Here is a 57,671-nt window from a genome sequence, read left to right on the forward strand (position 1 = left end):
TGCTGCTGCTCTGCGTCCTGCTCGCGGTCACCATGCGCCGGCCCGCCGGCCGGATCGCCCCGGCCCGGATGCACGAGGAGGCGGCCTGGTCGGACCTGGCGGCGGTGATGGAGGAGTCCATCCACGGGCAGGACGACGTGCGCACCAGCCTGGCCCGCCCGTACGTGCTGCGGCTCTACGCCGCCCGGGCGGCCGAGGTGCTGCGGCGCGGCTGGCGGGTGTGGCGGTTGTCCGCCCAGGTCAACACCGTGGCCGCCGGGGTGACCCGGGTCGGTGTCGCGCTGGTCGTGCTCGGTGGGGTGTGGGCGCTGACCACCGGCCGGGTCGACTCCGCCCGACTCACCGCGATCTGGCTGCTCGCCCTCTCGCTCGGGATGACCGTCGAGCACGTCAGCCGGATGGTGCCCGAGGTGCAGTACGCCCTCGGCGCGTGGGGCCGGGTACGACTGCTCCAGAGCGCCGCCCAGGAACCCGTCGGCGGGGACACCCCGATCGACGGTGACCTGGTCATCCGCGACCTGACCTTCCACTACCCGTCCGCCGACGCCGACCGGGGCCCGGCGTTGCGCGAGATCGACCTGACCTTCGCCCGGGGCCGCTCCTACGCCCTGGTGGGGCGGACCGGCTCGGGCAAGTCGACGCTGGCCAAGCTGCTCACCCGGGCGGTGGACGTGCCACCGGGGACGGTGCTGCTCGGCGGGCGTGACGTGCGCGACCTCGACGTGGACCTGCTGCGCCGGTGGATCGCCGTGGTGCCGCAGCGCACCGAGATCCTCGCCGGCACGCTCGCCGAGAACGTCGCGTTGTTCGACCCCGAGCTGCTCGACGCCGCCGCGCGGGCCCTGGACGAGCTGGGCCTGGCCGGCTGGATCGCCGAACTGCCCGCCGGGCTGGACACCCGGCTCGGCGAGGGCGGGCACGTGCTCTCCGCCGGGCAGGAGCAGCTCGTCGCGTTCGCCCGCATCCTGGTCCGCGACCCGCACGTGGTGATCCTCGACGAGGCCACCGCCCGACTCGACCCGGTCACCGAGGCGCGGGTGCAGCAGGCCACCGAACGACTGCTGCGGGACCGGATCGGCATCGTCATCGCGCACCGGCTCTCCTCGGTGCGCCAGTGCGACGAGGTGGTGGTGCTGGCCGACGGCGCGGTGGTCGAGGCGGCCCCGCTGGCCCGGTCACGTCGCTTCGCCGAACTCCTCGCCGCCGGTGACGCCGACCTGCTGGCCGACCCGCGCGCCGACACCGTCGGTACGGCCGCTCCGGGTACCGACCGCTCCCGTGGCGAACCGGCACTGGTCGGCGTCACCGGTGCGGTCACGGAGGGCCACCGCTTCACCGGGTCGCCCACGCTGACCACCGTGGTGGATCCCGCGCCCGTCGTCGGGCCCGAGCCGGTCGCGCCGACCGACGGGCGGGAGATCACCGCGTGGGAGGTCGGCGGGCGCGACGCCACCCGTACCACCACCGTCGCCGGCGGTGCGGACCCGGTCGGCGGTGCGGACCCGGAAGGCGAGCGGCGGCCGGCCTCCCGGGCGCGGACGCTGCGGGAGATCTTCCGGCTCTGTCTGAACGACCCCCGCTACGGCGCCGCCGCGGTGGGCATCTTCGCCGTGCTGGCCGTCCTGAGCCTGGACGGCCCGATCCTGGCCTGGCTCTGGGCCGACGTGGTCGACGGCACGGGTGACCCGTGGCTGCCCGCGCTGGGCATCGCGGCGGGGCTGGTCCTCGCCATCCCCGCGCACTACTGGACGCACCTGTGGTTCCCGGCCTGGTGGGTACGGCAGATGCTGCGGATCAGCGCCCGCCTGGTGTACGGCCAGACCGGCCCGCGCCGGGTCAGCCGGCACACCCCGGCCGAGGTGGTGGCGCAGGGCGGCGACACCGAGCGGGTGGTGCAGCTCGCCGACAACGTGCTGGACCAGACCGTCGGCGTGCTCCTGCTGGTCAGCATGACCCTGATCACCGGCAGCGTGGTCCCGGGGATGTTCTTCCTCGGCACGATGCTGCTCTCCGGCTTCGCCGCCACGGCGTTCGGTCCCCGGCTGGAACGCGCGGCGCGGGAGACCGTCACCGCCCGCGCGGCGTTCGCCACCGCGCTGGTGTCGGCACTGTCGGCCGCCCGAACGGTGAAGCTCGCCGGGGCGACCCGGCCGGTGCTGACCCATCTCGCCGACCTGGACACGGTCCGCAGCGACCGGCAGCGTCGGGAGATCGCCGTGCAGGTCTGGGCCCGCTCCACCCCGTCGATGGCGAGCGGCCTGCTGCCGATCGCCGTCTGGGCGCTCTTCCTGGCCGGCACGATCAACGCCGGGGCGGCACTGGTCTCGGTCGCCACGCTGGGCGCGGCGCGCTGGTTCGCGTGGACGACCGCCTCGCTGATCTCCCAGGTGCCCTCGGCGCGGGTGTGGACGCGGCGGACGGCGGAGATGACCGGGATCGAGGCGTACTCGGCGCGGGTGCCCGGGATGGACCTGGTGACCGGTACGGCTTCCGCCCCGCCGGTGGCCCCGCGTACCCCGTTGCGGCGGCTGGAACTGGTCGGCTTCGGCGTCCGGCACACCGACGGCACGGTCGCCGTACGCGATGTCGACCTGACCGTGGAGCGTGGACAGCTGGTGCTGGTGGTGGGCCCGGTCGGGGCGGGCAAGTCCTCGCTGCTGCGCGCCCTGGCCGGCATCGCCCCGCACACCGGGTCGATGACCTGGAACGGGGAACCGGTGACCGAGCCGGAGCTGTTCCTGCGCCCGAACCAGGTCGGCTACGTCGGCCAGTTGCCCCGGGTGCTCTCCGGCACCGTCGCCGACAACATCACCCTGGGCCACCCGGTGGACCCGGCGCACGCGGTGGCGACCGCCCAGCTCGAACACGACCTGGCCGCCACCGGGAGCGGCCTGGCGTTGCTCATCGGGCACAAGGGCACCCGGCTCTCCGGCGGGCAGTTGCAGCGCCTGGCGTTGGCCCGGGCGCTGGCACCGCGTACCGAACTGCTGGTCGCCGACGACGTGTCGTCCGCCCTGGACGTCACCACCGAGCTGGCCCTCTGGCAGGCGTTGCGCGAACGGGGCGTGACCGTGGTCGGCTCCACCTCCAAACGGGCCGCCCTGGTGCGGGCCGACCACGTGGTGGTGCTCGTCGACGGTGCGGTGCGGGCGCAGGGGCCGTGGCGCGAGCTGGCGCCGCGCTGGGGCCACCTGGCCGGGTGACCAGGCCGCGCCGGACCGACCGGTCCGGCGCGGCCGCTTCAGGGTCAGACCGCCCGGCGGTACTGGTGCGGCCAGTCCGTCTCGGCGCCCAGCTCGGCGGCGGCCCGGCGCGGCCAGTACGGGTCGCGCAGCAGTTCCCGGCCGAGCAGCACCAGATCGGCTGCGCCGTCGGCGAGGATCGCCTCGGCCTGTGCGGGCGCGACGATCAGGCCGACCGCGCCGGTGGGTACCCGTGCCTCGCGGCGGATCCGGGCGGCGGCCGGCACCTGGTAGCCGGGCCCGACCGGGATGTCGGCCGTCGGCGCGGCGCCGCCGGAGGAACAGTCGACCAGGTCCACCCCGGCGGCGGCCAACTCGGTGGCGAGCACCACGCTGTCGTCGACGGTCCAGCCGCCGTCGACCCAGTCGGTGGCCGAGATGCGGGCCAGCACCGGCACGTCCGGTCCGACGGCGGCGCGCACCGCGCGGGCGACCTCCAGGGTGAGTCGCATCCGACCGGCCCGGTCCCCGCCCCAGCCGTCGGTACGCCGGTTGGTCAGCGGGGAGAGGAACTCGTGCAGCAGGTACCCGTGCGCCGCGTGCACCTCGACGGCGGCGAACCCCGCCTCCAGCGCGCGGGCGGCGGCGGTCGCGAACGCCTCGACCACCCCGGCGATCCCGGCCGGGTCCAGCGCGGTCGGTTCGCGGTACTCCGGCACGAACGGCTCGGCGGTCGGTCCGACCGGCGTCCAGCCGCCTTCCGCGTCGGGCACGCCGCCGCGCCGGGGTGCCCACGGCCGGTACGTCGACGCCTTGACTCCGGCGTGTGCGAGCTGCACGACGGGCACCGCGCCGTGGGTGGTCAGGAAGCGGGTCACCGGACGCCAGGCGTCGACGTGCCGCCCGGACCAGAGCCCGGTGTCCTGCGGGCTGATCCGTCCCTCCGGCACCACGGCGGTCGCCTCGGTCATCACCAGTCCGGCGCCGCCCACGGCCCGGGTGCCGAGGTGCACCAGGTGCCAGTCGGTGGGCAGGCCGTCGGGCCCGGCACTGTACTGGCACATCGGCGCCATCGCGATCCGGTTGGGCAGGGTCACCGCGCGCAGCGCCAGGGGGGTGAACAACGAGCTCATCGCGCCATCCTCTCCCGGCCGTCGGGCGCGCGGCCCGGACGGGGGCTGTGGGGTCGGGCACTCTCGCGTCGGTCAGCGCCGGTCGGTCCGTCTGCCGGCGGCCAGGGTGAGGGCGGTGGTCAGACCCCAGAGGATGGCCACCGCCAGCAGCAGCCGTTCCAGCACCCCGACCAGCGAGCCCCGCCCGACGAAGAGCATGGCCAGGCCGACCGCCCCGGCGAGCGGGAGCGCCACCACCGCCGCGACCGTGGCCGGTCGGCACAACCGCCGGTCGGCCTGCGGGGCGAGGGCGAGCGCGACCATCGCGAACACCACCGTCGCGGTGGCGGCGACGCTCGCCGCACCGTGCACCAGGTCCGCCACGGTGGCCGGCTCGAAGGGCGGCAGCGGGCAGCCGGCGCTACAGGTCACCGCACCGGAGAGCAGCGTGCAGAGCGCCGCCGCGACGAGCAGCGCCACCGCGCCGGGCAGCGTCGCCACCTGCCGCACCACCGTCGCGGCCCGACGTCCCACGAGCCGCCGCACCACGGCCGCACCCGGGTGCGCCACCCACGCCGGGTCCGGGTCTGTCACCGCCGCCGGTTCGGGCCGCCGGGCCTCGTCGCGCAGGGCCACCGCGAGCAGCAGTAGCGCCGTGGCCAGGGAGAACACCCCGATCCGGTACGTCCACGCGTAACCGCTCTCGGCCACCCCGGCCTCGCTGACGTACCCGGTCAGCCCCGGTCCCGGACCGGCGACCACGGCGAGGACCACCAGGGCCGTCCCGGTGAGTACGCCCAACGCGGCACCCGCCGCCGCGACCCCGCCCCGCGCCGACGCCCGGCGGTACGCCGTCGACGACTCAGTCACGTCCGTGCGGCGTCGTCCAGCCGTGCAGGTCCGGCCCGAGCGGCACCACCCCGGTCGGGTTGATCTGGTGGTGCGTCGCGTAGTAATGCCGCTTGATGTGGTCGAAGTCCACGGTCTCGCCGAGACCCGGGGTCTGGAACAGGTCCCGCGCGTACGCCCACAGCACCGGCATCTCGGTCAGCTTCTGCCGGTTGCACTTGAAGTGCCCGTGGTAGGCCACGTCGAAGCGGACCAGCGTGGTGAACAGCCGTACGTCCGCCTCCGTGATCGAGTCGCCCATCAGGTACCGCCGGCCGGTCAGCCGTTCCGACAGCGCGTCCAGCCGGGCGAAGAGCGTCTGGTACGACTCGTCGTACGCCTGCTGGGAGGTGGCGAAGCCGCACCGGTAGACGCCGTTGTTGACGTCCCGGTGGATCTCCGCCATCAGCGTGTCCATCTCCGGGCGCAGCGCCACCGGGTACAGGTCCGGCGCGTCCGGTGCGTGCCACCGCCGCCACTCGGTGGACAGGTCCAGGGTGAGCTGCGGGTAGTCGTTCGTGACTACCCGGCCGGTGAGCGTGTCGACCAGCGCGGGCACGGTGACCCGGCCGGAGTAGTCGGCGTCGGTCGCCAGGTACGCCTCGGACAGGAAACCGATGCCCAGCACCGGGTCGAAGCCGTCCTGGTCGAGCGCGAACCGCCAACCCCGGTCGTCCCGGATCGGATCGACGGTGCCCAGCGAGATGGCGTCACCGAGCCCGAGCAGGTTCCGCACGATCAACGCCCGGTGCGCCCACGGGCAGGCGCGGCACCAGATCAGCCGGTAGCGGCCCGCCTCCAACGGCCAGCGGTCCTGGTCGTCGGGCCCGCCGCCGGGCGGCGAGGTGGAGTGCGGGGTGACCCGCCCGGTGAACCGGTTGGGCTGCCGGACGAACGCGCCGCCGTCGCTGGTCTCCGCGCGGAACTGGGGTCGGGCCATGCCGACAACCTATCGGGATACGCCGGGGATATCCTGGCCGCCGGACGTCCGGCGGGACCCGACGGGCGGCCGGTGCCCGCCCTTCCCCACCCCCGAAGGACTCGCGATGACCGTGGCTTACCTGGTGGCCGGTGTGCGTACCCCGATCGGCCGCTACGCCGGTGCCCTGGCCGGCGTCCGCCCCGACGACCTGGCCGCGCACGTGATCCGTGAGCTGGTGGCCCGTCATCCGGCGGTGGACTGGGCACGCACCGACGACGTGATCCTGGGCTGCGCCAACCAGGCCGGTGAGGACAACCGCAACGTGGCCCGGATGGCGGCGTTGCTCGGCGGGCTGCCCGAGCAGGTGTCCGGCAGCACGATCAACCGGCTCTGCGGTTCCGGTCTCGACGCGCTGGCCACCGCCGCCCGCGCGGTGGTCGCCGGTGAGGCCGATCTGGTCGTCGCGGGCGGCGTCGAGAGCATGAGCCGGGCCCCGTTCGTGATGCCGAAGGCGACCACCGCCTACTCCCGGGCCGCCGAGGTCCACGACACCACCATCGGCTGGCGACTGGTCAACCCGCTGATGCGGCAGGGTTGGGGCGTCGACTCGATGCCGGAGACGGCCGAGAACGTGGCCGAGGAGTACGGCGTGGACCGGTCCGCGCAGGACGAGTTCGCGTACCGCTCCCAGGCGCGGGCCGCGAAGGCCCAGGCCGACGGGCGGTTGGCCGAGGAGATCGTGCCGGTGACCGTGCCGGCCGGGCGGCGCGAGACGCGCCTGGTGGAGGTCGACGAGCATCCCCGGCAGACGTCGCTGGAGAAGCTCGCCGCGCTGCCCACCCCGTTCCGCGACGGCGGCACCGTCACCGCGGGGAACTCGTCCGGCGTCAACGACGGCGCGGTGGCGCTGCTGGTCGCCTCGGAGGTGGCCGTCGCCGCGTACGGCCTCACTCCGCTGGCCCGGGTCTCCGGCGCCGCGGCGGCCGGCGTGCCGCCCCGGACCATGGGCGTCGGCCCGGTCCCGGCGACCCGGCGGCTGCTCGACCGGCGCGGGTTGGCGGTGGCCGACCTCGACGTGATCGAGCTGAACGAGGCGTTCGCCGCGCAGGCCGTCGCGGTGCTGCGTGAGCTGGGCCTGCCGGAGGACGCCGAGCACGTCAACCCGAACGGCGGCGCCATCGCGCTGGGGCACCCGCTGGGTGCCAGCGGCGCCCGACTGGCGCTCACCGCCGCGCTGGAGCTACGCCGCCGGGGCGGTCGACGGGCCCTGGCCACCATGTGCGTCGGCGTCGGGCAGGGCATCTCGCTGTTGCTGGAAGCGGCCTGACCGGCCGCGACACGGCGCGAACGGGAAAGGTGTTCGTGGATCTCCCTCGGCGTGACCGACCGGCCTAGAGTGGTCTGCATCACGACGAGCTGAGGTGCCAGTGCAGACCCCCGACGGACTCCCCTCCGAGATCGACCTCTCGCGGCCCAGCGCGGCCCGGGTGTACGACTACTTCCTGGGCGGCGCCCACAACTTCGAGATCGACCGCAGGCTGGCCGAGCAGATCGCCGCCACCACACCCCACCTGCCGGCGACCATGCGGGCCGGGCGGGAGTTCCTGCGTCGGGCCGTACGCGTGCTGCTCGACGCCGGCATCGACCAGTTCCTCGACATCGGCTCCGGCATCCCCACCGTCGGCAACGTGCACGAGGTGGCCCAGGCCGCGAACCCGAAGGCCCGCGTGGTCTACGTCGACATCGACCCGGTGGCGGTGGCGCACAGCCGGGAACTGCTGACCGGCGACGAGCTGACCGGCGTGCTCCACGGCGACCTGCGTGACCCGGAGCGGCTCCTGGCCGACGCCCGGGCGTTGCGGCTGCTCGACTTCGACCGCCCGCTCGGCGTGCTGCTCGCCGGGGTGGTGCACTTCGTGCCGGACACCGACCGTCCCGCCGACGTCCTGGCCGCCCTGCGGTCCGCCACCGTCCCCGGCAGCCACCTGGTCCTCTCGCACTCCACCTTCGAGGACCAGCCACCGGAGATGTTGGACGCGCAACGGCTGTCCGCGCGGACCGCCACCGAGATCACGCTGCGCTCGCGGGCCGAGATCACCGGCTTCTTCGGTGACTGGACGCTGCTGCCGCCGGGAGTGGTGCACATGGAGCTGTGGCGTCCCGACGCGCCGTCCGAGGTGGCCGCGAACCCGCAACGGTTCGGCGCCTTCGGCGGCGTCGCCCGGAACGACCGGTCCGCCGGCTGACCTGATGTCCGCCGTCGGCGACTCCGGCGGGAACGCCGTGGACCAGACCGGTGCCCAGCGGTACGCGGCCGACTGGGCCCGTGCCGTACGCGGGTTCGGGTTCGTGCCGTTGAGCCCGACCGAGACCGAGCGGCTGCTGCTCGGGCACACCGTGCGGCTGGCCCGTGCGCTGCTCTCCGGCGAGCCGGTGACCCCGGCCGCCGAGGATGTCGGGCGCGCCCTGGTGGCGGCCCATCTGATCGCGCCGGGGGTGATCGGGTGGGCGGTGCGTACCCTCGCCGCCCGGTTCCCCACCGAGGTGCTGGACGTCCGGGCGGACCGGCCCGATCTCGCCGACCGCGTCTCGGCGGCGCAGGCGGGCCTGGCCGCCGGCTTCGCCGGTGCGCTGCGTGACCGCACCTTCGCCCAGCAGGAGGGGATCGCGCGCTCGGCGTGGCAGGCCCGGGACGACGTGGAGCGGGCGCTGCGCGACAGCGAGGCGCGGTTCCGGGCGGTCTTCAGCGGGGCGGCCATCGGCATCGGCATCGCCGGGATCGACGGCACGATCATCGACGTCAACCAGAGCTTCGCCGAGATGCTCGGCTACGACATCGAGGAACTGCGGCAGACGAACGTCGCGTCGCTGTTCCACGCCGACGACGCCGCCGGGATGTGGGAGCTGTACCAGGAGCTGATCGAGGGCAAACACGAGGCGGCCCGGGTCGAGAAGCGCTACCACCGTAAGGACGGCACCGCCGTCTGGACGGACCTGGCGGTCTCGCTGATCCGGCACGACGACGGCCGGCCCCGGTTCACTGTCGCCGTGGTCGAGGACATCACCGAGCGGTACGAACTCCAGCAACGGCTACGGTTCCAGGCGCTGCACGACCCGCTCACCGGCCTGCCCAACCGGACGCTGTTCTTCGAGTCGCTCGGTCGGCTGGTGAACCGGACGCACCCGTCCGGCCGGGTCGGCGTCTGCTTCCTGGACCTCGACGGGTTCAAGGCGATCAACGACAGTCTGGGCCACGACCTCGGTGACCGGCTGCTCGTGCTGATCGCCCGGCGGCTGGCCGACTGCGTGGCCGACCGCGGCTACCTGGTCGCTCGGATGGGCGGCGACGAGTTCGTCATCCTGGTCGACGGCATCGCCCGGATCGAGGACGTGACCGCGGTGGCCGAGACGGTGCTGGCCGCCGTCTCCGCCCCGGTGCACATCGGTGACCAGCAGCTCGCGGTCTCGGCGAGCATCGGCATCGTCGACTCGGACCTGGCCGGCACCAGCGCCACCGAGCTGATGAAGGCCGCCGACACCACGCTGTACTGGGCCAAGGGGGAGGGCCGGGGCCGGTGGGCGGTGTACGACCCGGAGCGCAGTGCCCGGGACATCGCCCGGTCAGCGCTCGCCGCCGAACTGCCCACGGCGCTGGACCGGGGCGAGTTCGTGGTGCACTACCAGCCGATCGTGTCCCTGCTGGACGGCCGGATGCTGGCCGTCGAGGCGCTGGTCCGCTGGCAGCATCCGGAGCTGGGTCTGGTCGGGCCGGACCGGTTCATCGGACTGGCCGAGGAGACCGGCCTGATCGTCCGGCTCGGCGAGTGGGTGCTGCGGCAGTCCTGCCGGGACGCCCAGCGCTGGCACGCCGAGTTCCCGCAGGCCCGGCTGGTGGTCAGCGTCAACCTGGCCGCCCGCCAGGCCGACGCCCCGGCGATCGTGGACACCGTGGCCGACGCCCTGGCCGAGAGCGGGCTCCCCGCCGCACTGCTGCAACTGGAACTGACCGAGAGCGCCGTGATGGGTTCCGCGGGCGAGCCGCTGCGGACGCTGTACCGGCTCGCCGCGCTCGGCGTCCGGCTGGCGGTGGACGACTTCGGGACCGGGTACTCGAACCTGGCGTACCTGCGCCGGTTGCCGATCACCTGCCTGAAGCTGGCCGGGCCGTTCGTGGAGGGCCTGCGGGGCGACGATCCCTCCGTCGCCGACCACCGTGACGTACGGATCGTGGACGCGTTGGTCCGCTTGGCCCACGCGTTGGAACTCTGGGTGACCGCCGAGGCGGTGGAGACCGAGGCGCAGGCCGAGCGGCTGCGGTCGCTACGCTGCGACTCCGCGCAGGGCAGGCTGTTCGACCCACCCGGCCCGGCGGAGAAGATCGTCGCCCGGCTGCGTGGCACACCGTCTGATGGGGAGTCGACGTGGAGCTGACGGACACCAACGGGGTGGTGGCGGTGGTCGCCGCCCTGGCCATCCTCGCCGGGCTGGCCGGGGTGGTGGTGCCCGGCCTGCCGGCGCTGCCGCTCTGCTGGGGCGGCGTGCTGGTGTGGACGCTGTTCGGCGGGGCCGGTGCCGGCCGGTGGCTGGTGCTCGCCGCCGCCACCCTGGTCGCGCTCGGCGGCACCGTGGTCAAGTACGCCTGGCCGGGCCGCAACCTCAAGCGGGCCGGGGTGCCCACCACCTCGCTGCTCGCCGGCGCCGTACTCGGGCTGATCGGCTTCTTCGTGATCCCGGTCGTCGGCCTGGTGATCGGTTTCGTCGGCGGCATCTTCGCGATGGAACGGCTGCGGTTGGGCGACACCCGGCTGGCCTGGCCGGCGACGAAGCAGGCGGTCGGCGCGGCCGGCCTGTCGATGCTGATCGAGTTCCTCTCCGGCCTGGTGATCGGCATGCTCTGGGTGACCGGCCTGGTGATGACCTGATCCGTGTGTGGCCCGTGGCGGGTGGTCGCCGGGCGGCGCGGGACGGAGCCAGGGCAGGGCACCGCGCCCTGCCCGAGAGAGAGGTGACGTCGCCCGCGCCGCCGCGGCTGTCGGGCCGTTCCGAGGGCCCGTGGTCGGCCCGTCGCGATCGGGCCTGGTCACAGGCTCAAGGATGCGTCAGGTACGGCCCGACCGGCAACGCGATTAGTCGGCCGGCGGACGACGGGCCGGGTACGCCCCCGTGGTGCGCCGGACACCGGACCGGTTTGCCGGGGACGCGGAACGGGGTACGACCGGAGCGTCCCGTTGACGGTGATCAGCTCGGCGGGTAGACCTTGGTGATGGAGGCTCGCGGATGAGGAATGCACCGCTCACGCTGGAGCAACTGCGGGTCGCCGTCGCCGAGGGCGAGATCGACACGGTGGTCCTGGCCCTGGTCGACATGCAGGGTCGGCTACAGGGCAAACGGTTCCACGCGCCGTTCTTCCTCGACCAGGTCGTCGGGCACGGCAGCGAGGGCTGTGACTACCTGCTCGCGGTGGACGTCGACATGAACACCGTCGACGGATACGAGATGTCGAGCTGGTCGCGCGGCTACGGTGACCTGGCGATGACGCCGGACTTCGACACGCTGCGCCGGGTGCCGTGGCAGCCCGGGACCGCCCTGCTCCTGGCCGACCTGCACTGGCCCGGGGAGACCGGTCCGGTGACCGTCTCGCCCCGGCAGATCCTGCGCCGGCAACTCGACCGGCTGGCCGCGCACGGACTGACCGCGTACGCGGGCACGGAGCTGGAGTTCGTGCTGTTCCGTGACTCGTACGAGCAGGCATGGCAGCGCGGCTACCGCGAGCTGACCCCGGCCAACCAGTACAACGTGGACTACTCGCTGCTCGGCACCGCCCGGGTGGAGCCGCTGCTGCGGCGTATCCGCAACGAGATGGCCGGCGCGGGACTCACCCCGGAGAGCGCCAAGGGCGAGTGCAACCTCGGCCAGCACGAGATCGCCTTCCGCTACGACGAGGCGGTGCGCTGCGCCGACCACCACGTGATCTACAAGAACGGGGCCAAGGAGATCGCCGCCCAGGAGGGCATGTCGATCACCTTCATGGCGAAGCCGAACGCCCGGGAGGGCAACTCCTGCCACATCCACTTCTCCCTGCGGGACGCCTCCGGCGGGTCGGCCATGTTGGGCGACGGACCGGGTCACCTGAGCGTCACCGGGCAGCGGGTGCTGGCCGGGCTGCTCGCCACGATGCGGGAGTTCAGCCTCCTCTTCGCGCCGAACATCAACTCCTACAAGCGCTACCAGCCGGGTTCCTTCGCCCCGACGGCGTTGCGCTGGGGCACCGACAACCGCACCTGCGCGCTACGGGTGGTGGGCCACGGTCAGGGGATGCGGGTGGAGAACCGGGTGCCGGGGGCGGACGTCAACCCGTACCTGGCGATCGCGGCACTGGTGGCGGGTGCGCTGCACGGCATCGAGCAGGAGCTGGAGTTGGGCGAGGAGTGCACCGGCAACGCGTACGACGACGCGGCGGCCGAACGCGTCCCCGGCACCCTCCGGGACGCCCTCACGCTCTGGGAGTCCTCCACGGTGGCCCGGACGGCCTTCGGCGACGACGTGGTCGCCCACTACACCAACATGGGCCGGGTCGAGCTGGCCGCCTTCGACGCGGCCGTCACCGACTGGGAACTCGCCCGTGGTTTCGAGCGCCTCTGACCGAGCCCGGGTCGTCCCGTCTCGCGTGCGTCGATGTGCGCCGATCATGGAGTCGTGGCGCCCGACCTGTCCCCTTTCGCGACGTTCACGGAGTACCACAACTCCATGATCGCGGCGCAGAACACGGGCGGGGCAGGCAAGGTGGGCAGCGAGGGTGAGGGGAGTGTGGGTGGGCGTGGGTGAGGTGCGGAATCCGGCCAGCGGGGCGGTGCTGCGCGAGGTCGCGGGGGCGTCTGCGGACGAGGTCGACGCGGCGGTGGCGCGGGCGGCGGTGGCGTACGAGCGGTGGCGGTGGGTGGCGCCGGGGGAGCGGGCCCGGCTGTTGCGGCGGTTCGCGGCGGTGGTCGACGCGCACGTGGAGGAGCTGGCCCGGCTGGAGGTCGAGAACGCCGGGCACACCATCGGCAACGCCCGCTGGGAGGCGGGCAACGTACGGGACGTGCTGGACTACTACGCGGGGGCACCGGAGCGGCTGACCGGGCGGCAGATCCCGGTGGCGGGCGGGTTGGACGTCACGTTCCACGAGCCGCTCGGCGTGGTCGGGGTGATCGTGCCGTGGAACTTCCCGATGCCGATCGCCGCCTGGGGGCTGGCTCCCGCGCTCGCCGCCGGCAACACGGTGGTGCTGAAGCCCGCCGAGCTGACCCCGCTGACCGCGTTGCGCCTGGGCGAGATGGCCCGGGAGGCGGGGCTGCCCGAGGACGTGTTCACGGTGCTGCCGGGGCGGGGCGACGTGGTGGGCGAGCGCTTCGTCGACCATCCGGCGGTCCGCAAGATCTGCTTCACCGGCTCCACCGAGGTCGGCACCCGGATCATGGCGGGCTGCGCCGCCCAGGTGAAGCGATTGACCCTGGAGCTGGGCGGCAAGTCGGCGAACCTGGTCTTCGCCGACGCCGACCTGGAGAAGGCGGCGGCGACCGCGCCGTCGGGAGTCTTCGACAACGCCGGCCAGGACTGTTGCGCCCGGTCCCGACTCCTGGTGCAGCGCTCGGTCTACGACCGCTTCCTGGAGCTGCTGGAGCCGGCGGTGCGGGCGTTCCGGGTACGCCACCCGGCCGACGAGGCCGCCGAGATGGGGCCGCTGATCTCCGCCGGGCACCGGGACCGGGTCGCCGGGTACGTCGACGGCGCGCGGGTCGCCTTCACCGGCTCCAGCCCGGACGGCCCCGGCTACTGGTACCCGCCGACGGTGCTGCTCGCCGACTCGCCGGCCGACCGGCACTGGCGCGAGGAGGTCTTCGGCCCGGTCGTCTCGGTGCTGCCCTTCGACGACGAGGCGGACGCGATCCGGCTCGCCAACGACACCGAGTACGGCCTCTCCGGCTCGGTCTGGACGCGGGACGTGGGCCGGGCGGTGCGCGTGGCGCGGGCGGTGGAGGCGGGCAACCTGAGCGTCAACTCGCACTCCTCGGTGCGGTACTCGACGCCGTTCGGCGGGATGAAACGCTCCGGTCTCGGTCGCGAGCTGGGTCCGGACGCCCTGCACGCGTTCACCGACGTCAAGAACGTCTTCATCAGCACGGAGGAGTGAGCGATGCAGCGGTTGCAGGACCGGGTGGCGGTGGTCACCGGCGCGGCCAGCGGGATCGGACTGGCCACCGTTCGGCGGTTGGCCGCCGAGGGAGCCCGGGTGGTCTGCGTCGACGTCGACACCGAGGGGGGTGCCCGGGCCGCCGAGGAGGTCGACGGGACCTTCGTCGCCGTCGACGTGACCGACGAGGGCGCCGTCCGTGACCTCTTCGACGGGGTGGTCGAGCGGTACGGGCGGGTGGACGTCTCGTTCCACAACGCGGGCATCTCCCCGCCGGACGACGACTCCATCCTGGAGACCGGGCTGGACGCCTGGGAGCGGGTGCTGCGGGTGAACACCACGAGCGTCTACCTGTGCTGCAAGTACGTCATCCCGCACATGCGCCGGCAGGGCCGGGGCTCGATCATCAACACCGCCTCGTTCGTGGCGCTGATGGGTGCGGCGACGTCGCAGATCGCGTACACCGCGAGCAAGGGCGGGGTGTTGGCGCTGAGCCGGGAACTGGGCGTGCAGTTCGCCCGGGAGGGCATCCGGGTCAACGCCCTGTGCCCCGGTCCGGTGGCCACGCCGCTGCTGCGGGAGCTGTTCGCCGCCGATCCGGAGCGGGCCGCGCGCCGGCTGGTGCACGTGCCGATGGGGCGGTTCGGCGAACCGACCGAGATCGCCGCCGCGGTGGCCTTCCTGGCCAGTGACGACTCCTCGTTCATGACCGCTGCGCAGTTCGTGGTCGACGGCGGGATCACCGGCGCGTACGTCACGCCGCTGTGATGTACCCGACACTTCCGGTGAACGGTGGGGCGATTCGTATCGGTTGATCGACAAGTGTCGTGGGGTAATCAGCGTCGCGATCAGCTGATGCGTTACGTTCCTGGTTCGGCGGGGTAGAAGTCCGGTCACGGCAGCGATGATCAGGGCACGTCGCGCACAGGCCGGGGAGGCTGCATGAACTCGGCCCAGGGGGGCGTGGACGGGGGCGATCCGTCGGCGGCGCGTCGTGGGGTTCCACCGCTGCTCGCGGCGGCGTTCGCGGGCGGTGGCGAGATGGGCGCGCTGTTGCGCGACCGGGACTGGTCGACCAGCCCGCTCGGCGCACCGGAGCAGTGGCCCAGCGCGCTCGGCAACGCGGTCAGCACGATGCTCGCCTCGAAGGCGCAGATCGTCATCTTCTGGGGCGAGGACCAGCGCGCCTTCTACAACGACGCCTACCGCCCGACCATCGGGGACAAGCATCCCGCCGTCGTCGGGCAGCCGGCCCGCGAACACTGGGTCGAGACCTGGGACGTGCTCGGGCCGCTGCTCACCGAGGTCCTGCGGACCGGTGAGGCGTACCAGGCGCGGGACCACCACTTCCTGCTCGACCGGTACGGCTTCATGGAGGACGTCTACTTCGACGTCTCGTACGACCCGATCCGGGACACCGACGGCTCGATCAGCGGCGTGCTCTGCGTCTGCAGTGAGACCACCGGTCGGCTGCTCAGCGAGCGGCGACTGCGTACGCTCGCCGAACTCGGCTCCGAGTTGGCCGACGTGGGCAGCAGCGCGGAACTCTGCCACGCGGCCGTGGACGTGCTCGACCGGCACCGGCAGGACGTACCGTTCGGGCTGCTCTACCTGTACGGCCCCGACGGTGGTCTGCGGCTGGCCGGGACGAGCGGCCCGATGACCGGGCCCGAGGAGCCCGACGCCGGGCTGGCCGACCTGGCCGCCGCCGGGGGCGGCACGGTGTCCACCGCCGACCTGTTCGGTGAGGTGCCGGCCGATGCCGCCGACGAGGCGCTGCTGCTGCCGATCACCGCCACCGCCGAGCAGGCGGGCGTGCTGGTGCTGGGGGTGGCCCGCCGGTTGCCGCTCACCGACGACTACCGCACCTTCCTCGAACTCGTCGCCGCGCAGGTCTCGCGGGCCGTCGGCAAGCAGCGCGCGTACGAGCAGGAGCAGGCCCGCGCCGCCGAGCTGGCCGCCCTGGACCTGGCGAAGACCAACTTCTTCGCCAACGTGAGCCACGAGTTCCGTACCCCGCTGACCCTCGTGCTCGGCCCGCTGGAGGACCTGCTCGCCGACCCGGCCCTGCCGGAGGTGTACACCCAGCGGCTGACGATGATGCACCGCAACGCGTTGCGGCTGCTCAAGCTGGTCAACACGGTGCTCGACTTCTCCCGGCTGGAGTCGGGGCGGCTGGCCGCGTACTACGAGCCGGTCGACCTGGCCGACTACACCGCCCGGCTGGCCAGCACGTTCCGCTCGGCCACCGAACGCGCCGGGTTGCGGCTGACGGTGGACTGCCCGCCGCTGCCCGAGCCGGTCTACGTCGACCAGGAGATGTGGGAGAAGATCGTTCTCAACCTGGTCTCCAACGCGGTGAAGTTCACCCTCGACGGGGAGATCCGGATCGAGGTCCGGGCGGTCGACGGAGTGGCCCGCCTGGAGGTCGCCGACACCGGTGTCGGCATCGTCGACGAGGAACTGCCGCACGTCTTCGAGCGCTTCCACCGGGCACCCGGGGTGCGGTCGCGAAGCCACGAGGGCACCGGGATCGGCCTGGCCCTGGTGCGGGAACTGGTCGAGATGCACGGCGGTCAGGTCAGCGCGACCAGCCGCGTCGACGAGGGCAGCCGCTTCGTGGTCACCGTCCCGTTCGGCTCCGGGCACCTCCCGGCCGACCGGGTGGCCGAGACGGGCACCGAGCGTGAGCCGGTGCAGAGCGCCCTCTTCGTCGCCGAGACCGAGCGCTGGAGCGACGACCGGGCCGCGACGGGTGAGGTCCGTGGCACGGGGTCGGCGGCGGGCCGCATCCTGGTCGTCGACGACAACCCGGACCTGCGCGAACACGTCGCCCGGCTGCTCGCGCCGACCTGGGAGGTGTGCACCGCCACCGACGGCGTGGACGCCCTGCGGTTGGCCGTCGACACCGACTTCGACCTGGTGCTGACCGACGTGATGATGCCGCGGCTGGACGGCTTCGGGCTGGTCGCCGCGCTGCGCGCCGACCCGCGCACCCGGTACGTGCCGATCGTCCTGCTCTCCGCCCGCGCCGGCTCGGCCGAGGAGGTGGCCGGCCTGGCGGTGGGCGCCGACGACTACCTGACCAAGCCCTTCTCCGGGCAGGAACTGGTCGCCCGGGTACGCGCCAACGTCGAACTCGGCCAACTGCGCGGCCAGCTCATCCGGCGGTTGGCCGCACTCGCGGACGCGGCCGTGGCGGTGAACACCGCGCGCTCCACGAACGAGGTGCTCCAGGTCGCGGCGCGGCACGCGTTGAGTCTCGCCGAGGCGGTCCGGGTGTCCGTCACCGCCGGAGACGCGCGGTTCGAGGCCGACGGCGGCGGCACCAGCGCCGCCGATCCCGCCTTCGTCCTGCCGTTGACCGGGGTGGGCGGCAAGCGCCTCGGTGAACTGCGGGTGTGGCGTGCGGTCACCGAGCCGGCCGGCACGGACGAGGCCGCGTTGACCCAGCTCGCCCGGCTCGTCGGCGTACGCCTGGAGAACGCCCAGCTCTACGAGGTGGAGCATCGCATCGCCACGACCCTGCAACACAGCCTGCTGCCGCGCACCCTGCCCCAGTTGCCCGGTGCCGTGGTGGCCAGCCGTTACCTGCCCGGCAGCGACGACGTCGAGGTCGGCGGCGACTGGTACGACGTGGTGACCCGCGAGGACGACGAGATGGTCCTGGTCATCGGGGACGTCGTCGGCAAGGGGGTGCCGGCCGCGGCGGCCATGGGTCAGCTGCGCAACGCGCTGCGGGCGTACGTGCTGGAGGGGTTCGATCCGGGAGAGTCGTTGACCCGGCTCAACCGGCTCGTGGGGTCGACCGGCTCCCGGTCCTTCGCCACGGTCTTCTGCCTCTGGTTCAGCCCTCGTACCGGGCGGCTGCGGTACGCCAACGCCGGTCATCCGTCCCCGCTGCTGATCCGAGGAGGCGACGTGGCGTTCCTGCACGACCGGGCGCTGGGGCCACCCGTCGGCGCGATCCCCGGGGCGGAGTACGAGACGGTCTCCGGCGAGCTGTGTGCCGGCGAGCGGCTGCTGCTCTACACCGACGGCCTGATCGAGGACCGGAACGTCGACATCGACGACGCGTTGGCCCAGCTCCGCGCCGATGCGGCCCGGCCGGGGGAGCATGTGGTGGACCTGGTCGAGGCGGTGGTGCAGCGCGTCGTGGACCGGCCCCGCCGGGACGACGTGGCGGTGCTCGCGCTGGAGGCTGCCGAGCTCAACCGGTTCGCGCTGCGGCTGCCCGCCGACCCGACCCGACTGAGCGTGCTGCGGAAGCGGCTGGAGGACTTCCTGGTCGCGCACGGGGTGAACGAGACCGACCTGTTCGACCTGACGGTGGCGGTGTCGGAGGCGGCGGCGAACGCCATCGAACACCCGGTCGACCCGGTGGAGCCGACGATCGGCGTCGAGGTGACGGTGGAGGGCCGGACGGTGACCGCGACCATCCGCGACAGCGGACGCTGGCGGGAGTCGACCGGGTCGGGCTTCCGGGGCCGGGGACTGTCGCTGATCGAGGCACTCGGGGAGTTGTCGGTCACGCGTACCACGGAGGGCACGGAGGTGACGCTACGTCGGGAACTGGGTGCCTGAGCCGGTGGGCCCGGCGGGTCAGACCGGCCGCAACCAGCGCTGCTCACCCAGGCCGGCGATGTGCAGCACGCGGCTGACCTGCCGGGACGGCAGCACGTCGAGGGTGTCCGGATAGTGACCGGCGAGCCGCACCACGGCGTGGATCGCCGCCGAGTCGAAGAAGCTGACCGCGCGCAGGTCGAGGAGCAGCCGGACGGCCGGCTCACGCAGCGCGGTCTGCAGCATGATGTCCGCGGTCGCCATGTCCACCTCGCCGGTGACCACCACGCGGAGCTGGTCACCGTCGATCTCCGCGCTGGCGGAGAAGACGGGTGGTGCTCCCCCTTGATCCACGCTGACACCTTGACACAGCGGTTGTTGTAGGGCAACAACCGTGGGCCACCGACGGTGGTGGGGGTCACCCCGGGGGCGGCGATAGGCTTGCCGCATGACCGTCCGTGCGCCGTTGACCCCAGGCACGATCTCCCCGTGGCGGCCGGTGCCCGCCCACATCGTCCGACCGGAGTACGTCGGCAAGAAGGCCCCCCGGCCGTGGCAGGGGTCGCACGTGCAGACGCCGGAGACGATCGAGAAGATGCGGGTCGCCGGGCGGCTCGCCGCGCAGGCCACCCAGCTCGCCGGCGAGCACTGCAAGCCCGGTGTGACCACCGACGAGATCGACCGGGTGGTGCACGAGTTCCTCGTCGACCACGGCGCCTACCCGTCGACGCTGGGTTACCGGGGCTTCCCGAAGTCCTGCTGCACCAGCCTGAACGAGGTGATCTGCCACGGCATCCCGGACACCACCGTGCTGGCCGACGGCGACATCATCAACGTGGACGTGACCGCGTACATCGGCGGGGTGCACGGCGACACCGACGCCACCTTCTGCGTCGGCGAGGTCGACGAGGAGGTCCGGCTGCTGGTCGAGCGGACCCACGAGGCGATGACGCGGGGCATCAAGGCCGTCGCGCCGGGCCGGCAGATCAACGTCATCGGCCGGGTCATCGAGTCGTACGCGAAGCGGTTCGGCTACGGCGTGGTCCGCGACTTCACCGGCCACGGCATCGGCGAGGCGTTCCACAGCGGCCTGTACGTGCCGCACTACGACAGCCCCCGGCCCACCGACGTGATGGAGCCGGGCATGACGTTCACCATCGAGCCCATGATCACCCTCGGCACCCACCAGTACGACATGTGGGAGGACGGCTGGACGGTGGTCACCAAGGACCGCAAGTGGACCGCCCAGTTCGAGCACACGGTGCTGGTGACCGAGAACGGGTACGAGATCCTGACGCTGCCGTGACCGACACCCCTGCGGCACTGCGGGAGCACCACCACGCGGACGTCTCCGGCGGGTGGCTGCGACCCGCCGTCTTCGGTGCCATGGACGGGCTGGTGACCAACATCGCCCTGATCGCGGGCGTCGGCGGTGGCGGCGTCTCGCCGCAGGCCATCGTGCTGACCGGCACCGCCGGTCTGGTCGCCGGCGCGATCTCGATGGCGCTCGGGGAGTACACGAGTGTCCGCTCGGCCAACGAGCAGATCGCCGCCGAGGTGGCCAAGGAGCGGCGCGAGCTGGAACACCATCCCGAGGAGGAGGCCCGGGAACTCGCCGAGATGTGGATGGCGCGGGGATTGCCAGAGGATCTTGCCGTCCAGGTGGCCGAGGCGGTCCGCCAGCATCCGGAGCAGGCGTTGCGGATGCACGTCCAGGAGGAGTTGGGCGTCAACCCGGACGAGCAACCCAACCCGTGGGCGGCGGCACTGTCGTCGTTCCTCTGCTTCTCGGTCGGCGCGCTGGTGCCGCTGCTGCCGTACCTTCTCGGCGCCACCAGCCTGGTGCTGGCCCTGGCGGTGGGCGGGCTCGGCCTCTTCGTGGCCGGCGCGGTCGTCTCCCGGTTCACCAACCGGCGGTGGTGGACCGGCGGGATGCGGCAGTTGCTGCTCGGCGCCGCCGCGGCGGCGGCGACCTACCTGATCGGTGCGTTGATCGGCGTGCAGGGCGGGCTGGGCTGAGCCGCCGCGCGGTCAGCCGGTGAGCAGGTCGTCGACGGTCCCGTCGACCGGCCGGCCCCGGGCGGTCAACTCGGCCGACTGGCGGGCCAGCACCGCCCCGACCTCGGTCATGTCCGCCCCGGCCAGCCCGGTCCGCCGGACCGCGTCGCCGGGGTCGCGGAAGTAGGTGCGACTGAGCAGCCCGGTGACGGTCGCGGCGGCCAGCCGTGACTCGCCGAGCATCAGCAGGGCCTGGTCCGTCTCGTACCACTCGGCGAGCCGGGCCGCCCGCGCGTGCGCCGCGCTGCCCCGGTACCAGGCCCGGCGGGCGGCGCTGCTGAACTCGGCCGGGCGGGCCCTCGCCAACCGCCCGAGGTGCGCGTCCCGCTGGGTGCGCAGCCACCCGGTCGGGTCGTGCAGCGGCCGGGTCGTCACGTACCGGTCGGCGGTCAACGGCCACCGCGAGGTGAGCTGCCGGGCCTGGCGCAGACGCTCCTCGGCGGCGGCAACGGTCAGGTCGACCAGCACCCCGTCGACCCGCCGGGTGGCCGAGGGCGGCCCGGTGTCGGGTCGGTAGGTGACCACCAGCAACCCGACCTCGCTGTCCCCGCCACCGTCGTCGTCGCCGTGCGCGAGCGGCCCGTGCACCGCGACGGCGAGCACGTCGGCGGGGAAGCGCCGACGGACCGCCTCGGCGATCCGTCCGGCCACCTGCCACCGGGGATCGTCCCGGTGCTCCTGGACACCGTCCACACCGACCACCCCATCGCGCCACCGTGCGGACCGTCGCCGGTAGCGACGGCCCGGTCACCGCACACCCTAGTGCGGCGCGGGCGGCCCGTCCGGCGGGTCCGTGCCGTCGGGCGTGCCGGAGGCCGTCGGCACCAGCCGGAAGACCCGGATCTCCCGGTCACCGGCCCGCCGCACGTACGCCTCGTACGCGGGCCAGGCGTCGACCAGCAACCGCCACAGTCGCTCGCGTTCGGCGCCGGTCGCCGGTTCGCCGCGTACCGCGAGGCGACGCCCGGCGACGTCCACTTCGGCGTGTGGCTCGGCGAGCAGGTTCAGCGACCAGGCGGGCTGCTGGGTCTGGCCCCAGTTCGAGCCGACCACCACGTACCCGTCCCCGTCGGGCACGTAGAGCAGCGGGTTGCTGCGCGGTTTCCCGGAGCGGCGGCCGGTGGTGGTGATGACCAGGGACGGCACCAACCCGAGCGCGACCACCCGGCCCCGGGTCAGTCGCCCGACCGCCCGGTCGAGCGGCACCAGCAGCCGGGCGGTGGCGCCGAACCAGGGGTGGTGACCGATTCGGCGGGTCACGTCGCGCAGTACGGACATCCGGACATTCTGCATCCACCGGCGTCGGTCCGACACCCGCCGTTCAGCCGGGCCGGTCGGTCCTAGTCCAGGCGGCGTTCCACCGGCAGCCGGGACCGGGTCAGCAGTGCCGCCCCGGCCATCGCCACCAGCGGCACCACGACCAGCACGCCGAGGGTGAGCCAGGGCACCAACAGCGGGTACGGCGGCTCCACCGGCCACCCCTCGGCCAGCCGTCGATTCGTGAAGGTCAGGATGATCATCGCCGAGCCGAGCCCGGCGACGATGCCCAGCAACGAACCGAGCACCGCGATCACGCCGGCCTGGCAGAGCGACAGCAGCTTCCGTACGCCCGGTCCGGCACCGACCGAGGCGAGTGTGGACAGGTCGGCCCGCCCCTCGGCGGCGGCGAGTCCGGTGGCGATCCCGGCGGCCCCCACGGTCACCACCGCGGAGACCCCGGCCAGCAGGAGCAGCAGCGGCTCGGTGCCGGTGAAGCCGTGACCGAGCTCGAACTGCGCGCCGACCGGGCCGAGGTACTCCAGCGCGTCGACGAACCGGTCCCGCTGCCGCTGTCCCGGCGGCTCGGCGGCCTCGACCACCCAGCCGGTCTGTCGGACGGCGAGGTCGAGGCGGTCGGCTGCGGCGGGCGAGATGAGCAGCCAGGACGGTCTCAGGTGGCTCCGCACCGCGTACCCGGGCACGGTCGTCGTGGTCGCCTCCCCCGTCTCGCGTTTGTCGTCCTCGACGCGGAGGTGGACGCGGCCGTCGACGAGGTATCGCGGGTCCGTCACCACCGCGCCACCCGCGCGCAGGACGGCCGTGGCGGCGGTGACCTCGGCCGGCGTGGCGCCGGTGAGCATCGGCAGCGCCGCACCGTCGTCGACCGCCACCTGGACGTAGCCGTCGAGGTGGTCCTCGGCCGGCCACTGACAGCGGCGGTCGGCGCGGGCCCGCTGCTCGTCGGCTTCGCTGATCGACTCGTAGGGTCGCCATGGGCAGACCTGGTCCGGCGGCGCCACCGCGCTCACCACGCAGGCATCGAAATTCGTCCGGCAGCCGGCCGCGACCAGTGGGGCGACCGACCCGGCACCGAGATGGTCACGGGCCGCCGCGGTGACGGCGGCCCGGTCCGGTGGCCCGGTGGCGTCCGGGTCGTCGGCGGTGACCAGCACCGTCTGGCGCGGCAGCAGCGGACGGTACTGCTGGTCGGCGCGGACGTCGTCACTGGCGAGGAAGGCCCCGAGGGCGACGCTGCCGGCGACCGCCGCCATCACCGCCGAGATGGCCGGCGCGGTCGAGGAACGGTTGCGACTGGCGTCGCGTACCGCGATCCGGGGCGCCAGCGGGAGGAACCGGCCGAGCCGGGCCAGCAGTCCGACCAGCGTCGGCGTGGCGAAGACCAGCCCGAGTTCGCCGAGCACCAGCCCGGCGAGGATGACCGACGAACGGACCATCGCCGCACCGATCCCGGCGATGACCAACCCGGTGACGGCCAGCAGCACACCGAGCGCCAGCCAGCGCCGCCGGTGGGTGGGCGCGCCGCGTCGGCCGGCGAGCCCGGCGACCACCTCCTGCCGGGCGGCGGTCCAGGCCGGCGCGAGCGCGGCCAGCACCCCGGCGAGTACGGCGACGAGTGCGATCACGCCCAGCGCCGCCGGCCAGACGCGGTACCCGGCGAAGCGGTGCTGGAAGACGAACTCCTCGACCAGCGGCCGGGCGGCGAACGCGGAGAGCACACCGAGGGCCACCCCGGCGGCGGCACCGATGCATCCGAGCAGCACGCCGTCGGCGAGCACCACCCGGCGGAGCTGAGCCGCGTCGCCGCCGGCCACCGCGACGAGTGCCAGCTCCCGCCGCCGTCGCCGGACCCCCACCGCGAAGGCCGGGCCGACCAGCAGCACCACCTCCAGCAGACCCAGTCCGCCGACCAGCACCCCGGTGCCGATCTCCTCCGCGCCCAGGCTGTTGCCGAGCGGACGGACCGCCTCCACCGGGCTCGACGGTGCGGAGACGCGGGCACCGACCACCACTCCGTTGCGGTTGAGGTGGCGGAACAGGTCCTCGGTCACCGGCCCGGGGAGGTCGACCAGGAACACGGTGTCGTGGTTCAGCGAGCCCGACGGTTCACCGGCGGAACGCAGGAACGCCATCGGCTCCAGCGACTCCGGGAGTTCGACCACACCGACGACGGTCCAGCTCCTCGTGCCGTCCCGGGCGTTGAGCACGCCCCCGACGTCGACGCCGAGGGTACGCCGAGCGGCCCGGTTCAGCGCGACCTCGTCGGCCTTTGTCGGCACCCGACCATCGTGGATCCGAACGAGGCCGGCGGCGAGCGGATCGGCGAGGTCGACCTCGGTGGCGGGTACGTCGTCGCGGGCCCGGGTGCCGTCCCGGAGGGGAAGCGGCAGCCAGCGGCGTACCGGGAGGACCCGGCTGTCCGCCGGGAGCAGCCGGAGGATGTCGTCCACGGTGACCGTCTCGGGGATCCGGTCCTCCGGCGCGTTCCACACGCTGCCGTCGGCGTTCTGGGTGACCGGCCCCTGGCTGACCACCCGCAGCTCCGCGTCGGCGTTGCCGAGCCGCTGCTCCATCTTCTCGGCGGGGTCGAGCCGGGCCATGTCCGCGCTGACCGCGACGAAGGACAGGGCCAGGACGGGCAGGACGATCATCGCCAGCACCAGAGCCGTACGCCCACGGGCCCGCGTCACCTCGCGGCGGGCGATCCGCAGCGCGGCCCGCCAGGAGCCCACCGTCTCGGCCAACCGGGTCCGGCGGGGCCGCTCGGGTGGGAGGTCGTGCACCGGCCGCGACTGGGGGCGGAGGGTCACCGAAGACTGCCGGAGAGCAGCGCGTCGACGCCGGCCAGCGGGGCGGTCGAGTCGACCGTCACACCGTCGCGCAGGAACACCACCCGGTCCGCCCAGGCGGCGTGCCGCGCCTCGTGGGTGACCAGCACACCGGCGGCTCCGGCGTCGACCCGGCGGCGCAGCAGCCGCAGGACGGCCTCACCGGTCTGCGAGTCCAGCGCTCCGGTCGGCTCGTCGGCCAGCACCAGACGTCTTTCGCCGACCAGCGCCCGGGCGATCGCGACGCGCTGCTGCTGGCCGCCGGAGAGCTGGTCGGGGAACCGGTCACCGAGTTCGGTCAGACCCACCTCGGTCAACGCGTCGAGCGCCAGCCGGCGGGCCCGCCGGACGCCCGCGCCGTCGAGTTCGAGGGGGAGGGAGACGTTCTCGGCGGCGGTCAGACTGCCGATGAGGTTGAGGTTCTGGAAGATGTACCCGATCCGGCGGCGGCGCAGCCGGGCCAGGCCACGCCGGTCCAGGGTGTGCAGCGGCTGTCCCTCGACGAGCACGTGACCGGTGGTCGGGCTGTCCAGCCCGCCGGCCAGGGTCAGCAGGGTCGACTTGCCGGAGCCGGAGGGACCCATCACGGCGACCAGTTCGCCGGGGCGGACGACCAGGCTCACCCCGCGCAGCGCGTGCACCGCGGCCGGGCCGCTGCCGTGGGTCCGGTGCACGTCCCGCAGCTCCAGCACGGCCTCCGGGACGGGCCCGGTGTCGTGGGGAATGCCGGAGTCGGATGTCGCGGCGGTGTCACGGGTACGCGACGTCTGCCGCTCGTCCGCGCTCACCGCCAGGCCTCCTCACCACTGCGGCCCGCCGCCTCGGGCAGTGGCGTCGGGCCGGGTGCCGGGGGGCGGTGCCGCACCAGGCTGCTCTCACAGTGGTCGAGCCATCGCACCTCCGCCTCGGCCTGGAAGACCATCGCGTCCAGCACCAGTCGCCATGGCAGGTCCTCGGGCCGGTCGCTGGAGTACTTCAACCGGGTCAGCTCCTGGAGTGTCCGCATCGTCGCGGTGCGCTGGGTCTGTACCACGGTACGAACGTCCACGCCCGGTGTGGTCAGCGCCAACGCCAGCTTGATCGCCAGTTCGTCACGGGGCCGGTCGTTGCGGCTGATCGGGGTGGCGAACCACAGCGTCAGGTCCGCCCGTCCGGCTTCGGTGATCTCGTACGGCCGCTGCCCGGCCTCGCTCTCCGGCAGCGACCGCACCAGCCCGTCCCGCTCCAGCCGGGACAGGGTGGTGTAGACCTGCCCGATGTTGAGCGGCCAGGTGGAGCCGGTCGACTCCTCGAAGGCGGCCCGGAGCTGGTAGCCGTACATCTGGCCACGTTCGAGCAGGGCGAGCAGGCCGTGACGGATGGACATGGAACGGGAGTATGCATACCTGGTATGCCATCCGCAACCGGTGCGGACCGTGACGCTGCCTACCCATCGACCGGGGTGGCGCCCCTCAGGCGGGGCGACCCGGGAACGGCACGGTCAGCGGGGTGGTGCCGGCGCTGCGCCGCCACCGTGTCGCCCGGACCGCGTAGTCGACCAGGGCGGCCAGGGCCCGCTCCCGCTCGGCGCCGGTGCTGACCGGCAGTGCCGCCCGCCAGAACGCCGCCGTCCGCTCCTCCACCTCGATCGCGAGCCGCAGCGCGCTGGCCCGGTCGGTCACCGGGAACGGCAGGGCGTAACCGGCCCGGTCCGGCGGCACCGTTCCGCCACCGGTGCTGATCTGCATCACCAGCGCGTCCCGCCGGCCCCGGTGGGCCGCCTCCGCGTCGGCGGCGGCCTTCCGATCGTCGCCGGTCAGGCGTACACCGATCGGGCCGTAGGCCCAGATGGCGGCGTACTCGGCGGTCAACGCCCCGGCGAGCGCCTCGCCCGGCCCGGCCGGCGCACCGCGCCCGGTGAACCGCCCGTTCATCGCAGCGCCTCCAGGTGGCTGGCGCGGGCGGCGGCGACGGAGCCCAGCACCGCGGCGCGGTCGGCCGGCGCGGCGGCGCAGGCGGCCTTGGCCGACTCCCGGCCGGTCCGCTCGGCCTGGCGCAACGCGGCCAGCGTGGCGGCCGGCTCACCCGGCCGGACGGCGGGGGAGGACCAGGTCGCCCCGCTCGGAACGGCCGGGCCGGACGGTGTCGCGGCACCGGTCAGCCGGGCCAGTTCGGCCGCGTGCGCCTCGTGCGACTCGGCGAGCGGGACGAGCCGGGCGGCCAGGTCGGGGTGGGCGGTGGCGGCGGCGCGCAGCCCCGCGGCGAGACCCAACGACTCGTCGACCAGCGGGGCCAGCGGGTCCGGCTCCGGTGGCTGCTCGTCCCCGCCGAAGAGACCGCAACCGCTCAGCGGCACGGCGGACCCACCCAGCGCCAGCAGCGCACCGGCCCGCAGGACCCTGCGCCGGGACAGCTCGGCGGACCCGTCCGGCCGACTCGTCATGCCCATCACCACCGGACAAGTCAACACCATCGCCGTGGGCCGTGTGGCGCGGTGGCGCCGGTGCGCCGCCCGGGCTCTCCTTCGCCGGGCGCGTTACGCTCTGCGCAACCACCGGCGCGCCCGCACCGGTGGCGTGCCGGCATGGCGGCCGACGAGCAGTGGAAGGTCCAACAGATGACGCAGCGTGGCCGTGCCACCAGAACGACGGGGCGACCCCGTGGCGGTCAGGCTCCGCGAGGTGGTCCCGCGCCGCGCACTGCTGCGCAGGGGGGCCGGGGTGACCTGGCCGCCCGCCGTGAGCGGCTGCGCGCGGTGATCGCACCGGTCGTCGCCGAGGCCGGCTACGACCTGGAGGACCTTGCCGTCTCCCGGGCCGGACGACGACACGTGGTACGCGTGATCGTCGACGCCGACGGCGGCATCAACCTGGACGCGGTCGCCGACGTGTCGCGGGCGGTCTCGGCAGCGCTGGACGCGGCCGAGGAGACCGGCGGCGACATCGTCGCCGGGGAGTACCAACTGGAGGTCAGCTCGCCGGGGGTGGACCGCCCGCTGACCCTGCCCCGGCACTGGCGGCGCAACGTGGGCCGGCTGGTCCGGGTGACCGTGCGCGGCGGGACGACCGATGGCCGACCGGCCGGCGACCGGCAGGTCACCGGGCGGGTGGTCGAGGCCGACGACGAGCGCGTGGTGCTGGAGACCGACACCGAAAGCGCCGGGTGGGCGTACGCCGACCTGGGGCCGGGCCGGGTGCAGGTCGAGTTCAGCCGCCTCGACGACCTGGCCGAATCAGAAGACCTCGACGACGATGACGATGACGATGTGGAGGACGAGGAGAGGTGAACATCGACCTCGCGGCGCTGCGCGCACTCGAGCGCGAGCGGGAGATCCCGTTCGACACGATCCTGGCGGCGATCGAGACCGCGCTGCTGACCGCGTACCGGCACACCGAGGGTGCGCAGTCGCACGCCCGGGTGGAGATCGACCGCAAGACCGGCGTGGCCCTGGTCTACGCCCAGGAACTGGGCGACGAGGGCACCGTCGACCGGGAGTGGGACGACACTCCGCACGACTTCGGGCGGATCGCCGCCATGACCGCCAAGCAGGTCATCCTCCAGCGGTTGCGGGAGGCCACCGACGAGGTGCACTTCGGCGAGTACGCGGGCCGCGACGGTGACCTGGTGACCGGGGTGGTGCAGGCGCACGAGGCCCGGGCCGAGAAGGGCATCGTCACGGTCGACCTGGGCAAGCTGGAGGGGGTGCTGCCCCAGTCCGAGCAGGTGCCCGGCGAGCGGTACACCCACGGCGAGCGGATCCGGTGCGTGGTGGTGCACGTGGCCAAGGGGATGCGCGGCCCGCAGATCACGCTCTCGCGTACCCACCCGAACCTGGTGAAGAAGCTCTTCGCCCTGGAGGTTCCGGAGATCGCCGACGGCACGGTCGAGATCGGCGCGATCGCGCGTGAGGCCGGTCACCGGACGAAGATCGCGGTCCGCTCCACCACTCCCGGGGTCAACGCCAAGGGCGCCTGTATCGGCCCGATGGGGCAGCGGGTCCGGGCGGTGATGAGCGAGCTGCACGGCGAGAAGATCGACATCATCGACTGGTCCGACGACCCGGCGACCTTCGTCGGCAACGCGTTGTCGCCGGCGAAGGCGCTGCGGGTCGAGGTGGTGGACCTGGGTGCCCGCGCGGCCCGGGTGACCGTGCCGGACTTCCAGCTCTCCCTGGCGATCGGGCGGGAGGGGCAGAATGCCCGGCTTGCTGCCCGACTGACCGGTTGGCGGATCGACATCCGGTCCGACGCGGAACAGACTGGCTCCAGTGGGCGGCCCGGAGCCGACCCCGTCCGGGAGCCAGGCGGAGCGGTCTCGGGAAGCTAGGGGTAGACTTCTTCCAGTGGCACGACGCGCGCTGCCGGAGCGCACCTGTGTGGGCTGCCGACGGCGGGCACCGGCCAGTGAACTACTGCGGATCGTCGCGGTCGGTGACGAGGCTGGGTTCAGCCTTCGACCCGATCCGGCCCGCAGACTGCCGGGTCGGGGAGCGAACATGCACCCAGATCCGGCCTGCTTCGCGCAGGCAGTGCGGCGTCGCGCCTTCGGGCGCGCGCTGCGCCTCGCCGGGGTTCCGGATGACGGCACCCTCGCGGAGTACCTGACGCGTCAACCACCACGTCCGGTCGTCCGACCGGGTGTGGCCGCTAGCAAGGTAGGACGACCGACATGAGCACACGATGAAGTCCCAGAAATGACCAGGCTTCAAGTGCACGAGTGAGGTCGCTGCGGGTGCTGCCCGCACGACCTCGGAGTGAGGAGTGCAGTGGCAGGCAAGGCCCGCGTACACGAGCTTGCGAAAGAGCTCGGGGTCGAGAGTAAGACCGTTCTCGCCAAGCTGAAAGAAATGGGCGAGTTCGTCAAGTCCGCGTCGAGCACGGTCGAGGCGCCCGTCGCCCGACGGCTGCGTAACGCCTTCGTCGCCTCCGGCGGCTCTGGTGCCCCGGCGGCTGCGCCGTCGGCCGCACCGGCTCCGGCGGCAGCGCCCACCCCGCCGGCGACCCCCGGCGAGCCCCGCGTCACCGCGAAGCCGATGCCGCCGCGGCGTCCGGCGATGCCCGGACCGAAGCCGAAGGCCCCGGTTCCCGGCCCTCCGCCGGCGGTGACCCCGGTCGCCAAGCCGGCGAGTGCCCACGACATCGAGGTGGCCGCCGCCGAGGCGCGCGCCGCCGCGCTGAAGGCCGAGCAGGAGGCCGCGGTCAAGGCCGCACAGGCCGCCCGCCAGCAGCAGCGTGACAACGTCCGCCGGGAGCCTCCGGCAGACGGTGGCGCCCGTCCAGGTCCGGGCCCGCGGCCCGGTCCCGGCACCATGCCGCCCCGCCCGGGTTCCCCGGCCGCGGGTCGTCCCGGTGGCCCGAACCCCGGCCCGGGTGGCCGGCAGGGTCGCCCGCCGGCGCGTGGCGCCGGTAACAACCCCTTCGGTATCCAGGGCAGCCAGCAGCAGCGGCCGCCGGCCGCCGGTGCCGGTGGTCCCCGGCCCAGCCCGGCCTCGATGCCGCCGCGGCCGAGTCCCGCCTCGATGCCGCCGCGGCCCAGCCCGGCGTCCATGCCGAGTCAGCGTCCCGGTCGTCCGGGTGGCCCGGGTGCCGGTCGCCCCGGTGGCGGCGGCGGTGCCGGTCGTCCGGGTGGCGGCGGTGGCGGTGGCTACCGTGGCGGTCCCGGTGGTGGCGGCGGTGGCGGTGGCTACCGTGGCGGTCCCGGTGGTGGCGGCGGTGGCGGTGGCTACCGTGGCGGCCCCGGTGGCGGCGGCGGTGCCGGTGCCGGTGGCGGCTTCCGGCCGGGCGGACCGGCCGGTGGCGGCGGTCGTCCGGGTGGCGGTGGCCGTGGCCGTGGCGGCGGTGCCGCCGGTGCCTTCGGCCGTCCGGGTGGCAAGCCGACCCGTGGTCGCAAGTCCAAGAAGCAGCGCAGACAGGAGTTCGACAACCTGTCGGCCCCGACCATGAGCTCGGGTGCTCCCCGGGGTCAGGGGCAGGTGGTCCGGCTCTCCCGTGGCGCCTCGCTGTCGGACTTCGCCGACAAGATCAACGCCAACCCGGGTTCGCTGGTCCAGGAGATGTTCAACCTGGGCGAGATGGTCACCGCGACCCAGTCGTGCTCCGACGACACCCTGCTGCTGCTGGGTGAGCACCTCGGCTTCACCGTGCAGATCGTCAGCCCGGAGGACGAGGACCGCGAGCTGCTCGCGCAGTTCAACATCGACCTCGACGCCGAGGTCGCGGAGGACCGCCTGGTCAGCCGTGCGCCGGTGGTGACCGTCATGGGTCACGTCGACCACGGTAAGACCAAGCTGCTCGACGCGATCCGCAAGGCGAACGTGGTGGCCGGCGAGGCCGGTGGCATCACCCAGCACATCGGCGCCTACCAGGTCCACGTCCCGCACGAGGGCGAGGACCGGGCGGTCACCTTCATCGACACCCCGGGTCACGAGGCGTTCACCGCCATGCGTGCCCGTGGTGCCCAGGTCACCGACATCGTGATCCTGGTGGTGGCGGCCGACGACGGCGTGATGCCGCAGACCATCGAGGCGCTCAACCACGCCAAGGCGGCGGACGTGCCGATCGTGGTCGCGGTCAACAAGGTCGACAAGCCGGAGGCGAACCCGGACAAGGTCCGCCAGCAGTTGACCGAGTACGGCCTGGTCGCCGAGGAGTACGGCGGCGAGACCATGTTCGTCAACGTGGCCGCGAAGCCCGGCATCGGCATCGAGGAACTCCTCGAGGCAGTGCTGCTCACCGCCGACGCGTCGCTGGAGCTGACCGCTCCGACCGACGGGCCGGCGCAGGGTGTGGCCATCGAGGCGCACCTGGACAAGGGTCGCGGTGCGGTGGCGACGGTGCTGGTGCAGAAGGGCACCCTGCGGGCGGGCGACTCGATCGTCGCCGGTGGGGCGCACGGCCGGGTCCGGGCGATGCTCGACGAGAACGGCAACCAGGTCACCGAGGCCGGTCCGGCGCGTCCGGTCCTGGTCCTCGGCCTGACCGCGGTGCCCGGCGCGGGCGACACCTTCCTCGCCGCGGCGGACGACCGCACGGTGCGGCAGATCGCCGAGCAGCGCCAGGCACGGCGACGGGCGGCGGCGTTCGCCAACTCGCGTGGCCGGGCCACCCTCGAGACGCTCATGGAGCAGCTCAAGGAGGGCGAGAAGACGTCGCTCAACCTCATCCTCAAGGGCGATGTCTCCGGTTCCGTGGAGGCCCTGGAGGACGCGCTGTTCAACCTGGACATCCCCGAGGAGGTCCAGCTCAAGGTCCTCGACCGGGGCGTCGGCGCGATCACCGAGAGCAACGTCATGCTCGCGAGCGCCTCGTCCGAGCCGGTCACGATCATCGGCTTCAACGTGCGGGCCTCGAACAAGGTCCGCGAGATGGCCGACCGCGAGGGCGTGGAGATCCGGTACTACACCGTCATCTACCAGGCCATCGAGGAGATCGAGGCGGCGCTCAAGGGCCTGCTCAAGCCGGAGTACGAGGAGGTCGAGCTCGGCAGCGCGGAGATCCGCGAGGTCTTCCGCTCGTCCAAGATCGGCAACATCTCCGGTTGCATCGTCCGGTCGGGCATCATCCGACGCAACGCGAAGGCGCGCCTGCTGCGCGACGGCACGGTCGTGGCGGACAACATCACGATCAGCTCGCTCAAGCGCTTCAAGGACGACGCGACCGAGGTCCGCGAGGGCTTCGAGTGTGGTCTGACGCTGGCCGGTTACAACAACGTGCAGCCGGGCGACATCATCGAGACCTTCGAGATGCGGGAGAAGGTTCGCGCCTGATCCGGTAGTGACGCACTGATCGAGGGGTTTACGCCGAATGGCGTAAACCCCTTGATCATGCGGGGTGGGGTGCGGGTAGTGTCCGCAGCGATGTTCACCGCAACCGCAGTGTTCGACCTGCTGCTGCCGGGCGACTCCCGGTCGCTGAAGGCGAAGAGATCGTACGTACGGCCGATCGTGGCGGCGCTGCGCCGCTTCGAGGTCTCGGCCGCCGAGGTGGGTGCGCTCGACCTGCACGGGCGAGCTGAGATAGGAGTGGCGGTCGTGGCCGCGGAGGCGGCGCACGCCCGTGAGGTGCTCGACTCGTGCGAGCACCTGGTGGCCGGTCGACCGGAGGTCGAGTTGCTGTCGGTACGCCGCCGGCTGCACGGCGAGGACGACTGACCGGTGGCGGGTGCGGCCCCCTGCCGCCCCGCGCGCCGGAGCACGTGGCGCGGGTAGGGTTTCCAGTGTTGGGGTCGGTGCGGGCTCCGGTGACGGCGTCGCCGGTTCCGGCCGGCAGCGGGACGCCGTGGAGGTGGCGGAGATGACGGATCCGGCCAAGGTACGTCGGCACGCGGAGCGGGTGCGTGAACTGGTCGCGTCGGTGGTGCGGAGCCAGATCAAGGATCCGCGGCTCGGCATGATCACTATCACCGACGCCCGGATAACCGCCGACCTGCGCGACGCCACGGTCTTCTACACCGTGCTCGGTGACGCGGCGGCGCAGGCGGGTACCGCCGCCGCGCTCGACAGCGCGAAGGGCATGCTGCGCAGCACCGTCGGCAAGGCGCTCGGATTGCGTCACTCGCCGACCCTGACGTTCGTCCTGGACGACGTGCAGGACCAGGTGAAGCACATCGACGACCTGCTCGCGGCGGCCCGGACGGCCGACGCGGAGGTGCAGCGCCTCGCCGCCAAGGCCGCGTACGCCGGTGAGGCCCAGCCGTACCGGCTCGACGACGAGGACGACGAGCCCGACGAGGCCGAGAACGAGACCGGCACCGGTGACACGGACGACACCCGGAGCGGGGATCGGCGGTGACCGCCCCCTCCGGCGGTGCGCTGACCGAGTCGGGCCCGGGTGCGGCGTTGCCGAGTCCGGCCCGCCCCGGTGCGGCCGGGGGAGCGGCGGGTGCCGCCGACCCGGACGCGGCGACCACCGGAGCCTCGACGGCGACCTCCTCGGGCGGGTCCGCGCCGAGTGAGGCCGACTGGGCCGCTGCGGTGGCCGCGGTGCGCCAGGTGGTGCCCGCCGGCCGGGTGCTGCTGATCTGCCACGTGAACCCGGACGGCGACGCGCTGGGCAGCATGCTCGGCTTCGGGCTCGGGCTGCGGCAGCTCGGCGTACGCCGATTGCAGGCGACCTTCCCCGGGCCGCCGGAGGTGCCTGATCCGTTCCGTGGCCTGCCCGGGCTGGATCTGCTGGTCCCCGAGACCGAGGCCGACCCGGAGCCGGACCTGGTGATCTGTTTCGACGCGGCCAGCGACTCGCGCCTCGGTGACCTGGCCGACCGGTTGGCCGGTCCGGGCAGCGCACTGGTGCTCGACCACCACGCCTCCAACGTCGGCTTCGGTGACGTCAACCTGGTCGACCCGGCGGCGGCGGCGACCTCGGTGGTCGCGGAGGAACTGCTGGCCCGGCTCGGCGTCCCGTTGGACGCCGGCATCGCCGAGTGCCTGTACGTGGCGCTGAGCACCGACACCGGCTCGTTCCGGTTCGACGCGACCACGCCGGCGGTGCACGAGATGGCGGCCCGCCTGATCTCCACCGGCATCCGGCCGGGGGAGATCTCCCGGCGGGTCTTCGACAGTCGACCGTTCGGCGCGGTGCGCCTCTTCGGCGAGGTGCTCGGCCGGGCCCGGCTGGAGCCCGAGGCGGCGTCCGGGCATGGCCTGGTCTGGACGTACGCGACCCAGGACGACCTGGCCCGGCACGACCAGCGGCCGTACGTGCTGGAGGCGCTGATCGATCCGGTGCGGTGCACCGCCGAGGCCGACGTGAGTTGTGTGGTGAAGCAGACCGGGCCGCAGGAGTGGGCGGTGTCGCTGCGCAGCAAGGGCGCGGTGGACGTGAGCCGGGTGGCGGTCGCGCTGGGCGGTGGTGGGCATCGACTCGCCGCCGGGTTCACCGGTCGGGGCAGCGTGGACGAGGTGGTCGACCGGGTACGCGCCGAGTTGGTGGCGCCCGCGCAGGGACGTGACGTCGACCCCGAGGGGTGATTTCAGGGGCGGCTCGGGGGAGTGTTGCCGTACCGCCGCCGGGAGATGACGGGGAGAATCGAGTGATGGAGCAGCCCCACGACCTCACGATCGACGCTCCCCGTACGTGGGAGAGACCGGTCGTCTGCGTACCGGTGCTGGTGGCCCTCTCGCTGGTCGGCGGACGGTTCCCGTCGTTCTCCACGGAGGCCAACCTCTACGTGTTCGGCACCGGCGGGCTGCTGATCTGGCTGGGCCTGACCAAACGGGTGCAGGCCCGTCCGGCACCCGAGCGCCTGGGTTCCGGCGCGGTCTGGTGGACGCTGCCGGTGGTGGTGTTCGGGGTGTTCGAGGGGGCCACGTTCGTCGCGGCGGCCGGTGACGACTTCCCCACCTTCTCGCTGCTGGCCGACCCGTTGCTGGAGGACAGGCTGGTCCGGTCCGCCGCGTGGCTGGTCTGGCTCTCGGCGTTCTGGGGGTTGGTTCGCCGATGATGCGGTATCTGGCGATCGGCGGGTTCCTGGTCGGTCTGGCGCTGTTCGCGATGGTCGAGTGGATGGCGCGGCGGGAGGGCTCGCGCATCCCGACGCTCGGCGAGATGTGCGCGTACGTGATGCGCTACGAGGTCGGTCCGGTTCCGGTGGGTCGGATCGGGATGTTCGGCTTCTGGTGGTGGGTGGGCTGGCACTTCCTGGCCAGGTGACCGGGATCCGACCGGTCCAGATGGCGGGAACAGCACGCACCATGTGGACCTGAACGATAACTTGGGAATAGACCTGTGCTGCTGTGGCGCGGGTCACGGGAGCGGAGCCCTACCCGGCGTCGCTTCCCCTCCAGGGTCGACCGACCCGGGCCGCCACCACACCACCCGTCCATAGCTCCGGTGATCCTGGGGCCGGTTTCGGGTGCCTGTCGTACACCGCCCGTGATGCCGTCGCGCCAGTCGGCGCGCGCCCTGGAAGGGGTCCGCCATGCCCGCCAAGCCCAAGCCCGAGACCACCGACGAGGCCCGCGAGCAGGCCCGCCGCGCCCTGCAGACCTCCATGGACACCCGTCAGTGACCGTACGCGACCGGCGGTGACGCCGAGCCGCACCACGCGTACGGCGTCACCGCCCCGGATCGCCTGACGGTCCCGACGCGGCCCGTGCCACCGGCCGCGTACCGCTCATCGCCTGTCCTCCCGCCGCCCTGGCGGACGTCCCCGACGGGTAAGTGGCGCAGGAGCTTGCTCTCCTTACACATCGCGTGCCAGGATCGGCGGCGATGAGCCAGACCTCCGTTGCCAGCCGTGTCGCCTCACCGCGCCGGTTCGCCGCGCTCGCCCTGCCGGCCCTCGTGGTGCTGGCCGCCGAGCCGATCTACGTCCTCGTCGACACCGCCGTCGTCGGCCACCTGGGCCGCGTGCCGCTCGCCGCGGTGGCGGTCGGCGGCACCGTGATGACCCTGACCGCCTGGCTGGGCACCGTGGTCGCCTACGGCACCACCGGGCGCGCCGCCCGCCGTTTCGGCTCCGGTGACCGGGGCGCCGCGGTGGCCGAGGGCGTGCAGTCCTCCTGGCTGGCCTTCGGCGTGGGGTTGCTGGTCGTGGTCGCGATGCAGTTCGGTGGCGGCGCGCTGGCCGGTGCCCTCGCGGGCGGCGGCGAGGTGGGCGAGGCCGCCGGGCAGTGGCTGCGGGTCGCCGCCTTCGGTGCGCCCGGTCTGCTGCTCGCCGCCGCCGGCAACGGCTGGATGCGGGGTGTGCAGGACACCCGCCGGCCGCTGTACTTCGTGGTCGGTCCGAACCTGCTCTCCGCGGTGCTCTGCCCGGTGCTGGTCTATCCGGTGGGGATGGGGCTGATCGGCTCGGCGGTGGCCAACGTGATCGCGCAGACCATCGGCGGCGTGCTCTTCGTCGGCGCGCTGATCTCCGAGCGGGCGCCGCTGCGCCCGAACCTCCCGGTCATCCGCCAGCAACTCGTGCTCAGCCGTGACCTGCTGGTCCGGGGCGTGGCGTTCCAGGTCAGCTTCCTGTCGGCCACCGCCGTGGCGGCCCGGTTCGGGGCTGCCGTGGTCGGTGCCCACCAGATCGCCGTGCAGCTCTGGTTCTTCGCCGCGCTGGTGCTCGACGCGTTGGCCATCGCCGCGCAGGCGCTGGTCGGTGCGGCTCTCGGTGGTGGTGACGCGGCGGTGGCGCGGGCCCTGGCCCGTCGGGTCGCCTGGTTGGGCGCGGTCTGCGGCACCGCGTTCGGGGCGCTGGTGGCGGCCGGTGCCGGCGTGGTGCCGGCCCTGTTCACCCCGGACACCGCCGTGCACGCGCAGGCGATGGTGGCGTGGCCGTGGTTCGTCGCGATGCTTCCCCTGGCCGGTGTGGTGTTCGCCCTGGACGGGGTGCTGATCGGTGCCGGTGACATCCGCTACCTGCGCAATCTGACCGTGGCCGGTGCGCTGGGCGGCTTCCTGCCGGCGATCTGGCTCGCCTACGCCTTCGACCTCGGCCTCGGCGGGATCTGGGCGGGCCTGATGCTGTTCGTCGTGATCCGGCTGGTCGGCCTGGTGCTGCGGCTGCGCAGCGGTGCCTGGGCGGTGACCGGCGCGGTCCGGGACGAGGCACGGACGCCCGACGCCGTCGCGTGACGGCGGCTCAGATCAGGCTGAAGATCCCGTAGGCCGCCAGCACCAGGATCAGCGCCAGCGTCCAGGCGACGACCATCATGACTATCTTGGTGGTGACCGGAAAGCGCTGGTACAGCCGTTGTCGCCGCTGCCAGGCCCACCATCGGCCCCGCAGCCACCGCGCTCCGGGCAGCGCGGCGAGGCGGTCGCCGACGCGGGCCCCCAGGGTGCGTCGAGGCGGGGGCGGGTCGCGCATCCAGTCGGGCAACATGCTCGGCTGGTCGGGAGTCCGCAGGCTCACCGGGCGCTCGGGATCTCGCTTGCGGACGGTGCCGTCGCTCGTGGCCATCTCGTCTCCTCGCGATCCGCCGGTGGCACCTCGCCGCCATCGGCGCACCATCCTGGCAGGGCCGCGACCGGCGCGTACAGCCGATTTCCGGCCGGTCGTCCGGTGTCGGTCGCGCTCGGGCGGTCTGGCAGGCTTGCACGTCGTGAGCACTGACGGTCTGATCGTGGTGGACAAGCCCGGCGGCATGACGTCGCACGACGTGGTGGCGAGGATCCGCCGATTCGCGCGTACCCGGCGGGTCGGGCACGGCGGCACGCTCGACCCGATGGCCACCGGGGTCCTGGTGATCGGCGTGAACCGGGCCACCCGGCTGCTGACCTACGTGATCGGGGCGGACAAGAGCTACACCGCCACCGTCCGCCTCGGCCAGTCCACGGTCACCGACGACGCGGAGGGTGACGTGATCGCCACCACGCCCGCCGGCACCGTCACCGACGAGGCGATCCACGCCGCGCTGGCGGACCTGACCGGCGAGATCGACCAGGTGCCGAGCGCGGTGAGCGCCATCAAGATCGACGGACAGCGGGCGTACAAGCGGGTGCGGTCGGGGGAGAGCGTCGACCTGCCGGCCCGGCGGGTCACCGTGTCCCGCCTCGACGTGCTGGCGATCCGCCGCGAGCAGCCGGACGTCGTCGACGTGGACGTCGACGTGTCCTGCTCCACCGGGACGTACATCCGGGCCATCGCCCGCGACGCGGGCCGGGCGCTCGGGGTCGGTGGGCACCTGACCGCGCTGCGGCGGACCGCGGTGGGTGGCTTCACCCTGGCCGAGGCCGCCACGCTCGACGAGCTGGAGCAGCGTGCGCCCGAGGTGGTCGGGGTGCCGCTCGCGGCCGCCGCCGACCGGTTCTTCCCCCGTCGGGACGCCGACGCGGACGAGGCGAAGGTGCTCTCCCACGGTGGGCCGTTGGAGCCGGTCGGGCTGGCCGGGCCGTACGCGGTCTTCGATCCGGCCGGCGGGTTGATCGCTATCGTCAGCGAGCGGGGTGGCCGGGCCCGCGCGGAGATCGTGCTCGCCCCGGCCTGACGGCGGGTGCCGGCCCGGACGGTGCGGGCGGGCGGACTAGCGGAGGAACAGCATGCAACGGTGGCGGGGCTTCGACGCGGTGCCCGGCGGGTGGGGGCGGTCCGTCGTCACCATCGGCGTCTTCGACGGCGTGCACAAGGGGCACCAGGCGACCATCGGCCACACCGTCGCCCGGGCCCGCGAGCTGGGCGTGCAGTCGGTGGTGGTCACCTTCGACCCGCACCCGGCCGAGGTGGTCCGGCCCGGCTCCCACCCGGCGGTGCTCACCGAACCGGCCCGCAAGGCCGAGCTGATCGAGTCGCTCGGCGTGGACGTGCTCTGCGTGGTGCCGTTCACCGCCGAGTTCTCCCGGCTGCCCGCCGAGGCGTTCGTGCACGACGTCCTGGTCGCGCACCTGCACGCCGCGCTGGTGGTGGTGGGGGACAACTTCCGGTTCGGGCACCGGGCGGCCGGGGACGTCGCCCTGCTCGACCGGCTCGGCCGTACGTTCGGCTTCGCCGTGGAGGACGCCCCGCTGATCTCCGAGGCGGGCACCGTCTTCTCGTCCACGTACATCCGCTCCTGCGTCGACGCGGGGGACGTGGCCGCCGCGGCGGTCGCGCTGGGACGCCCGCACCGGCTGGAGGGGGTCGTCGTCCGGGGTGACCAGCGCGGCCGGGAACTGGGCTTCCCCACCGCGAACCTGCTCTGCCACCGGTACGCGGCGGTCCCGGCGGACGGCATCTACGCGGCCCGGATGATCCGTCGGGGGCAGCGGCACCCGCTGGCCGCCGCGGTCTCGATCGGCACCAATCCCACCTTCTCCGGCCGCGAGCGGCGGGTCGAGGCGTACGCGCTGGACTTCGACGGTGACCTCTACGGCGAGCGGCTCGCCCTGGACTTCGTGTCCCGCCTGCGCGGGCAGGTCCGGTACGACGCGATCGAACCGTTGGTCGCCCAGATCACCGAGGACGTCGCGCAGACGCGCCGGGCGCTGGGCTGAGGGCTCGTCAGGGCGATCCCGACCAGGTGCTGGTAGGCTGGCATGGACGTCGGCTGACCGACGTGGGGCCTCGCTGCCTGCTCGACGCCGCGGGCGCGTAGGCCGTTCGTCGCCGGTGCCCTAGCCCGGCCCGACGAACCGTATCGACAACCCACCAGAACAGGGAGAACATGGCGCTCGACCAGCAGGCCAAGGCCAAGATCCGCGAAGAGTACGCGACCGCCGAGGGTGACACCGGGTCGCCCGAGGTGCAGGTCGCGGTCCTCACCAAGCGGATCGCCGAGCTCACCGAGCACCTGAAGGTGCACAAGCACGACCACCACAGCCGCCGTGGGCTGCTGCTGCTGGTCGGCCGTCGCCGTCGGCTGCTCAACTACGTGCAGAAGAAGGACATCAACCGCTACCGGTCGCTCATCGAGCGACTCGGTCTGCGTCGGTGACGTGACGGGGGGAGCAGCCCGATGGGCTGCTCCCCCCGTCCGCGTCCCACCCGAGACACGGGCCGCGCGCACCTGAGACAAGGGGAGCCGTCGGCGTACCGGTCTCCGGTAGTGGCCTCCGGAGGCCCCGGCATCTCGCCGGTGGTACCGGGCGCTTCGATCGAAGACCGGCCGTCCGTACAGCTCCCGCGTCGTGGCCCCCGATGCGAAGGAGTACTGCCGCACCATGACCGAGACCAAACTCGGCACCGAAGTCCGCACCGCCGTGATCGACAACGGCTCGTTCGGCACCCGTGAGATCACCTTCTCCACCGGTCGGCTGGCCCGTCAGGCCGCCGGCTCCGTCATCGCCCAGCTCGGCGAGACGGTCGTCCTCTCCGCCACCACCGCCGGCAAGCAGCCGAAGGAGCACTTCGACTTCTTCCCGCTGACCGTCGACGTCGAGGAGCGGATGTACGCCGCGGGCCGGATCCCCGGCTCGTTCTTCCGCCGTGAGGGTCGCCCCAGCGAGGACGCCATCCTCACCTGCCGCCTGATCGACCGGCCGCTGCGCCCCTCGTTCGTCAAGGGCCTGCGCAACGAGGTGCAGGTCGTCGAGACCATCCTCGCGCTCGACCCGCAGCACCCGTACGACGTGGTGGCGATCAACGCCGCCTCGATGTCGACGAAGCTCTCCGGCCTGCCGTTCTCCGGCCCGATCGGGGCCACCCGGATGGCCCACGTCGACGGCCAGTGGGTCGCCTTCCCGACCCACGAGGAGCTGAGCCGCGCCACCTTCGACATGGTGGTGGCCGGTCGCGCCCTGGCCGACGGCGACGTCGCGATCATGATGGTCGAGGCCGAGGCCACCGAGCACACCGTCAAGCTGGTCGCCGACGGTGCCCCGGCGCCCACCGAGGAGGTCGTGGCCAGCGGTCTGGAGGCCGCCAAGCCGGCCATCCGTGAGCTGTGCCGCGCGCAGAGCGAGCTGGCCGAGGTGGCCGCCAAGCCCGTCGCCGACTTCCCGGTCTTCCTGGACTACCAGGACGACGCGTACGACGCGGTCGCCGAGTTCGCTCGCGCCGACGTCGCCGAGGCCCTGCAGATCGCCGGCAAGGCGGACCGCGAGGAGGCCCTCGACGCGATCAAGGCCCGCCTGCAGGAGGAGCTCGGCCCGCGCTTCGAGGGTCGGGAGAAGGAGCTGTCGGCTGCCTTCCGCTCGCTGACCAAGTCCGAGGTGCGCGGCCGGGTGCTGCGGGAGCAGGTCCGGATCGACGGCCGTGGCCCGCGCGAGATCCGTCCGTTGAGCGCCGAGGTCGGCGTGCTGCCCCGGGTGCACGGCTCGGCGCTGTTCGAGCGTGGCGAGACCCAGATCCTCGGCGTCACCACGCTGAACATGCTGCGCATGGAGCAGTCGTTGGACACCCTCTCCCCGGAGAAGTCCAAGCGCTACATGCACAACTACAACTTCCCGCCGTACTCGACCGGTGAGACCGGCCGGGTGGGCTCGCCGAAGCGCCGCGAGATCGGGCACGGCGCGCTGGCGGAGCGGGCGCTGATCCCGGTGCTGCCGTCGCGGGAGGAGTTCCCGTACGCGATCCGGCAGGTCTCCGAGGCGCTCAGCTCCAACGGTTCCACCTCGATGGGTTCGGTCTGCGCCTCGTCGCTGGGTCTGCTCTCCGCCGGTGTGCCGCTGCGGGCGCCGGTGGCCGGCATCGCCATGGGCCTCATCTCCGACGAGGTCGACGGCAAGACCCAGTACGTGACGCTGACCGACATCCTCGGTGCCGAGGACGCCTTCGGTGACATGGACTTCAAGGTCGCCGGCACCCGGGACTTCGTCACCGCCCTGCAGCTCGACACCAAGCTCGACGGCATCCCGTCGGACGTGCTGGCCGCCGCGCTCCAGCAGGCGTACGAGGCCCGGCAGACCATCCTCGACGTGATGCAGCGGGCGATCGAGGCTCCGGCCGAGATGTCCGACTACGCGCCGCGGGTCACCACGGTGAAGATCCCGGTCGACAAGATCGGCATGGTGATCGGCCCGAAGGGCCAGACCATCAACGCCATCCAGGACGAGACCGGCGCCGAGATCTCCATCGAGGACGACGGCACCATCTACGTCGGCGCCACCAACGGCCCGTCGGCGCAGGCCGCGGTCGAGCGGATCAACGCGATCGCCAACCCGACCCTGCCCAAGACGGGCGACCGCTTCCTGGGCACGGTGGTCAAGACCGCGCCGTTCGGCGCGTTCGTCTCGCTGCTGCCGGGCCGCGACGGCCTGCTGCACATCTCCAAGGTGGGCGACGGCAAGCGGGTCGACAAGGTCGAGGACTTCCTCAACGTCGGCGACCGCGTCGAGGTCGAGATCGCCGACGTCGACCAGCGCGGCAAGATCTACCTGGACAAGGTCCGGCCGGAGGGCGCCGAGGCGCCGGCCGCCGAGGCCGGTGGCGAGCGGCCGGCCAGCCGTGACCGGGGCGACCGTGGCCCGCGTGACCGGGGCGACCGCGAGCGCGGTGGCGACCGGGGCGGCCGTGGCCCGGAGGGTGGCGAGGGCGGCGGCGACGGGGACTCCCGTCCGCGGCGCCGCACCCGGCACAGCTGATCGCCGACAGTAGCTAGTACCGCACCGCTGACCGGCCGGGCGACACCGTCGCCCGGCCGGTTCGTGATCCACCACCCCTCGTCGTACTGGGAAGCAGGTTGCCGTGAGTCGGACCCGCCGTTCGTCCTTGCCCACGGCGCGACCGGGAGGGATGCCCTCGGGCGGCCGGCAGGCCGCCACGACCACCCGGTCCGCCGGAGCGGCCACCCGCGCGGTGACCAGGACGTTGAGTGACGACCCGCTGGGCGGTACGGTGCGCCGCACGGTCCTCCCCAGCGGGCTGCGGGTACTCACCGAGGCGATCCCGGCGATGCGCAGCGTCTCGTTCGGCATCTGGGTGGCGGTCGGCTCCCGGGACGAGACCGGCACGCAGGCCGGCGCCGCCCACTTCCTGGAGCACCTGCTCTTCAAGGGCACCCACAAGCGGGACGCCCTGGAGATCTCTTCGTCGATCGAGGCGGTCGGCGGCGAGACCAACGCCTTCACCACGAAGGAGTACACCTGCTACTACGCCCGGGTGCTGGACGCGGACCTGCCCCTGGCCATCGACGTGATGTGCGACCTGGTCGCCGACTCGGTGCTCGACCCGGCCGACGTGGAGACCGAGCGGAGCGTCATCCTCGAAGAGATCGCCATGCACGACGACGAACCCGGCGACGAGGTGCACGACCTGCTCACCCGGGCCGTCTACGGTGACCACCCGCTGGGCCGGCTGATCTCCGGCACCGCCGAGACGGTCACCCCGATGACCCGCCGGCAGATCCAGAGCTTCTACCGCCGCCGCTACGTCGCGCCGCAGATCGTCATCGCCGCCGCCGGGAACCTCGACCACGCGACCGTGGTCCGGCTGGTCCGGTCGGCGCTCAAGGGCAGTCCGCTCGACACCGACCCGGCGACGCCCGCGTCGCACCGGCCGATCACCCCGGCGGTACGCACCCAGACCGCCACCGTGGTCGTCCACGCGAAGGAGACCGAGCAGGCGCACGTCGTGCTCGGCTGCCCCGGCATCGACCGGCTCGACGAGCGACGCTTCGCCCTCGGCGTGCTCAACAACGTGCTCGGCGGCGGCATGTCCAGCCGCCTGTTCCAGGAGATCCGCGAGCGGCGTGGCCTGGCGTACTCGGTCTACTCCTACGCCAGCCAGTACGCCGACACCGGCCTGTTCGGCGTGTACGCCGGGTGCGCCCCGGGGCGGGTGCAGGAGGTGCTGGAGCTGACCCGGGCCGAGTTGGCGCGTACCGCCGCGCAGGGCGTCACCGAGGCCGAACTGGCCCGGGGCAAGGGGATGAGCAAGGGCTCCTTCGTGCTCGGCCTGGAGGACACCGGCTCACGGATGAGCCGGCTGGCCAAGGGCGAGCTGCTCTACGGTGACCTGGTCCCCGTCGACGAACTGCTGCACCGGGTCGACGCGGTCACGCTCGGCGACGTCAACGCACTCGCCGCCGACCTGCTCAGCCGACCCATGTCGCTGGCCGTGGTCGGCCCGTTCGGAGACTCGGACTTCGTCGCCTGACCCGGCCGCCCGGGTGCGGCCGTCGTACCGCCGGGGTGCCGGCGTCCCGATTGGGATAGGTTGTGCCGCGTGACTGACGAGCAGGAGAAGGGCGCGACCGGGCCGATCCGGGTCGGTGTGCTGGGTGCCCGGGGCCGGATGGGCCTCGAGGTGTGCAGGGCCGTCGACGGCGCCGCCGACATGGAACTGGTGGCCTCGGTCGACCAGGGCGACCCGTTGACCGCCGTGGCGGACGCCGGTGCGCAGGTGGTCGTCGACTTCACCACCCCGGACGTGGTGATGGACAACCTGCGCTGGTGCGTCGACCAGGGCGTGCACGCGGTCGTCGGCACCACCGGCTTCACCGGGCAGCGGCTGGACCAGGTGCGGGACTGGCTCGGCGGCAGGCCGGAGCTGGGTGTGGTGATCGCCCCGAACTTCGGCATCGGCGCGGTGCTGATGATGCAGTTCGCCACCCGCGCGGCCCGGCACTTCGAGTCCGTCGAGATCATCGAGCAGCACCACCCGCGCAAGCTCGACGCGCCCAGCGGCACCGCCACGCACACCGCCCGCCTGGTCGCGGCGGCCCGCGCCGAGGCCGGGCTGGGCCCGGTGCCGGACGCCACCGCCGACGAGGTCCCCGGTGCCCGGGGCGCCGACGTCGAGGGGGTGCGCGTGCACGCGGTCCGGGCCACCGGCCTGCTCGCCCACCAGGAGGTGCTCTTCGGCACCACCGGCGAGACGCTGACCATCCGGCACGACTCGTACGACCGGGTCTCGTTCATGCCCGGCGTGCTGCTGGCCGTCCGCGCGGTGCCCGGCCGACCCGGTCTGACCCTCGGCCTGGACCCGCTGCTCGACTGAGCCCGACCCGGGCGGCCGCCACGCCCGACGCGGACCTCTCCCGGACCGGGGCTGCCGTGACGGACGGGGGTTGCCGTGACGGACCGAGGCGGTGTCCTACCCCTGCTTCGGGCACTGTCGAGCTGAACCGTCTGCGCTATCGCGGCCCGGTCGGCCGCCCGTCACCGTCGGTCGGCTACGTGTGATCCGTCGCTGCCGGACGAGCCGTCGCTGGCTGCTCGCTGCCGAGTCGGCCGTCGGTGATCCGTCTCTGCTCTCAGCTCGACAGGCACCGGGGTGGCAGTACATCTCCGTCGTGGTGCTGCCGCAGCACCGGCCGTCCGACGGCCGCTCAGTCCGCCTCGGCGGGCACCGCCACGTGCAGGCGCAGCTGCGGCACCAGCATGTCGTCCACGTCCAGCGCCCGCCCCGCCCCGTCGGGCTCCCAGCCGGCCGCGCCGAGGAACTTCCGGGACGCCTCGTCGCCCTCGAAGACCCAGGAGACGGCCCGGGTGAAGCCGGACTCCCGCCACAGGTCCACACTGGCGGCGAGCAGCCGGCTGCCGTGTCCGCGCCGGCCCCAGCGCGGCTCCACCAGCAGGTCGGTCACCGCCACCACGTCGGCGCCGAGCGCGTCGGCGGGCTCGTTCGGGGCCAGCGCCTCCGCGTCGACCGGCCCGGAGGCGGCGAAGCCCACCAGATACGATTGCTCGGCCTGTTCGACGGCGACCAGCACCCGATGGGTCTCACCGGGCGGCTGGCGCACTGCGGCGTCCCACCGCCGCGCGAGCCACGCCTCGTCGAGGTTCTCCAGCACGTGCCGGGGCAGCAGCCGCCGGTAGGCGACCCGCCAGGTCGCGAGCTGGATGCGGGCGATCTCGGCGACGTCCTCCGGACGCGCCGGGCGGACAAACCCCAGAGCCATGGGACGACAGCCTACGCAGGGTGAGGGAGGCGACGGTGGCGCAGGGTGCCAGGCGGACGGTCGGACAGGTCGTCGCAGTGGTCGTACTCGCCGTCGCGGTGACCGCGTTCCTCTCCGTGGCGGCGGTCCGGCACGGCTTCTTCGACCTGCACGTCTATCGCGGCGCGCTGGTCTGGTGGGTGCACGACGGCGGCGAGATCTACGACTACCTCAAGCCGGGCACCCAGTACGGCTTCACCTACCCGCCGTTCGCCGCGCTGGTGATGCTGCCGATGGCCTACCTCTCCTGGCACGGGGCGATCGTGGTGAGCGTGGCCGCCGGGGTGGCCACCGCCGCGGTGCTGATCTGGTGGCTGCTGGACCCGGTGTCCCGCCGCGCGGGCTGGACCCGGTGGTTCGCGTTCGCGGTGGCGCTCTGCCTGGCCGCCGCGTTCGAGCCGATGCGCGAGACCATCAACTTCGGCCAGGTCAACACGCTGCTGCTGTTCCTGGTCGCGGTGGACCTGCTGCGGTTGCTGCCACGCGACAGCAGGTGGGCCGGCGTCGGCATCGGCCTGGCCACCGCGATCAAGCTCACGCCCGGCATCTTCCTGATCTATCTGCTGGCCACCGGTCGCTGGCGGGCGGCGCTCACCGCCACCGGCACCGCCGCCGGGGCGACCGTGCTGGCCGCCGCGCTGTTCCCGGACGCGGCCCGCGAGTTCTGGACCTCGGCGTTGTGGAACACCGGCCGCGTCGGTGAGCTGGCCTTCGTCTCCAACCAGTCGCTGCGCGGCGTGGTGGCCCGGCTCGACCCGCAGAGCCCCAGCACGCTGGCCTGGCTGGCGCTGGTGGCCGCGACCGTCGCGCTGTGGATCCGACGGTCGCGGGCCGCCGTGGCGGCCGGCGACGAGGCCGCCGGTCTGGCGCTGACCGGCGCGGTGATGTGCCTGGTCAGCCCGGTCACCTGGGTGCACCACCTGGTCTGGCTGCTGCCGGGGCTGTTGCTCCTGGTGGACCACGGCATGGCCGCGCCACCGCGTAGCCGTCGCCGGCACCTGCTGCTGGCCGCCGCCACCGTCGGGTACGGCTTCCTGACCAGCCGGATCGTCTGGGCGTGGGAGCAGGACTTCAGCGGGATCGACGGCTTCCTCTTCGGCAACACGTACGTCTGGATCAGCCTGGCGCTGCTGGCCTTCCTGCCGCTGGGCCGCCGGGGCGAACCGCTGGACCGGGGCGAACCGCCGGTACCGGCCGGACGGTCAGCCGTCGAGGCGGCCGGTGTACCGCAACTCGACCAGCCCGATCGGCGGACGCCCGCCGGAGAGCGGCACCGGATAGGTCGACTCCTCACCATCCGGTGACAACCCGGCCCGCTGGTAGAACCGGCGGGCCCGGTGGTTGTCCGCCAACACCCACACCCGGTACTCCGACCAGCCGTGTTCCCGCAGGCCGTCGTGGGCGGCCGTGAAGAGCGCCGGAGCGGTGCCGTCGCCCCAGTGGGCGGGCGCCACGTAGAGCGCCACCACCTCGCCGTACGCCGGGTCGAGGTCGCCCCGGTCCTGGTTGTTGCGGTACGGCCCGAACGTGGTGAACCCGGCCAACGCCCCGTCGACCTCGGCGAGCAGCGTGGTGAACGGGTGCTCCGGGTCGGCCGTGCCGAGGGCCCGGCGACGCTGCGCCCAGGCCACCGGGTTGAGTCGGCCCAGCACCTCGTCCGGCATGATCCCGGCGTACCCGGCCTGCCAGCCGCTCACGTGCACCCGGGCGATCGCCTCGGCGTCCTCGGGTTCCTCCCGACGGATGGTGGGCATGGCTCCAGTTCTAGGCGGCCCGGGGCGTCAGGTCCAGTCTCCGCACCGGTGTCGTACGGGTGACGTAGCCTGCGCTGCGATGGTCGCACCGGAATCACTCTCGCTCGCCCAGGCCCGCCGCGTGGCGCTGGCCGCACAGGGCTTCGCCGACCCACCGCCCACCGGGGCGCCCACCCGCCGTCACCTGCGGCGGGTGCTCGACCGGGTCGGGCTGATCCAGATGGACTCGGTGAACGTCCTGCAACGCGCGCACTACCTGCCGCTCTACAGCCGGCTCGGGCCGTACCCGACCACGTTGCTCGACACCGCCGCCTACCGTCGGCCCCGTGACCTCTTCGAGTACTGGGGGCACGAGGCGTCGCTGGTGCCGGTCGGTCTGCATCCGGCGCTGCGCTGGCGGATGGCGCGGGCGCACACCGACGCCTGGGGCGGGATGCGCCGCATCGCCCAGGAGCAGCCCGCCCTGGTGGCCTGGGTACGCGACGAGGTGGCCGCGCGGGGACCGCTGACCGTGGCCGAGATCGAGCACGACGCACCCCGGGAGACCGGTAACTGGGGGTGGAACTGGTCGGCGGTCAAGCAGGCGCTGGAATACCTGTTCTGGGCCGGCGAGGTGTGCGCGGCGGCCCGCACCACCTCCTTCGCCCGCCGCTACGACCTGCCCGAACGGGTGCTTCCCGCCGAGGTGCTGAACGCACCCACGCCGACCGACGCCGAGGCGTACCGCACGCTCGTCGGCATCGCCGCCCGGGCGCTCGGCGTGGCCGCGGAGGTGGAGCTGCGCGACTACTTCCGGCTGCCGGTGGCCGGTGCCCGGCAGGCCGTCGCCGAGCTGGTCGAGGCCGGGGAGTTGCGCCCGGTGACGGTGCCGGGCTGGCGGCAGCCGGCCTGGCTGCACGCGCAGGCCCGGCTGCCCCGGTGGGTACGCGGCAACACGCTGGTCAGCCCCTTCGACCCGCTGATCTGGGAACGCGCCCGCACCGAGCGGCTGTTCGGCTTCACCTACCGCATCGAGATCTACGTGCCCGCGCCCCAGCGGGTGTACGGCTACTACGTGCTGCCGTTCCGGCAGGGGGAGCGGTTCACCGCCCGCGTCGACCTCAAGGCCGATCGCAGGGCCGGGGTGCTGCTGGTGCCGGCCGCCTGGGTCGAGCCGGGCGCCGACCCGGGGGAGACCGCCGTGGCCCTCGCCGCCGAGCTGTACCGACTCGCCGGCTGGCTCGGCCTGGACGCGGTCGCTCCGCCGTCCGCCGGTGATCTGGCCGGCCCGCTGGCCGCCGCGCTGCTGAGCGTGGCGGGTGTACGGTGAGCAGCGTGACGAGCGTTGACCGACCGGGCGCCCCCGATCCCCACGCGCCCGCCATCCCCGCTCACCCGGAGGGCTACCCCGGTGGCTATCCGGCGGGCTACTACCCGCCGATCGCCGAGCCCGACCGCCTGACCCGCTTCGTCACGCGCCTGCACGAGCGCACCCCGCGCTGGGTGGTGCCGCTGGCCGCCGTCGGCTGCGTCGCCGCCGGCATCGGGTACGCACTGGTCAGCGATCCCACCCGCTCCGCGCCGGACGCGATCCCCAGCTGCCTGCTCAAACTCACCACCGGGCTGGACTGCCCGGGCTGCGGTGGCACCCGCGCCCTCTGGTACGTCCTGCACGCCGATCTGCCGGCCGCCGCCCGGCACCACTTCCTCTTCGTCTTCGCGTTGCCCTTCCTGGCGTACTTCTTCGTCGCCTGGGCCGGCAAGCAGGCGTTCGGCTGGCGACTGCCCGAGTTGCGCGTCGGCCCGAAGCTGGTCGGCGGCTTCCTCGCCGCCTGGCTGGCCTTCACGGTGGTCCGGAACCTCCCCTGGCCCCCCTTCACCGCCCTCTACGTCTAACCCCCACCCACCCCGGGTGATCAAGAAGTTCTCATCGTTCACGCCGTCGTCCGTGACCAAAACTTCTTGATCAACGTGGCTGGTGGGGGTGGGGGGGTGCGGTGGGGTCGGGTGGATGGGGCCACTACAGTCGCAGGAATGCCGGAGATGGTGCAGCCCCAGGTCAAGCTGATCGCGTGGACCCACTTCGACCCGCCGGAGGACGTGCCGTGGTCGACCGACGCGGACGGGGGACAGGCGCTCGCGGAGTTCGCCGGCCGGGCCTGCTACCAGAGCTGGAAGAAGCCGAATCCGGCGACCGCCACCAACGCCGGATACCTCGCGCACATCCTGGAGGTCGGGCACCTCTCGGTGCTGGAGCACGGGTCGGTGAGTTTCTACTTCAGCGGGGTCTCCCGGTCGTTCACGCACGAACTGATCCGGCACCGGCACTTCTCGTACTCCCAGTTGTCGCAGCGGTACGTGCCGGAGCGGGACGCGGCGATGGTGGAGCCGAGGGTGATCGCCGAGGACCCGGAGCTGCACAAGCGGTTCGTCGAGGCGGCCGAGGCGAGCGTGCGGGCGTACACCGAGTTGTTGGAGGGGTTGGAGCGGCACTTCGCCGACGAGCCCAACCCGACGTTGCGGCGCAAGCAGGCCCGGCAGGCGGCGCGGGCGGTGCTGCCGAACGCCACCGAGACGCGGATCGTGGTGACCGGCAACTACCGTGCCTGGCGGCACTTCATCGGGATGCGGGCCACCGAGCACGCCGACGTGGAGATCCGCGAGCTGGCGGTGGAGTGCCTGCGGCAGTTGCAGAGGGTGGCGCCGAACGTCTTCGCCGACTTCGCCGTCTCGACTCTCGCCGATGGCACCGAGGTGGCGGCGAGCCCGCACATCGCGGCATCCTGAGCGGGAGAGCACTCCGCTCACCGAGGGGTCCTGAGGCCTTCCCCGGCGGCCGACCGCCGGCCGTCCGCTAGGTTGTCACCATGACGCACGACCACCTTGACACACCGGTCCGGGCGGCCTCCCGCCCCTTCGGACGAGTGCTCACCGCGATGGTGACCCCGTTCACCGCCGACGGTGCGCTCGACCTCGACGGCGCCGCGCGGCTCGCGGACCACCTCGTGACCGAGCAGGGCAACGACGCGCTGGTGGTCAACGGCACCACCGGCGAGTCGCCGACCACCACGGACGCGGAGAAGGAACGCCTGATCCGGACCGTGGTGGAGACCGTCGGTGAGCGGGCCCGGGTGGTGGCAGGGGTCGGCACCAACGACACCCGGCACACCATCGAGCTGGCCGCCGCCGCGGAGAAGGCCGGTGCGCACGGGTTGCTGGTGGTGACCCCTTACTACAACAAGCCGCCGCAGGCCGGGTTGCTGCGTCACTTCATCGAGGTGGCCGACTCCACCGGCCTGCCGGTGATGGTCTACGACATCCCGCACCGCGCCGGGGTGCCGATCGAGACCGAGACGCTGGTCCGGCTCGCCGAGCACGGCCGCATCGTCGCGGTCAAGGACGCCAAGAACGACCTGACCGCGACGAGCTGGGTGACCAGCCGCACGGACCTGGCGTTCTACAGCGGCGACGACGCCTCCACGCTGCCCGCGCTCGCGGTCGGGTGCGTGGGCGTGGTCGGCACCTCGACGCACTTCACCGGGGCCGACACCAAGCGGATGATCGAGGCGTACGACGCGGGGGACACCGCGTCCGCGCTCGCTCTGCACCGCCGGCTGCTGCCGTTGTTCACCGGGATCTTCCGGACCCAGGGCACGATCCTGGTGAAGGCGGGTCTGAACGCGTCGAAGCTGCCGGCCGGGCCGGTCCGGTCGCCGCTCGTGGAAGCCACCGAAGACGAGTTCGCCCAGCTGCGCGCCGACTGCGCGGCGGCGGGGCTACCGCTACCCGAATGATCAAACGACACGACGGACGCCGGGTGACGGCGTCGCAGAATGAGGTGAACGCGTGACCGAGGCGCACAACGAGGAGGCCCAACTTCCCCCGCCGCTGCCGGAGGGCGGACTGCGGATAACCCCGCTCGGCGGGCTCGGCGCCATCGGCCGGAACATGACCGTCTTCGAGTACGACGGCAAACTGCTGGTCGTCGACTGCGGCGTGCTCTTCCCCGATGTGGAGCAGCCCGGTGTCGACCTGATCCTGCCGGATTTCGGTCCCATCCTCGACCGGCTCGACGACGTCCAGGCGATCGTGCTGACCCACGGGCACGAGGACCACATCGGCGCGGTGCCGTACCTGCTCGCCCACAAGCCGGACATCCCGCTGGTGGGTTCCCAGTTCACCCTGGCGCTGGTCGAGGCGAAGCTGGCGGAGCGGCGGATCCAGCCGTACACGTTGACGGTGCGGGAGGGCGGCCGGGAGCGACTCGGTCCGTTCGAGTGCGAGTTCTTCGCCGTCAACCACTCGATCCCGGACGCGTTGGCGGTGGCCATCCGTACGCCGGCCGGCCTGGTGCTGCACACCGGCGACTTCAAGATGGACCAGCTCCCGCTGGACGGCCGGATCACCGACCTGGCCGGGTTCGCCCGGCTCGGCGCCGAGGGCGTGGACCTGCTGCTCTCGGACTCCACCAACGCGGAGATCCCCGGCTTCGTCACCCCGGAGCGGGAGATCGGCCCGGTCCTCGACTCGATCTTCGCTAAGGCGCGCGGCCGGATCATCGTCGCCTCGTTCGCCTCGCATGTGCACCGGGTGCAGCAGGTGTTCGACTCGGCGCTGGAGCACGGCCGCAAGGTCGCGCTGATCGGCCGGTCCATGGTGCGCAACATGGGCATCGCCCGCGACCTGGGGCTGCTCAACATCCCGGCGGGCCTGGTGGTCGGCCTGGACGAGGCCACGTCGATGCCGCCCGAGCAGATCGTGCTGATGTCCACCGGGTCGCAGGGCGAGCCGATGAGCGCCCTGGGCCGGATGGCCAGCGGCGACCACCGGCACATCACCATCGCCCCGGGCGACACGGTGGTGCTCGCCTCGTCGTTGGTGCCGGGCAACGAGACCTCGGTCTACCGGGTGATCAACCGGTTGGCCCGGGCCGGTGCCGTGGTGGTGCACAAGGACGTGGCCAAGGTGCACGTCTCCGGCCACGCGCCCGCCGGTGAACTGCTCTACCTGCTCAACGTGGTGCGGCCCAGCAACCTGATGCCGGTGCACGGCGAGTGGCGGCACCTGCGGGCGCACGCCCGGCTCGGCATCGAGTCCGGGGTGGCGGCCGACCGGGTGGTGCTCTGCGAGGACGGCGACGTGGTCGACCTCGTGGAGGGCCGGGCCAGCCTGGTGGGCCGGGTCAAGAGCCGGTACGTCTACGTCGACGGACTGGCCGTCGGTGACGTCAGCGAATCGCTGCTCACCGAGCGTCGCATCCTCGGTGACGGTGGGTTCATCGCCGCGACGGTGGTGGTGGACTCGGTGACCGGCAAGGTGGTCGCCGGGCCGACCGTCTCCGCCAAGGGTTTCTCCGAGGACCAGCAGGCGTTCAACGCGGTGATCCCGTTGGTGACCGAGGCCCTGAACAGGGCCGCTGCGGACGGCATCACCGACCCGCACCAGCTCCAGCAGATCGTCCGTCGCACGGTGGGTCGGTGGGTCAACGACGCCTACCGACGCCGGCCGATGATCGTGCCCACTGTCGTCGAAGTCTGAACCGTTCGGTCCATCCGCCCGTACTCCGATCCGGCAGGCGTGCCCCGCGCCGGCCGGGAGGAGCATGGCGGATGGACCGCAGACGATTGACAGCCATCGGTGTCGTGGTGGCGGCGCTGGGCGCGGCGGCGGCGGTGGCCCTGCCGTCCTTCGCCGGTGACGGCGGCGCGCCGAGCACCGCGCCGACCGGTCAGGCCGTGGCGGGCGCCGACGCGGAGGTGGTCGAGGCCATGCGTCGCGACCTGGGGCTGGACCAGGCGCAGGTCGCGGCGCGGCTGAAGACCGAACGCTGGGCCAGCGGGGTCGTCGAGCAGCTCCGGTCGGACCTCGGCGGGGACTACGCCGGTAGCTGGCTGAGCGCCGACGGCGCCCAGCTCAACGTCGCGGTCGCCGACGAGGCCCAGGCACAGCGGGTACGCGCCACCGGCGCGGTGCCGAAGGTGGTGGAGCGTGGCGTCGGTCAGCTCGACGCGATCAAGACCCGGATGGACCGGACCGCCGGGCGGGCCGAGAACGTCTCCGGTTGGTACGTCGACGTCGCCACCAACACGGTGGTGGTGCTCGCCGCACCGGGTGCCGAAGCGGCCGGCTGGCGTTTCGTGGCCCGTGCGGGCGTATCCCGGCAGGCGGTCCGGATGGCCACCGAGGAGCAGCCGCGACTCTTCGCCGACGTCCGTGGCGGCGAGCCCTTCTTCGTCGGCGCCGGCCGCTGCTCGGTCGGGTTCGCGGTGGTCGGCGGCTACGTGACCGCCGGGCACTGCGGCCGGGTCGGTGCCCGGACCTCGGGGCCGGACGGCGAGTTGCAGGGTGTGTTCCGGGCCTCCTCCTTCCCCGGCGACGACTGGGCCTTCGTGCAGGTCAACCAGAACACCCGGGTGCTGCCCGAGGTGACCGACTTCCGGGGCGGCATCGCCCGGGTCGCCGGCTCGCAGGAGGTGCCCGCAGGGTCGTCGATCTGCCGGTCCGGCTCCACCACCGGCGTACGCTGCGGCACCGTGCAGGCCCGCAACGCCACCGTCCGCTACCCGGAGGGACTGGTCAGCGGGCTGGTCCGGACGAACGTCTGCGCCGAGCCCGGTGACTCCGGCGGTTCGTGGATCTCGGGCAGCCAGGCGCAGGGCGTCACCTCCGGCGGCTCGGGCGACTGCGTACGCGGTGGCACGACGTTCTACCAGCCGGTCAACGAGATCCTGCAACGCAACAACCTGACGTTGCTCACCACGCAGAACTTCGCCACGTTGGGCAGCCGACGCTGATTCCCCGCCGGCCCGGTCGGACGCGTCCCGTCCGGCCGGGCCGGCGCATGTCCGCTCAGGGCAGCGCGGCGACCGCCTCCGCGTACGCGACGCCCGTGCGGACCGCCGCGTCGACGAGGACCGTGACCTGTGCCGGGGCCACCCCGTACGCCAGGTCGGTGGTCACCTCGCCGGCCAGCACCAGTTCACCCTCGCCCGGATCGTGCACGTACGCGCTGGGCAGCAGCCGGTCCCGGTTCCACCCGTTGCAGAACGCGTACGCCTCGGCCCGACGGGCGGCCGGCAGCCGACGACCGGCGACCACCCGGGCGTGCAGGATCTCGCCGCGCTCCCCGGCCCGCCGGAACTGGATCACCGCGTCGCCCCAGCGCCCGAGCACGGTGCCGGTCGGGTCCAGGGCGTACCCGTCGCCCCGCCGGTCCAACGCCTCGGTGATCATCCGTACGGTCAGTGCACCGACCTCGTCCGCCGTCTGACCGGCGGAGTCGTCCGTCCTGACCTCGGCCCCGGTCCCGCTGCCGGTCGGCGTCGGGTCGCCGGGCCAGGGCTCGTCGTCCGGCTCGATCTCGTCCTCACCCGGCAGCGGCACCGGCTCGGCCAGCGGGCGTTCGGCCAGCCAGGCGGCGATCCGGCCGGACTGGTGGCCGGTGCCGTTGCGGGCGTCGAAACTGCCGGCGAGCGCGGTGGCGACAGCGAGCAGCTCGGTGCCGAGCGCGCTCACCGTGACCTGCGCCGCCGGCCGTCCCCGGTATGCCGGCCGGTGCACCGCGCGGTCGCCGTCGGCGGCGGCGCGGGCGCAGACCAGCGCACCGGCGGCGGTGAACTCCATCACCGACCGGTCGTCGTGCGGCTGGTCCAGCCGGGGCAACTGCGCGACCAGGATCGCCAGCCCCTGCCCGAGGTGCCCGCCGAGGGCACAGAAGCGCAGGTGCGTGGCGAGGTGGCCGAACCCGTCGGGCTCGACCCGGTGCCGCCGGTACGCCCGGACGTGGGCGCGGGCCGCCCGGTGCGTCTCGCCGGCCCGCAGCCAGGGCAGCAGTGCCCCGGTCAGGGCCGCTTCGGGCTGGGCGGTGCAGCCGTCCGGACCGTCCAGCACGGACGCGACGGCGGTGAGCGCCTCCGTCCAGTCGCCCCAGCCGGCGAGCAGTTCGGCCTGGCGTACCGGCAGGCAGTCGGGACATCCGGCGGCCGGGTCGGCGGGCGCGGCCTGCCACCGGCGCAGCCAGTGCCGGGCGGCGGGCTCGTCGCCGAGATGGTCGGCGATCCGGCAGCGCACCTGCGCCACCACCGCGTCGTCCCGGTCCGCCGTCACCCCCAGGCCCGTGTCGGTGTCGAGGAGGTGGGCGGCCTGGTCGAGGCCGATGCGCGGGGTGCCGAGCAGGGCTTCGGCGGCGTACCGGCGGTAGCGGCGCAGCGTCTCGTCGTCGGGGCCGCCGGGGGTGGACCGGGCGCGGGCGGCGGCGTCGAGGCAGCGCCGGACGGGCTCGAAGAGGCGCCACCGCTCGCCGCCGCGCAGGTGCGTCTCGACCAGTTCGGACCAGGCGGCCCGGGCGGTGGCCGGGTCACCGGCCGCCTCGGCGCGGACGGCGACGCGTTCCACCTCGGCGATGCGCGCTTCGCCGTCCGGCATGTCCCGGGCGACGTGCAACGCGTCGGCGGGCCGTTCGCCGGGGACCGGCGCGGTGGTCCGGCTGCGCTGGCGGCCACGTCCGGGACCGGTCGGCCAGCCGGTCACGGCCGCTCCGACCCGACGAGCCGGCCCACCTCGGCGGCCAGCCGGCGGCCGGTGGAGATGCCCCGGTCGAGCAGCCGGTCGAGCTGGTGCGGGGTGACGCCGCGTTCCAGGTCGGTGATCACCTCGCCGCAGACCCGGGCCCGTCCGGCGTCGTCGACGTGGACGAACGCCTTGGGCCAGAACAGGTCGTGGTTCCAGGTGTTGCAGAACTCGTGCAACCGGGGCACCTCGTCGAGGCCGAAGGCGGGCGTGGCCACGATGCGTACCTGGAGGATCTCGCCGTCGTCCCCGGCGCGCAGGAACCAGACGTGGCCCTCGGCCCACCGGCCGACCAGCGCACCCCCGTCGGCGGTGACGGGGTGGCCCCGGTGCGCCAACACGGCCGTGACGAGGTCGTGCGTCAACGGCCGCAGTGCCGACGGATGGCCGGCCAACGGTCCGTCCTCGAACTCCGGCGACGCCATCGGGCACCCTTCCGTGGGGCGAATATCACGGCACGCGGCGGTGGCCGCGCTGCGACACGCGGACGCGACCAGTAAGACCGGCGTATCCCGGGGCCCGCCGTTACGGTGATGCTATGGCGGGCCGTACCTCTCAGGCGAGTCGCCGACGCGGCGCGTCGCCGCGCGGTGGCACGAACAACAGTCGTGCGCGCCAACCGGCGAAGAAGACCCGGGCGCCGGTCCGGCGTCGCACCACGGCCCGGGGGCCGGGCCCGGCGGCGTACGTCGGCCGGGCGGTCCGTGCGGTGTGGATGGGCCTGGCGCACAGCGTCGGGTGGGCGGTACGCGCCACCGGCCGTCAGGCCGCCTCCGCCGCCGACATCGACCCGGAGCACCGCCGCGACGGCGCCGGCCTGCTGGTGATCGGCCTCGCCCTGCTCACCGCCGGTGCACTGTGGTTCTCCGGGGCCGGCCCGCTGGGTGCCCAACTCGCCGACACGATCCGATTGTTCCTCGGTGCCATCTCCATCGTGGTGCCGGTGCTGCTCGGCATCGGCGCCTGGCGGCTGATGCGGCAACCCGGCGATCCCGAGCACCGGGGACGCGGCGTGATCGGCTGGGGCTCCATGCTGGTCGCCACCGCCGCGATGCTGCACATCGGTCAGCAGCCGTCCGACCCGACCGAGCGGGACTTCGCCGGTGGCCTGGTCGGCGCGGGCGTCGGCAGCGTGCTGGAGCGCGCGGTCACCGCCTGGGTGGC

Annotated in this window: 50 protein-coding genes and 2 pseudogenes (2 of these 52 running past the window's edge); 36 read left to right on the forward strand and 16 right to left on the reverse strand. The window is 73.3% G+C overall.

Translation table 11 applies throughout. The features are described 5' to 3' along the window. Positions 1-3,203: the 3' portion of an ABC transporter ATP-binding protein gene (locus tag ABZ738_RS13865; protein ID WP_357213142.1), read on the forward strand. It extends 451 nt beyond the left edge of the window; the window shows 3,203 of its 3,654 coding nt (coding positions 452-3,654); its start codon lies beyond the left edge, outside the window; its stop codon occupies positions 3,201-3,203. A gap of 44 nt (positions 3,204-3,247) precedes the next feature. On the opposite strand, the gene ABZ738_RS13870 is transcribed toward ABZ738_RS13865, so the two are convergent. From ABZ738_RS13870 to ABZ738_RS13880, 3 genes are all read right to left on the reverse strand, one after another. Next, the gene (locus tag ABZ738_RS13870; protein WP_357213145.1) at positions 3,248-4,315 is read right to left on the reverse strand and encodes an NADH:flavin oxidoreductase/NADH oxidase; all 1,068 of its coding nucleotides are present in this window, start codon (positions 4,313-4,315) and stop codon (positions 3,248-3,250) included. Positions 4,316-4,387: 72 nt separating this feature from the next. Then, entirely contained in the window at positions 4,388-5,164 is a 777-nt protein-coding gene (locus tag ABZ738_RS13875; RefSeq protein WP_357213148.1) for a DUF998 domain-containing protein, read from the reverse strand. Beyond that, entirely contained in the window at positions 5,157-6,122 is a 966-nt protein-coding gene (locus ABZ738_RS13880; protein WP_357213151.1) for a glutathione S-transferase C-terminal domain-containing protein, read from the reverse strand. The genes ABZ738_RS13875 and ABZ738_RS13880 overlap by 8 nt, the downstream gene beginning before the upstream one ends. A 106-nt stretch (positions 6,123-6,228) precedes the next feature. Between ABZ738_RS13880 and pcaF the strand changes: the two genes are divergently transcribed. The 8 genes from pcaF to ABZ738_RS13920 all read left to right on the forward strand — a co-directional run bounded on the left by pcaF (position 6,229) and on the right by ABZ738_RS13920 (position 18,861). Further along, on the forward strand, positions 6,229-7,431 hold the full coding sequence (pcaF, locus tag ABZ738_RS13885; protein WP_357213154.1) for a 3-oxoadipyl-CoA thiolase: 1,203 nt from the start codon (positions 6,229-6,231) through the stop codon (positions 7,429-7,431). Positions 7,432-7,531: 100 nt separating this feature from the next. Next, entirely contained in the window at positions 7,532-8,350 is an 819-nt protein-coding gene (locus ABZ738_RS13890) for an SAM-dependent methyltransferase (RefSeq protein ID WP_357213328.1), read from the forward strand. A 4-nt stretch (positions 8,351-8,354) separates the two neighbouring features. After that, on the forward strand, positions 8,355-10,535 hold the full coding sequence (locus ABZ738_RS13895; RefSeq protein WP_131054621.1) for an EAL domain-containing protein: 2,181 nt from the start codon (positions 8,355-8,357) through the stop codon (positions 10,533-10,535). After that, positions 10,526-11,026, forward strand: coding sequence for a DUF456 domain-containing protein (locus tag ABZ738_RS13900; protein WP_131054620.1), 501 nt, complete (start codon positions 10,526-10,528; stop codon positions 11,024-11,026). The genes ABZ738_RS13895 and ABZ738_RS13900 overlap by 10 nt, the downstream gene beginning before the upstream one ends. Before the next feature lie 355 nt (positions 11,027-11,381). After that, positions 11,382-12,746, forward strand: a complete 1,365-nt coding sequence (locus ABZ738_RS13905; RefSeq protein ID WP_131054619.1) for a glutamine synthetase family protein — start codon at positions 11,382-11,384, stop codon at positions 12,744-12,746. A gap of 169 nt (positions 12,747-12,915) precedes the next feature. Beyond that, positions 12,916-14,277 carry an aldehyde dehydrogenase family protein gene (locus ABZ738_RS13910; RefSeq protein WP_357213159.1) on the forward strand — a complete coding sequence of 454 codons (1,362 nt, stop codon included), beginning with the start codon at positions 12,916-12,918 and terminating at the stop codon, positions 14,275-14,277. Positions 14,278-14,280: 3 nt separating this feature from the next. Further along, on the forward strand, positions 14,281-15,045 hold the full coding sequence (locus ABZ738_RS13915) for a 3-oxoacyl-ACP reductase (protein WP_131054617.1): 765 nt from the start codon (positions 14,281-14,283) through the stop codon (positions 15,043-15,045). Positions 15,046-15,219: 174 nt separating this feature from the next. After that, the gene (locus ABZ738_RS13920; RefSeq protein ID WP_357213164.1) at positions 15,220-18,861 is read left to right on the forward strand and encodes a SpoIIE family protein phosphatase; all 3,642 of its coding nucleotides are present in this window, start codon (positions 15,220-15,222) and stop codon (positions 18,859-18,861) included. An 18-nt stretch (positions 18,862-18,879) separates the two neighbouring features. On the opposite strand, the gene ABZ738_RS13925 is transcribed toward ABZ738_RS13920, so the two are convergent. Then, a complete protein-coding gene (locus tag ABZ738_RS13925) occupies positions 18,880-19,194 on the reverse strand; it encodes an STAS domain-containing protein (protein ID WP_201272482.1) in 315 nt (104 codons plus the stop codon). Positions 19,195-19,288: 94 nt separating this feature from the next. Here ABZ738_RS13925 and map point away from each other — a divergent pair, with 94 nt between their 5' ends. Then, positions 19,289-20,146: a type I methionyl aminopeptidase gene (gene map, locus ABZ738_RS13930; RefSeq protein ID WP_131056193.1), complete on the forward strand. Its 858-nt coding sequence runs from the start codon at positions 19,289-19,291 to the stop codon at positions 20,144-20,146. Continuing rightward, on the forward strand, positions 20,143-20,859 hold the full coding sequence (locus ABZ738_RS13935) for a VIT1/CCC1 transporter family protein (protein ID WP_357213169.1): 717 nt from the start codon (positions 20,143-20,145) through the stop codon (positions 20,857-20,859). Before map ends, ABZ738_RS13935 begins: the two co-directional genes overlap by 4 nt. 12 nt (positions 20,860-20,871) lie before the next feature. Here the strand turns inward: ABZ738_RS13935 and ABZ738_RS13940 are convergent, their stop codons facing one another. The 7 genes from ABZ738_RS13940 to ABZ738_RS13970 all read right to left on the reverse strand — a co-directional run bounded on the left by ABZ738_RS13940 (position 20,872) and on the right by ABZ738_RS13970 (position 27,426). Next, positions 20,872-21,591, reverse strand: coding sequence for a nucleotidyltransferase domain-containing protein (locus ABZ738_RS13940; RefSeq protein ID WP_176092999.1), 720 nt, complete (start codon positions 21,589-21,591; stop codon positions 20,872-20,874). A 66-nt stretch (positions 21,592-21,657) separates the two neighbouring features. After that, positions 21,658-22,176 carry a nitroreductase family deazaflavin-dependent oxidoreductase gene (locus ABZ738_RS13945; protein WP_131057647.1) on the reverse strand — a complete coding sequence of 173 codons (519 nt, stop codon included), beginning with the start codon at positions 22,174-22,176 and terminating at the stop codon, positions 21,658-21,660. Between the two features lie 62 nt (positions 22,177-22,238). Next, entirely contained in the window at positions 22,239-24,986 is a 2,748-nt protein-coding gene (locus tag ABZ738_RS13950; protein ID WP_357213172.1) for an FtsX-like permease family protein, read from the reverse strand. Further along, positions 24,983-25,729 carry an ABC transporter ATP-binding protein gene (locus ABZ738_RS13955; protein ID WP_131057335.1) on the reverse strand — a complete coding sequence of 249 codons (747 nt, stop codon included), beginning with the start codon at positions 25,727-25,729 and terminating at the stop codon, positions 24,983-24,985. Before ABZ738_RS13955 ends, ABZ738_RS13950 begins: the two co-directional genes overlap by 4 nt. 59 nt (positions 25,730-25,788) lie before the next feature. Continuing rightward, positions 25,789-26,370 carry a PadR family transcriptional regulator gene (locus ABZ738_RS13960; RefSeq protein WP_131057331.1) on the reverse strand — a complete coding sequence of 194 codons (582 nt, stop codon included), beginning with the start codon at positions 26,368-26,370 and terminating at the stop codon, positions 25,789-25,791. Positions 26,371-26,455: 85 nt separating this feature from the next. Further along, positions 26,456-26,917 carry a ferritin-like domain-containing protein gene (locus ABZ738_RS13965; protein ID WP_357213175.1) on the reverse strand — a complete coding sequence of 154 codons (462 nt, stop codon included), beginning with the start codon at positions 26,915-26,917 and terminating at the stop codon, positions 26,456-26,458. Continuing rightward, positions 26,914-27,426, reverse strand: a complete 513-nt coding sequence (locus tag ABZ738_RS13970) for a hypothetical protein (protein ID WP_357213178.1) — start codon at positions 27,424-27,426, stop codon at positions 26,914-26,916. The genes ABZ738_RS13965 and ABZ738_RS13970 overlap by 4 nt, the downstream gene beginning before the upstream one ends. A gap of 174 nt (positions 27,427-27,600) precedes the next feature. Between ABZ738_RS13970 and rimP the strand changes: the two genes are divergently transcribed. The 11 genes and pseudogenes from rimP to ABZ738_RS14025 all read left to right on the forward strand — a co-directional run bounded on the left by rimP (position 27,601) and on the right by ABZ738_RS14025 (position 37,543). Beyond that, positions 27,601-28,269, forward strand: a complete 669-nt coding sequence (gene rimP / locus ABZ738_RS13975; protein ID WP_176093002.1) for a ribosome maturation factor RimP — start codon at positions 27,601-27,603, stop codon at positions 28,267-28,269. Then, the gene (gene nusA, locus ABZ738_RS13980; protein WP_131057434.1) at positions 28,266-29,309 is read left to right on the forward strand and encodes a transcription termination factor NusA; all 1,044 of its coding nucleotides are present in this window, start codon (positions 28,266-28,268) and stop codon (positions 29,307-29,309) included. The genes rimP and nusA overlap by 4 nt, the downstream gene beginning before the upstream one ends. A gap of 16 nt (positions 29,310-29,325) precedes the next feature. Then, positions 29,326-29,655, forward strand: coding sequence for a YlxR family protein (locus tag ABZ738_RS13985; RefSeq protein WP_131057432.1), 330 nt, complete (start codon positions 29,326-29,328; stop codon positions 29,653-29,655). Positions 29,656-29,748: 93 nt separating this feature from the next. Further along, positions 29,749-29,889: pseudogene (locus ABZ738_RS13990) on the forward strand (translation initiation factor IF-2 N-terminal domain-containing protein); the annotation flags it as partial. Between the two features lie 744 nt (positions 29,890-30,633). Next, positions 30,634-32,748, forward strand: a pseudogene (infB, locus tag ABZ738_RS13995) (translation initiation factor IF-2); the annotation flags it as partial. A 90-nt stretch (positions 32,749-32,838) separates the two neighbouring features. Then, a complete protein-coding gene (locus ABZ738_RS14000; RefSeq protein WP_131055781.1) occupies positions 32,839-33,132 on the forward strand; it encodes a DUF503 domain-containing protein in 294 nt (97 codons plus the stop codon). A 142-nt stretch (positions 33,133-33,274) separates the two neighbouring features. Further along, positions 33,275-33,772 carry a 30S ribosome-binding factor RbfA gene (gene rbfA, locus ABZ738_RS14005; protein WP_131055783.1) on the forward strand — a complete coding sequence of 166 codons (498 nt, stop codon included), beginning with the start codon at positions 33,275-33,277 and terminating at the stop codon, positions 33,770-33,772. Positions 33,773-33,954: 182 nt separating this feature from the next. Next, positions 33,955-34,950 carry a bifunctional oligoribonuclease/PAP phosphatase NrnA gene (locus ABZ738_RS14010; RefSeq protein WP_236145942.1) on the forward strand — a complete coding sequence of 332 codons (996 nt, stop codon included), beginning with the start codon at positions 33,955-33,957 and terminating at the stop codon, positions 34,948-34,950. Between the two features lie 65 nt (positions 34,951-35,015). Next, entirely contained in the window at positions 35,016-35,423 is a 408-nt protein-coding gene (locus ABZ738_RS14015; protein WP_131055785.1) for a hypothetical protein, read from the forward strand. Further along, a complete protein-coding gene (locus ABZ738_RS14020; RefSeq protein WP_176095694.1) occupies positions 35,423-35,632 on the forward strand; it encodes a DUF6186 family protein in 210 nt (69 codons plus the stop codon). Before ABZ738_RS14015 ends, ABZ738_RS14020 begins: the two co-directional genes overlap by 1 nt. A 561-nt stretch (positions 35,633-36,193) precedes the next feature. Beyond that, positions 36,194-37,543, forward strand: a complete 1,350-nt coding sequence (locus ABZ738_RS14025; RefSeq protein ID WP_357213185.1) for an MATE family efflux transporter — start codon at positions 36,194-36,196, stop codon at positions 37,541-37,543. A 7-nt stretch (positions 37,544-37,550) separates the two neighbouring features. On the opposite strand, the gene ABZ738_RS14030 is transcribed toward ABZ738_RS14025, so the two are convergent. Then, complete coding sequence (locus ABZ738_RS14030) at positions 37,551-37,793, reverse strand: hypothetical protein (protein WP_236145931.1); 243 nt, start codon at positions 37,791-37,793, stop codon at positions 37,551-37,553. A gap of 220 nt (positions 37,794-38,013) precedes the next feature. Between ABZ738_RS14030 and truB the strand changes: the two genes are divergently transcribed. From truB to dapB, 6 genes are all read left to right on the forward strand, one after another. Then, positions 38,014-38,898 carry a tRNA pseudouridine(55) synthase TruB gene (truB, locus tag ABZ738_RS14035; protein WP_131055604.1) on the forward strand — a complete coding sequence of 295 codons (885 nt, stop codon included), beginning with the start codon at positions 38,014-38,016 and terminating at the stop codon, positions 38,896-38,898. A 52-nt stretch (positions 38,899-38,950) separates the two neighbouring features. After that, positions 38,951-39,880 carry a bifunctional riboflavin kinase/FAD synthetase gene (locus ABZ738_RS14040; RefSeq protein WP_131055606.1) on the forward strand — a complete coding sequence of 310 codons (930 nt, stop codon included), beginning with the start codon at positions 38,951-38,953 and terminating at the stop codon, positions 39,878-39,880. A gap of 170 nt (positions 39,881-40,050) precedes the next feature. Beyond that, positions 40,051-40,320, forward strand: coding sequence for a 30S ribosomal protein S15 (gene rpsO / locus ABZ738_RS14045; RefSeq protein ID WP_117226670.1), 270 nt, complete (start codon positions 40,051-40,053; stop codon positions 40,318-40,320). A gap of 226 nt (positions 40,321-40,546) precedes the next feature. Then, positions 40,547-42,907, forward strand: coding sequence for a polyribonucleotide nucleotidyltransferase (locus ABZ738_RS14050; protein WP_357213190.1), 2,361 nt, complete (start codon positions 40,547-40,549; stop codon positions 42,905-42,907). A 151-nt stretch (positions 42,908-43,058) separates the two neighbouring features. After that, positions 43,059-44,420: a pitrilysin family protein gene (locus tag ABZ738_RS14055; protein WP_357213193.1), complete on the forward strand. Its 1,362-nt coding sequence runs from the start codon at positions 43,059-43,061 to the stop codon at positions 44,418-44,420. 69 nt (positions 44,421-44,489) lie between these two features. Continuing rightward, the gene (gene dapB / locus ABZ738_RS14060; protein WP_357213196.1) at positions 44,490-45,263 is read left to right on the forward strand and encodes a 4-hydroxy-tetrahydrodipicolinate reductase; all 774 of its coding nucleotides are present in this window, start codon (positions 44,490-44,492) and stop codon (positions 45,261-45,263) included. Positions 45,264-45,594: 331 nt separating this feature from the next. On the opposite strand, the gene ABZ738_RS14065 is transcribed toward dapB, so the two are convergent. Further along, a complete protein-coding gene (locus ABZ738_RS14065; RefSeq protein ID WP_131057756.1) occupies positions 45,595-46,167 on the reverse strand; it encodes a GNAT family N-acetyltransferase in 573 nt (190 codons plus the stop codon). A 35-nt stretch (positions 46,168-46,202) separates the two neighbouring features. On the opposite strand from ABZ738_RS14065, the gene ABZ738_RS14070 reads away from it, so the two are divergent. Next, the gene (locus ABZ738_RS14070; protein ID WP_357213334.1) at positions 46,203-47,510 is read left to right on the forward strand and encodes a glycosyltransferase family 87 protein; all 1,308 of its coding nucleotides are present in this window, start codon (positions 46,203-46,205) and stop codon (positions 47,508-47,510) included. Here ABZ738_RS14070 and ABZ738_RS14075 read toward each other — a convergent pair. After that, entirely contained in the window at positions 47,409-47,960 is a 552-nt protein-coding gene (locus tag ABZ738_RS14075; protein ID WP_357213200.1) for a GNAT family N-acetyltransferase, read from the reverse strand. The genes ABZ738_RS14070 and ABZ738_RS14075 overlap by 102 nt on opposite strands. A 79-nt stretch (positions 47,961-48,039) precedes the next feature. On the opposite strand from ABZ738_RS14075, the gene ABZ738_RS14080 reads away from it, so the two are divergent. The 6 genes from ABZ738_RS14080 to ABZ738_RS14105 all read left to right on the forward strand — a co-directional run bounded on the left by ABZ738_RS14080 (position 48,040) and on the right by ABZ738_RS14105 (position 54,733). Continuing rightward, the gene (locus ABZ738_RS14080; protein WP_357213203.1) at positions 48,040-49,269 is read left to right on the forward strand and encodes a crosslink repair DNA glycosylase YcaQ family protein; all 1,230 of its coding nucleotides are present in this window, start codon (positions 48,040-48,042) and stop codon (positions 49,267-49,269) included. Positions 49,270-49,322: 53 nt separating this feature from the next. Then, entirely contained in the window at positions 49,323-49,835 is a 513-nt protein-coding gene (locus ABZ738_RS14085) for a DUF2752 domain-containing protein (RefSeq protein WP_357213337.1), read from the forward strand. 147 nt (positions 49,836-49,982) lie between these two features. Beyond that, positions 49,983-50,726, forward strand: coding sequence for an FAD-dependent thymidylate synthase (gene thyX / locus ABZ738_RS14090; RefSeq protein ID WP_131055348.1), 744 nt, complete (start codon positions 49,983-49,985; stop codon positions 50,724-50,726). Positions 50,727-50,806: 80 nt separating this feature from the next. Further along, positions 50,807-51,733 (forward strand): 4-hydroxy-tetrahydrodipicolinate synthase, encoded by a 927-nt coding sequence (dapA, locus tag ABZ738_RS14095; RefSeq protein ID WP_131055344.1) that lies wholly within the window; start codon positions 50,807-50,809, stop codon positions 51,731-51,733. A 52-nt stretch (positions 51,734-51,785) separates the two neighbouring features. After that, a complete protein-coding gene (locus ABZ738_RS14100; protein WP_131055346.1) occupies positions 51,786-53,477 on the forward strand; it encodes a ribonuclease J in 1,692 nt (563 codons plus the stop codon). A gap of 71 nt (positions 53,478-53,548) precedes the next feature. Continuing rightward, positions 53,549-54,733 (forward strand): S1 family peptidase, encoded by a 1,185-nt coding sequence (locus ABZ738_RS14105; protein WP_357213207.1) that lies wholly within the window; start codon positions 53,549-53,551, stop codon positions 54,731-54,733. A gap of 55 nt (positions 54,734-54,788) precedes the next feature. Here ABZ738_RS14105 and ABZ738_RS14110 read toward each other — a convergent pair whose 3' ends face one another. Then, positions 54,789-56,363 carry a YbjN domain-containing protein gene (locus tag ABZ738_RS14110; RefSeq protein WP_357213342.1) on the reverse strand — a complete coding sequence of 525 codons (1,575 nt, stop codon included), beginning with the start codon at positions 56,361-56,363 and terminating at the stop codon, positions 54,789-54,791. 101 nt (positions 56,364-56,464) lie between these two features. Beyond that, positions 56,465-56,932: a YbjN domain-containing protein gene (locus ABZ738_RS14115; RefSeq protein ID WP_131057877.1), complete on the reverse strand. Its 468-nt coding sequence runs from the start codon at positions 56,930-56,932 to the stop codon at positions 56,465-56,467. A gap of 113 nt (positions 56,933-57,045) precedes the next feature. Between ABZ738_RS14115 and ABZ738_RS14120 the strand changes: the two genes are divergently transcribed. Then, positions 57,046-57,671 carry the start of a DNA translocase FtsK 4TM domain-containing protein gene (locus ABZ738_RS14120; protein ID WP_357213210.1) on the forward strand. Its footprint extends 1,834 nt past the window's final position, so the window shows 626 of its 2,460 coding nt (coding positions 1-626); the start codon lies at positions 57,046-57,048; its stop codon lies beyond the right edge, outside the window.

Origin of the sequence: Micromonospora sp. NPDC047793 (assembly GCF_040642635.1) — a bacterium.
Taxonomy (GTDB): domain Bacteria; phylum Actinomycetota; class Actinomycetes; order Mycobacteriales; family Micromonosporaceae; genus Micromonospora.

Bases quoted from the DNA above. Each gene is read 5' to 3' on its own strand.
- ABZ738_RS13880 (WP_357213151.1), bottom strand. From the start codon at position 6,122: ATGGCCCGACCCCAGTTCCGCGCGGAGACCAGCGACGGCGGCGCGTTC.
- ABZ738_RS14115 (WP_131057877.1), bottom strand. From the start codon at position 56,932: ATGGCGTCGCCGGAGTTCGAGGACGGACCGTTGGCCGGCCATCCGTCG.
- rpsO (WP_117226670.1), top strand. From the start codon at position 40,051: ATGGCGCTCGACCAGCAGGCCAAGGCCAAGATCCGCGAAGAGTACGCG.
- ABZ738_RS13965 (WP_357213175.1), bottom strand. From the start codon at position 26,917: ATGAACGGGCGGTTCACCGGGCGCGGTGCGCCGGCCGGGCCGGGCGAG.
- ABZ738_RS13870 (WP_357213145.1), bottom strand. From the start codon at position 4,315: ATGAGCTCGTTGTTCACCCCCCTGGCGCTGCGCGCGGTGACCCTGCCC.
- ABZ738_RS14040 (WP_131055606.1), top strand. From the start codon at position 38,951: ATGCAACGGTGGCGGGGCTTCGACGCGGTGCCCGGCGGGTGGGGGCGG.
- ABZ738_RS14015 (WP_131055785.1), top strand. From the start codon at position 35,016: ATGGAGCAGCCCCACGACCTCACGATCGACGCTCCCCGTACGTGGGAG.
- ABZ738_RS13895 (WP_131054621.1), top strand. From the start codon at position 8,355: ATGTCCGCCGTCGGCGACTCCGGCGGGAACGCCGTGGACCAGACCGGT.
- map (WP_131056193.1), top strand. From the start codon at position 19,289: ATGACCGTCCGTGCGCCGTTGACCCCAGGCACGATCTCCCCGTGGCGG.
- ABZ738_RS13960 (WP_131057331.1), bottom strand. From the start codon at position 26,370: ATGTCCATCCGTCACGGCCTGCTCGCCCTGCTCGAACGTGGCCAGATG.
- ABZ738_RS14030 (WP_236145931.1), bottom strand. From the start codon at position 37,793: ATGTTGCCCGACTGGATGCGCGACCCGCCCCCGCCTCGACGCACCCTG.
- dapA (WP_131055344.1), top strand. From the start codon at position 50,807: ATGACGCACGACCACCTTGACACACCGGTCCGGGCGGCCTCCCGCCCC.
- ABZ738_RS13920 (WP_357213164.1), top strand. From the start codon at position 15,220: ATGAACTCGGCCCAGGGGGGCGTGGACGGGGGCGATCCGTCGGCGGCG.
- ABZ738_RS13970 (WP_357213178.1), bottom strand. From the start codon at position 27,426: ATGACGAGTCGGCCGGACGGGTCCGCCGAGCTGTCCCGGCGCAGGGTC.
- rimP (WP_176093002.1), top strand. From the start codon at position 27,601: ATGACGCAGCGTGGCCGTGCCACCAGAACGACGGGGCGACCCCGTGGC.
- ABZ738_RS13905 (WP_131054619.1), top strand. From the start codon at position 11,382: ATGAGGAATGCACCGCTCACGCTGGAGCAACTGCGGGTCGCCGTCGCC.
- ABZ738_RS14025 (WP_357213185.1), top strand. From the start codon at position 36,194: ATGAGCCAGACCTCCGTTGCCAGCCGTGTCGCCTCACCGCGCCGGTTC.
- ABZ738_RS14000 (WP_131055781.1), top strand. From the start codon at position 32,839: ATGTTCACCGCAACCGCAGTGTTCGACCTGCTGCTGCCGGGCGACTCC.
- ABZ738_RS13915 (WP_131054617.1), top strand. From the start codon at position 14,281: ATGCAGCGGTTGCAGGACCGGGTGGCGGTGGTCACCGGCGCGGCCAGC.
- ABZ738_RS14075 (WP_357213200.1), bottom strand. From the start codon at position 47,960: ATGCCCACCATCCGTCGGGAGGAACCCGAGGACGCCGAGGCGATCGCC.
- thyX (WP_131055348.1), top strand. From the start codon at position 49,983: ATGGTGCAGCCCCAGGTCAAGCTGATCGCGTGGACCCACTTCGACCCG.
- rbfA (WP_131055783.1), top strand. From the start codon at position 33,275: ATGACGGATCCGGCCAAGGTACGTCGGCACGCGGAGCGGGTGCGTGAA.
- ABZ738_RS14080 (WP_357213203.1), top strand. From the start codon at position 48,040: ATGGTCGCACCGGAATCACTCTCGCTCGCCCAGGCCCGCCGCGTGGCG.
- ABZ738_RS14020 (WP_176095694.1), top strand. From the start codon at position 35,423: ATGCGGTATCTGGCGATCGGCGGGTTCCTGGTCGGTCTGGCGCTGTTC.
- ABZ738_RS14055 (WP_357213193.1), top strand. From the start codon at position 43,059: ATGCCCTCGGGCGGCCGGCAGGCCGCCACGACCACCCGGTCCGCCGGA.
- ABZ738_RS14105 (WP_357213207.1), top strand. From the start codon at position 53,549: ATGGACCGCAGACGATTGACAGCCATCGGTGTCGTGGTGGCGGCGCTG.
- ABZ738_RS13945 (WP_131057647.1), bottom strand. From the start codon at position 22,176: ATGTCCGTACTGCGCGACGTGACCCGCCGAATCGGTCACCACCCCTGG.
- ABZ738_RS14050 (WP_357213190.1), top strand. From the start codon at position 40,547: ATGACCGAGACCAAACTCGGCACCGAAGTCCGCACCGCCGTGATCGAC.
- ABZ738_RS14065 (WP_131057756.1), bottom strand. From the start codon at position 46,167: ATGGCTCTGGGGTTTGTCCGCCCGGCGCGTCCGGAGGACGTCGCCGAG.
- pcaF (WP_357213154.1), top strand. From the start codon at position 6,229: ATGACCGTGGCTTACCTGGTGGCCGGTGTGCGTACCCCGATCGGCCGC.
- ABZ738_RS14110 (WP_357213342.1), bottom strand. From the start codon at position 56,363: ATGCCGGACGGCGAAGCGCGCATCGCCGAGGTGGAACGCGTCGCCGTC.